This window comes from Kitasatospora sp. NPDC056273 (genome assembly GCF_042268845.1).
Taxonomy (GTDB): domain Bacteria; phylum Actinomycetota; class Actinomycetes; order Streptomycetales; family Streptomycetaceae; genus Kitasatospora.
Genome location: NZ_JBHJSJ010000028.1, coordinates 55,740 through 108,362 on the forward strand (window position 1 = coordinate 55,740; position 52,623 = coordinate 108,362).

The 52,623-nt window shown below is 73.6% G+C and carries 43 protein-coding genes and 3 tRNA genes (1 of these 46 cut by a window edge); 37 read left to right on the forward strand and 9 right to left on the reverse strand.

The features are described from left to right. The 10 genes from ACFCY1_RS23935 to ACFCY1_RS23980 form a co-directional block, all read left to right on the forward strand. Positions 1 to 901, forward strand: partial view of a GGDEF domain-containing protein gene (locus ACFCY1_RS23935; protein ID WP_375876005.1) — the 3' portion only. 20 nt of this gene lie to the left of the window's left edge; the window shows 901 of its 921 coding nt (coding positions 21–921); its start codon lies beyond the left edge, outside the window; its stop codon occupies positions 899 to 901. Between the two features lie 51 nt (positions 902 to 952). Then, a complete protein-coding gene (gene galU, locus ACFCY1_RS23940; protein ID WP_049660927.1) occupies positions 953 to 1,873 on the forward strand; it encodes a UTP--glucose-1-phosphate uridylyltransferase GalU in 921 nt (306 codons plus the stop codon). A gap of 32 nt (positions 1,874 to 1,905) precedes the next feature. Beyond that, complete coding sequence (gene glp / locus ACFCY1_RS23945; protein WP_375876006.1) at positions 1,906 to 3,243, forward strand: gephyrin-like molybdotransferase Glp; 1,338 nt, start codon at positions 1,906 to 1,908, stop codon at positions 3,241 to 3,243. A 127-nt stretch (positions 3,244 to 3,370) separates the two neighbouring features. Continuing rightward, positions 3,371 to 3,811, forward strand: coding sequence for a cyclic pyranopterin monophosphate synthase MoaC (gene moaC, locus ACFCY1_RS23950; RefSeq protein ID WP_241852779.1), 441 nt, complete (start codon positions 3,371 to 3,373; stop codon positions 3,809 to 3,811). Further along, positions 3,808 to 4,326, forward strand: a complete 519-nt coding sequence (locus tag ACFCY1_RS23955) for a molybdenum cofactor biosynthesis protein B (RefSeq protein WP_049660037.1) — start codon at positions 3,808 to 3,810, stop codon at positions 4,324 to 4,326. The genes moaC and ACFCY1_RS23955 overlap by 4 nt, the downstream gene beginning before the upstream one ends. A gap of 38 nt (positions 4,327 to 4,364) precedes the next feature. Continuing rightward, positions 4,365 to 4,949, forward strand: a complete 585-nt coding sequence (locus ACFCY1_RS23960) for a GNAT family N-acetyltransferase (RefSeq protein ID WP_369808369.1) — start codon at positions 4,365 to 4,367, stop codon at positions 4,947 to 4,949. Between the two features lie 150 nt (positions 4,950 to 5,099). Then, entirely contained in the window at positions 5,100 to 6,095 is a 996-nt protein-coding gene (locus tag ACFCY1_RS23965; protein ID WP_375876007.1) for a hypothetical protein, read from the forward strand. Between the two features lie 185 nt (positions 6,096 to 6,280). Then, positions 6,281 to 6,354, forward strand: a tRNA-Ala gene (locus tag ACFCY1_RS23970). A gap of 351 nt (positions 6,355 to 6,705) precedes the next feature. Continuing rightward, a complete protein-coding gene (locus ACFCY1_RS23975; RefSeq protein WP_375876008.1) occupies positions 6,706 to 7,908 on the forward strand; it encodes a glycosyltransferase 87 family protein in 1,203 nt (400 codons plus the stop codon). A gap of 44 nt (positions 7,909 to 7,952) precedes the next feature. Beyond that, positions 7,953 to 9,572, forward strand: coding sequence for a DUF2079 domain-containing protein (locus ACFCY1_RS23980; RefSeq protein ID WP_375876009.1), 1,620 nt, complete (start codon positions 7,953 to 7,955; stop codon positions 9,570 to 9,572). A gap of 64 nt (positions 9,573 to 9,636) precedes the next feature. Here ACFCY1_RS23980 and ACFCY1_RS23985 read toward each other — a convergent pair whose 3' ends face one another. Then, a complete protein-coding gene (locus tag ACFCY1_RS23985; protein ID WP_375876010.1) occupies positions 9,637 to 10,518 on the reverse strand; it encodes a peptidase in 882 nt (293 codons plus the stop codon). A 2-nt stretch (positions 10,519 to 10,520) separates the two neighbouring features. Beyond that, a complete protein-coding gene (locus ACFCY1_RS23990) occupies positions 10,521 to 11,849 on the reverse strand; it encodes a VWA domain-containing protein (RefSeq protein WP_074001269.1) in 1,329 nt (442 codons plus the stop codon). Positions 11,850 to 12,180: 331 nt separating this feature from the next. On the opposite strand from ACFCY1_RS23990, the gene ACFCY1_RS23995 reads away from it, so the two are divergent. From ACFCY1_RS23995 to ACFCY1_RS24020, 6 genes are all read left to right on the forward strand, one after another. Then, positions 12,181 to 13,032: an ATP-binding cassette domain-containing protein gene (locus ACFCY1_RS23995; protein WP_375876011.1), complete on the forward strand. Its 852-nt coding sequence runs from the start codon at positions 12,181 to 12,183 to the stop codon at positions 13,030 to 13,032. After that, positions 13,029 to 13,715 carry an ABC transporter gene (locus ACFCY1_RS24000; RefSeq protein WP_375876012.1) on the forward strand — a complete coding sequence of 229 codons (687 nt, stop codon included), beginning with the start codon at positions 13,029 to 13,031 and terminating at the stop codon, positions 13,713 to 13,715. The genes ACFCY1_RS23995 and ACFCY1_RS24000 overlap by 4 nt, the downstream gene beginning before the upstream one ends. A 186-nt stretch (positions 13,716 to 13,901) precedes the next feature. Continuing rightward, positions 13,902 to 15,233: an FtsW/RodA/SpoVE family cell cycle protein gene (locus ACFCY1_RS24005; protein ID WP_117489268.1), complete on the forward strand. Its 1,332-nt coding sequence runs from the start codon at positions 13,902 to 13,904 to the stop codon at positions 15,231 to 15,233. Further along, positions 15,233 to 16,741, forward strand: a complete 1,509-nt coding sequence (locus tag ACFCY1_RS24010; RefSeq protein ID WP_082346127.1) for a penicillin-binding transpeptidase domain-containing protein — start codon at positions 15,233 to 15,235, stop codon at positions 16,739 to 16,741. The genes ACFCY1_RS24005 and ACFCY1_RS24010 overlap by 1 nt, the downstream gene beginning before the upstream one ends. A gap of 178 nt (positions 16,742 to 16,919) precedes the next feature. Then, complete coding sequence (locus ACFCY1_RS24015) at positions 16,920 to 18,479, forward strand: amino acid permease (protein WP_375876013.1); 1,560 nt, start codon at positions 16,920 to 16,922, stop codon at positions 18,477 to 18,479. A gap of 128 nt (positions 18,480 to 18,607) precedes the next feature. Beyond that, the gene (locus ACFCY1_RS24020; RefSeq protein ID WP_375876014.1) at positions 18,608 to 20,044 is read left to right on the forward strand and encodes a glycosyltransferase 87 family protein; all 1,437 of its coding nucleotides are present in this window, start codon (positions 18,608 to 18,610) and stop codon (positions 20,042 to 20,044) included. A gap of 52 nt (positions 20,045 to 20,096) precedes the next feature. On the opposite strand, the gene ACFCY1_RS24025 is transcribed toward ACFCY1_RS24020, so the two are convergent. Together ACFCY1_RS24025 and ACFCY1_RS24030 are read right to left on the reverse strand one after the other, a co-directional pair. After that, the gene (locus ACFCY1_RS24025) at positions 20,097 to 21,866 is read right to left on the reverse strand and encodes a penicillin-binding transpeptidase domain-containing protein (protein ID WP_074001273.1); all 1,770 of its coding nucleotides are present in this window, start codon (positions 21,864 to 21,866) and stop codon (positions 20,097 to 20,099) included. A gap of 186 nt (positions 21,867 to 22,052) precedes the next feature. Next, the gene (locus tag ACFCY1_RS24030; RefSeq protein WP_375876015.1) at positions 22,053 to 23,834 is read right to left on the reverse strand and encodes a dolichyl-phosphate-mannose--protein mannosyltransferase; all 1,782 of its coding nucleotides are present in this window, start codon (positions 23,832 to 23,834) and stop codon (positions 22,053 to 22,055) included. 106 nt (positions 23,835 to 23,940) lie between these two features. Between ACFCY1_RS24030 and rsmI the strand changes: the two genes are divergently transcribed. From rsmI to ACFCY1_RS24065, 7 genes are all read left to right on the forward strand, one after another. Beyond that, positions 23,941 to 24,810 carry a 16S rRNA (cytidine(1402)-2'-O)-methyltransferase gene (gene rsmI, locus ACFCY1_RS24035; protein ID WP_375876016.1) on the forward strand — a complete coding sequence of 290 codons (870 nt, stop codon included), beginning with the start codon at positions 23,941 to 23,943 and terminating at the stop codon, positions 24,808 to 24,810. A 235-nt stretch (positions 24,811 to 25,045) separates the two neighbouring features. Next, positions 25,046 to 25,471 carry a hypothetical protein gene (locus tag ACFCY1_RS24040; RefSeq protein WP_181970659.1) on the forward strand — a complete coding sequence of 142 codons (426 nt, stop codon included), beginning with the start codon at positions 25,046 to 25,048 and terminating at the stop codon, positions 25,469 to 25,471. Positions 25,472 to 25,556: 85 nt separating this feature from the next. Continuing rightward, on the forward strand, positions 25,557 to 27,179 hold the full coding sequence (metG, locus tag ACFCY1_RS24045; protein ID WP_375876017.1) for a methionine--tRNA ligase: 1,623 nt from the start codon (positions 25,557 to 25,559) through the stop codon (positions 27,177 to 27,179). 1 nt (position 27,180) lies between these two features. Beyond that, on the forward strand, positions 27,181 to 28,059 hold the full coding sequence (locus ACFCY1_RS24050) for a TatD family hydrolase (RefSeq protein WP_375876018.1): 879 nt from the start codon (positions 27,181 to 27,183) through the stop codon (positions 28,057 to 28,059). 117 nt (positions 28,060 to 28,176) lie between these two features. Beyond that, positions 28,177 to 29,241, forward strand: a complete 1,065-nt coding sequence (rsmA, locus tag ACFCY1_RS24055) for a 16S rRNA (adenine(1518)-N(6)/adenine(1519)-N(6))-dimethyltransferase RsmA (protein ID WP_375876019.1) — start codon at positions 28,177 to 28,179, stop codon at positions 29,239 to 29,241. Then, positions 29,238 to 30,155 carry a 4-(cytidine 5'-diphospho)-2-C-methyl-D-erythritol kinase gene (locus ACFCY1_RS24060; protein WP_117489278.1) on the forward strand — a complete coding sequence of 306 codons (918 nt, stop codon included), beginning with the start codon at positions 29,238 to 29,240 and terminating at the stop codon, positions 30,153 to 30,155. Before rsmA ends, ACFCY1_RS24060 begins: the two co-directional genes overlap by 4 nt. A 120-nt stretch (positions 30,156 to 30,275) precedes the next feature. Then, a complete protein-coding gene (locus ACFCY1_RS24065) occupies positions 30,276 to 32,114 on the forward strand; it encodes an ABC-F family ATP-binding cassette domain-containing protein (protein ID WP_375876020.1) in 1,839 nt (612 codons plus the stop codon). A gap of 1 nt (position 32,115) precedes the next feature. Here ACFCY1_RS24065 and ACFCY1_RS24070 read toward each other — a convergent pair whose 3' ends face one another. Next, positions 32,116 to 34,143, reverse strand: a complete 2,028-nt coding sequence (locus ACFCY1_RS24070) for an FUSC family protein (RefSeq protein ID WP_375876021.1) — start codon at positions 34,141 to 34,143, stop codon at positions 32,116 to 32,118. Positions 34,144 to 34,685: 542 nt separating this feature from the next. Here ACFCY1_RS24070 and ACFCY1_RS24075 point away from each other — a divergent pair. From ACFCY1_RS24075 to ACFCY1_RS24095, 5 genes are all read left to right on the forward strand, one after another. Further along, the gene (locus ACFCY1_RS24075; RefSeq protein WP_375876022.1) at positions 34,686 to 35,201 is read left to right on the forward strand and encodes a hypothetical protein; all 516 of its coding nucleotides are present in this window, start codon (positions 34,686 to 34,688) and stop codon (positions 35,199 to 35,201) included. 43 nt (positions 35,202 to 35,244) lie between these two features. Beyond that, on the forward strand, positions 35,245 to 36,903 hold the full coding sequence (locus ACFCY1_RS24080) for a WXG100 family type VII secretion target (RefSeq protein WP_375876023.1): 1,659 nt from the start codon (positions 35,245 to 35,247) through the stop codon (positions 36,901 to 36,903). Between the two features lie 252 nt (positions 36,904 to 37,155). Beyond that, positions 37,156 to 38,397, forward strand: coding sequence for a S8 family serine peptidase (locus ACFCY1_RS24085; RefSeq protein WP_375876024.1), 1,242 nt, complete (start codon positions 37,156 to 37,158; stop codon positions 38,395 to 38,397). Between the two features lie 24 nt (positions 38,398 to 38,421). Beyond that, entirely contained in the window at positions 38,422 to 39,762 is a 1,341-nt protein-coding gene (gene mycP, locus ACFCY1_RS24090; RefSeq protein WP_375876025.1) for a type VII secretion-associated serine protease mycosin, read from the forward strand. A 163-nt stretch (positions 39,763 to 39,925) separates the two neighbouring features. Then, on the forward strand, positions 39,926 to 41,332 hold the full coding sequence (locus tag ACFCY1_RS24095; RefSeq protein WP_375876026.1) for an MFS transporter: 1,407 nt from the start codon (positions 39,926 to 39,928) through the stop codon (positions 41,330 to 41,332). Positions 41,333 to 41,344: 12 nt separating this feature from the next. Here ACFCY1_RS24095 and ACFCY1_RS24100 read toward each other — a convergent pair whose 3' ends face one another. Further along, positions 41,345 to 41,941: a flavodoxin family protein gene (locus tag ACFCY1_RS24100; protein WP_049653702.1), complete on the reverse strand. Its 597-nt coding sequence runs from the start codon at positions 41,939 to 41,941 to the stop codon at positions 41,345 to 41,347. Positions 41,942 to 42,118: 177 nt separating this feature from the next. On the opposite strand from ACFCY1_RS24100, the gene ACFCY1_RS24105 reads away from it, so the two are divergent. The 5 genes from ACFCY1_RS24105 to ACFCY1_RS24125 all read left to right on the forward strand — a co-directional run bounded on the left by ACFCY1_RS24105 (position 42,119) and on the right by ACFCY1_RS24125 (position 46,057). Next, positions 42,119 to 42,625 (forward strand): winged helix-turn-helix transcriptional regulator, encoded by a 507-nt coding sequence (locus ACFCY1_RS24105; protein ID WP_375876027.1) that lies wholly within the window; start codon positions 42,119 to 42,121, stop codon positions 42,623 to 42,625. 143 nt (positions 42,626 to 42,768) lie between these two features. After that, positions 42,769 to 42,844: transfer RNA gene (locus ACFCY1_RS24110), tRNA-Thr, on the forward strand. Positions 42,845 to 43,013: 169 nt separating this feature from the next. After that, positions 43,014 to 43,682, forward strand: coding sequence for a response regulator transcription factor (locus ACFCY1_RS24115; RefSeq protein ID WP_049653699.1), 669 nt, complete (start codon positions 43,014 to 43,016; stop codon positions 43,680 to 43,682). A gap of 141 nt (positions 43,683 to 43,823) precedes the next feature. Next, positions 43,824 to 44,786, forward strand: a complete 963-nt coding sequence (galE, locus tag ACFCY1_RS24120; RefSeq protein WP_375876028.1) for a UDP-glucose 4-epimerase GalE — start codon at positions 43,824 to 43,826, stop codon at positions 44,784 to 44,786. A 269-nt stretch (positions 44,787 to 45,055) separates the two neighbouring features. Continuing rightward, positions 45,056 to 46,057, forward strand: coding sequence for a LuxR C-terminal-related transcriptional regulator (locus ACFCY1_RS24125; protein ID WP_375876029.1), 1,002 nt, complete (start codon positions 45,056 to 45,058; stop codon positions 46,055 to 46,057). A 38-nt stretch (positions 46,058 to 46,095) separates the two neighbouring features. On the opposite strand, the gene ACFCY1_RS24130 is transcribed toward ACFCY1_RS24125, so the two are convergent. Further along, positions 46,096 to 46,593 carry a MarR family winged helix-turn-helix transcriptional regulator gene (locus ACFCY1_RS24130; RefSeq protein WP_049660288.1) on the reverse strand — a complete coding sequence of 166 codons (498 nt, stop codon included), beginning with the start codon at positions 46,591 to 46,593 and terminating at the stop codon, positions 46,096 to 46,098. A gap of 111 nt (positions 46,594 to 46,704) precedes the next feature. Here ACFCY1_RS24130 and ACFCY1_RS24135 point away from each other — a divergent pair, with 111 nt between their 5' ends. After that, positions 46,705 to 47,505: a methyltransferase domain-containing protein gene (locus ACFCY1_RS24135; RefSeq protein ID WP_375876030.1), complete on the forward strand. Its 801-nt coding sequence runs from the start codon at positions 46,705 to 46,707 to the stop codon at positions 47,503 to 47,505. 74 nt (positions 47,506 to 47,579) lie between these two features. Here ACFCY1_RS24135 and ACFCY1_RS24140 read toward each other — a convergent pair whose 3' ends face one another. After that, a complete protein-coding gene (locus tag ACFCY1_RS24140) occupies positions 47,580 to 48,182 on the reverse strand; it encodes a TetR/AcrR family transcriptional regulator (RefSeq protein ID WP_063780418.1) in 603 nt (200 codons plus the stop codon). Between the two features lie 212 nt (positions 48,183 to 48,394). Then, positions 48,395 to 49,474 carry a fatty acid desaturase gene (locus tag ACFCY1_RS24145; protein WP_079271852.1) on the reverse strand — a complete coding sequence of 360 codons (1,080 nt, stop codon included), beginning with the start codon at positions 49,472 to 49,474 and terminating at the stop codon, positions 48,395 to 48,397. Positions 49,475 to 49,722: 248 nt separating this feature from the next. On the opposite strand from ACFCY1_RS24145, the gene ACFCY1_RS24150 reads away from it, so the two are divergent. The 3 genes from ACFCY1_RS24150 (at position 49,723) to ACFCY1_RS24160 (ending at position 52,570) form a co-directional block, all read left to right on the forward strand. After that, positions 49,723 to 49,793, forward strand: a tRNA-Gln gene (locus ACFCY1_RS24150). Positions 49,794 to 49,936: 143 nt separating this feature from the next. Then, the gene (gene glmU, locus ACFCY1_RS24155; RefSeq protein ID WP_375876031.1) at positions 49,937 to 51,391 is read left to right on the forward strand and encodes a bifunctional UDP-N-acetylglucosamine diphosphorylase/glucosamine-1-phosphate N-acetyltransferase GlmU; all 1,455 of its coding nucleotides are present in this window, start codon (positions 49,937 to 49,939) and stop codon (positions 51,389 to 51,391) included. A 201-nt stretch (positions 51,392 to 51,592) separates the two neighbouring features. Continuing rightward, entirely contained in the window at positions 51,593 to 52,570 is a 978-nt protein-coding gene (locus ACFCY1_RS24160; RefSeq protein WP_049653615.1) for a ribose-phosphate diphosphokinase, read from the forward strand. Positions 52,571 to 52,623 lie beyond the last annotated feature (53 nt).

Here is a 52,623-nt window from a genome sequence, read left to right on the forward strand (position 1 = left end):
CCAGGCCCTGGCCGCACTCGGCGTCCCCGCACTGGCCGGCGCCACCGCCCTCGGACTGCGCGGCCGCCGGGAGCGGGCCCGGGCCGCCGCCGGGGCGCAGCGGCTGCGCGGGCGGATCGCCGAACTGGAGGAGCGCTGCGCCGACCTGGAGCGCACCGCCTCCTGCGACCCGCTCACCGGCGTGTGGAACTACCGCCACCTCCAGCTCACCCTGGACCGGGAGATCGAACGGGCCCGCCGCGCCGAGCACACCGGACAGGCCGACGGCCCGCGCCCGCTCGCCGTGCTGATGCTCGCCATCAGCGGCTTCGACGCGGTCGTCGCCGAGCACGGCCGGGGCCGGGCGGGCGCGGTGCTGCGCGACCTCGCCCAGCGGCTCGCGATGGAGATCCGCCGGGCCGACACCCTCGGCCGCTACGGCGGCGAGGAGTTCCTGGTGGTGCTGCCGGACACCGGCGCCGAGGGCGCCGCGCAGGTCGCCGAGCGGCTGGTCTGGTCGGTCCGCCGGCACCTGCTGCTGGACTGGTCCTCCGGCCCGCGCGAGTCCCGCCCCGCCGCCGGCAACGGCCTGACCGCCGCCGCCGGCATCGCCGTGCTGCCCGAGAACGGCACCCACGCGGCCGTCCTGCTGCGCGCCGCCGACACGGCGCTCGCCGCGGCCCGGGCGTCCGGCGGCGACTGCTGGCGGCTCTCGGCCCGGCCGCCCGGGGAGTCCGGGGAGCCCCGCGCCGACCGCTCCGAACAGGCCGCTCGCACGCCCGATCACGGAACGGATGCCGAACGTGACCGTACGGAAAAGGCGGGTAGTGTGTCGGCCTGTGTCGGCCGGGACCCGTTCGCCCAGCCGGTCGCGACCCATACGACTGCCACCGCGGCCGGGCCCAGCGACGTGCTGTCCTAGCCGTCCGCCCGTACTCGGCCGGGCGAAAACGTGCCTGAGTAAGGTGAACGCATGACGACGACCAACCCCCGAGTTCCGGTGACCAAGGCCGTGGTGCCCGCGGCCGGACTGGGCACCCGCTTCCTTCCGGCGACCAAGGCCACCCCGAAGGAGATGCTCCCGGTCGTCGACAAGCCGGCGATCCAGTACGTCGTCGAGGAGGCCTCCGCCGCGGGCCTGTCCGACATACTGATGGTCACCGGGCGCAACAAGCGGGCCCTGGAGGACCACTTCGACCGCGCCTACGAGCTGGAGGAGCTGCTGGTCCGCAAGGGCGACGAGCAGCGCCTGGCCCGGGTCCGCGAGTCCGTCGAGCTGGCCAACATGCACTACGTCCGCCAGGGCGACCCGAAGGGCCTCGGCCACGCCGTCTCGGTCGCCGAGCAGCACGTCGCCGGCCAGCCCTTCGCCGTCCTGCTCGGCGACGACCTGATCGACCCGCGCGACCCGCTGCTCTCCCGGATGATCGAGGTGCAGCAGCAGCTCGGCGGCTCGGTCGTCGCCCTGATGGAGGTCGACCCCTCCCAGATCCACCTCTACGGCTGCGCCGCCGTCAAGGCGAACGGCTTCGGCGAGGACGTCTTCCAGGTGACCGACCTGGTCGAGAAGCCCGAGCCCGGCGAGGCCCCGTCGAGCTACGCCGTGATCGGCCGCTACGTCCTCGACCCGCTGGTCTTCGACGTACTGCGGGAGACCCCGCCCGGCCGCGGCGGCGAGATCCAACTGACCGACGCCCTGCGCGAGCTGACCAACCGCGAGGCGGCGGACGGCGGTCAGGTGCACGGCGTGCTCTTCAAGGGCCGCCGCTACGACACCGGCGACCGCGCCGACTACCTGCGCGCTATCGTCCGTCTGGCCGCCGAACGCGAGGACCTGGGCCCGGAGTTCCGCTCCTGGCTGCGGGAGTTCGTCGGCTCCGAGATGCAGGACTGACGCAGGACCACGACCGAGGGAGCGAGCCGCCGATGACCGGGTCCACCGAGCACAGCACCATGCCCAGCGCCTGCTGCGACGCCGGAGCGGACCCGGCCCCGGCGGCCCCCCGCCTCTGGACGGTGGACGAGCACCTCGCCGACGTGCTGGCCGCGGTCGGCCCGCTGCCCGCGATCGAGCTCCAGCTGCTGGAGGCCCGCGGCTGCCGGCTCGAGGAGGACGTGGTCGCCGACGGCGACCTGCCGCCCTTCGACAACAGCTCGATGGACGGCTACGCGGTCCGCACCGCCGACACCGAGGGCGCCACCGACACCTACCCGTCGGTGCTCTCGGTGGTCGGCGACATCGCCGCCGGCGCCGACGCGCTGCCCAGGGTCGGCCCCGGCCAGGCCGCCCGGATCATGACCGGCGCCCCGATGCCGCCCGGCGCCCAGGCCGTCGCCCCGGTCGAGTGGACCGACGGCGGCACCGGCACCGGGGTGGCCGCCGCCGCGATGACCGCGCCGGTCCCGGACGAGGAGGTCCGGGTGCTGCGCCCGGTCGCCGCGGGCGCGCACATCCGCCGCCGCGGCAGCGACGTCGCGGCCGGCGTCCGGGTGCTGGAGGCCGGCACCCGGCTCGGCCCCGCCCAGCTCGGCCTGCTCGCCGCGATCGGCCGGCCCACCGTGAAGGTCCGCCCCCGCCCCCGGGTCGTGGTGCTGTCCACCGGCAGCGAGCTGGTCCAGCCCGGCGAGCCGGTCGGCCCCGGGCAGATCGCCGACTCCAACAGCTTCGCCCTCACCGCGGCCGCCCAGGACGCCGGCGCCATCGCCTTCCGGGTCGGCGCCGTCCCGGACGACGCCGACCGGCTGCGCGCCGTCCTGGAGGACCAGCTCGGCCGGGCCGACCTGATCGTCACCAGCGGCGGGGTCAGCGTCGGCGCGTACGACGTGGTCAAGGAGGTCTTCGAGTCCTACGGCGGGGTCGACTTCCGGAGGCTGCGGATGCAGCCCGGCAAGCCGCAGGGCTTCGGCCGGATCGGCGGCGCGACCGGGGTGCCGCTGCTCGCCCTGCCCGGCAACCCGGTGAGCGCCTACATCTCCTTCGAGCTCTTCGTCCGCCCGGTCATCCGCACCATGCTCGGCGCCGCCGACGTGCACCGCCCGGTCGTCCGCGCGCTCTGCCCGTCCCCGCTGCGCTCCCCGGCCGGCCGCCGGCAGTTCCTGCGCGGCCGCTACTCGGCGGCCGACGGCACGGTCGAGCCGGTCGGCGGCGCCGGGTCGCACCTGGTGGGCGCGCTGGCCCGGGCCGACTGCCTGATCACCGTCCCCGAGGAGACCACCGAACTGCCGGCCGGCAGCGAGGTGGACGTGGTGTTGCTGGACGCCTGATCGGCCCCCGGGACCGGGGAACGGTACGGTAGCGCGGTATTCGACCTGCGCGCCCCTGGAGTTACCCGTGACGACACCTCCCCCCGGCGACCGCCTCACCCACGTCGACGACCAGGGCGCGGCCCGGATGGTCGACGTGTCCGAGAAGGCCGCCACCGCGCGCACCGCCGTGGCGGCCGGCCGGGTGCGGGTCTCCCCGCAGGTGGTCCACCTGCTGCGCGGCGAGGGCGTGCCCAAGGGCGACGCCCTCGCGGTGGCCCGGATCGCCGGGATCATGGGCGCCAAGAAGACCCCGGAGCTGATCCCGCTCTGCCACCCGATCGCGGTCTCCGGCGTCAAGGTCGACCTCGCCGTCGCGGACGACGCGGTCGAGATCACCGCCACCGTGAAGACCGCCGACCGCACCGGCGTCGAGATGGAGGCGCTGACCGCCGTCGCGGTGGCCGGGCTGACCGTCGTCGACATGGTCAAGGCGGTGGACAAGGGCGCCACGATCGAGTCCGTCCGGGTGCTGAGCAAGACCGGCGGCAAGAGCGGCGACTGGTTCGCCCCGGAGGTGGCGCAGTGAGGGCCCTGGCGGTCACCGTCTCCAACCGGGCCTCGGCCGGGGTCTACGAGGACCGGGGCGGCCCGCTGCTGGTGGCCGGCCTGACCGCGATGGGCTTCACCGCCGACGGCCCCCGGGTCGTCCCGGACGGCGAGCCGGTGGAGGCCGTGCTGCGCGAGGCCGTCGCGGCCGGCTACGACGTGGTGCTGACCACCGGCGGCACCGGCATCTCGCCGATGGACCTCACCCCCGAGATGACCGCCCGGGTGATCGACCGCCAGGTCCCCGGCATCGCCGAGGCCGTCCGTGCGTACGGCCGGGAGAAGGTGCCGACCTCGGCGCTCTCCCGCGGGCTCGCCGGCCTCGCCGGACGTACCCTGATCGTCAACCTGCCGGGCTCGACCGGCGGCGTCAGGGACGGCCTCGCCGTCCTGGAGCCGCTGCTCGCCCACGCCGTCGACCAGCTCGGCGGCGGGGACCACCCCCGGACCGACGCCCCGGCACCCGGGGCTCCAGCATCCAGGAGAGGGCACTGAACGCCGGCTGGCCGGTAGAACTCCACGAGGGTGAGGTCGTGCTGCGCCCCATCCGGGCCCGCGACCAGCGCGAGTGGCAGGAGGTGAGCCGCCGCAACCGGGACTGGCTGCGCCGCTGGGAGGCCACCGTGCCGCCCGGCCCGGCGGGCCAGGCGGCCGGCGCCCGGCCGACCTACCGGCAGATGGTCCGCTTCCTGCGCGGCGAGGCCTCGGCCGGCCGGATGCTGCCCTTCGTCGTGGTCCACAAGGGCCAGCTGGTCGGCCAGTTGACCGTCGGCGGGATCACCTGGGGATCGATGTGCTCGGCGAACATCGGGTACTGGGTGGACGAGGAGGTGGCCGGCCGGGGCATCATCCCGACCGCCGTGGCCCTTTCGGTGAACTACTGCTTCCGCACGCTCGGACTGCACCGGATCGAGGTCTGCATCCGCCCGGAGAACGGCCCGAGCCGACGGGTGGTGGAAAAGCTCGGCTTCCGCTCGGAGGGAATCCGTCCGCGCTATCTCCACATCGACGGCGACTGGCGCGACCACCTCGTCTACGCGCTGACCGACGAGGAGGTCCCGGAGGGGATGCTGGAGCGCTGGCGCGCGCTCAGTTCCGGGCGCGGGACACGTAATTGAATGTATGTTCGAAAGAAATATCGATATGGCATCGTCGGGGCACCGGACCCGCACAAATAGCGGCAAAATAGTCGGAGAATCAGCTTGATCACACGACACGCCGCACCAAATTGCTGCCAGGCCTTCCCCAGCGCCCGTACGGTGTGAATCGTGAGCAGTAGCGGCCTTATCTACGCCGTCATCGTAGGGGCCTGGGCCGCCTATCTGGTGCCGATGTGGCTCCGCAGGCAGGACGAACTCAACGAGGCGCGCCCGACGGAACGCTTCAGCACCGCCATCCGCCTGCTGGCCGGGCGTTCGGGGCTGGAGCGGCGGGCAGCCCGGGCCCTGGGTGACGAACCGCGTGACGAGCAGAGCGACGACGGTCCTCCCGAACGGGACGAGACCGCCTCCGGCGACCCCGCACGGGAGCCCGAACCCCCGGTGCAGCGCCCGGCCGAGCGGCCGGGCCCCGAACCGCGGGCCGGCACCGAGCGCCGGGCGCGGCTGCTGGCCCGCCGGCGCCGGATGGTCACCGCCCTCTTCCTCTCCTTCGCGCTCGGCGCGGTGGTCGCCGCGGTGGCCGGACTCGCCTTCCTCTGGGTCCCGGCGGTCCCGGCGGTCCTCCTCACCCTGTACATCGGCCACCTGCGCCGGCTGGAGCGCCAGCGGTACGAGGTGAAGCTCGACCGGGTCCGGGCCGCCCAGGCCGCCGAGCGGCTGCGCAAGCGCGAGCAGCAGCGCGCCGAGGCCCGGCCGCCGGCCGGCGCCCCGGCCGAGGCCCCCGCCGCGGAGCCGGCCCCGGCCGCGCCCGTCGGGGAGCGGCCCGCGCGCCGTTCCCACCTGCGGCTGGCCGCCGACCCCGAGCAGGCCACCGTCTCGGTGCCCTCCGCCTCCGCAGTGGCCGAGGCGACCGAGCACGAGGAGTGGGTCGACGGCATGCGCGAGCGCGGCGCGGCCGGGCCGGACTCCTGGGAGCCGGTGCCCGTCCCGCTGCCGACCTACGTGACCGCCCCGGTCGCCCCCCGGGTCTCCCGCGGCCTCGACCTGTCGGCCCCCGGCACCTGGACCGCCGGGCGCCCCGCCGAGTCCCGCAAGACCCCGCTCTTCGACCAGTACGCCGAGCCCCAGGCTCCCGAGTCGCGCCCGCGCGCGGCCAACGAGTGACGGGGGCCGGGGGCCGGCCCCCGGCCCCGCCCGTACGCCGCGACGCACCCGCCCGATGCCGCCCCGCCCGCCACCGCGGGCGGGGCGGTCCGCGTTCGGGGCGAGCCCCTGGCCACCCCGGCCGGCACCGTGATCCGGGGGTGGTCACGGACCCCCTCCGAAAGGTGCTAGAGTTTCTTCTCGTTGGGGCTGTGGCGCAGTCCGGTAGCGCACCTCGTTCGCATCGAGGGGGTCAGGGGTTCGAATCCCCTCAGCTCCACCCAACAGACCGGCTCCGGCCGGTCGACGAAATCCCGCCGGGAGGCAACTCCCGGCGGGATTTCGCGTTTTGGGGTCCAGGCCCGGTGCCGACCCCGACCCGGGGCCCGTTGTGAGGGGGGTCACATCGCCCCTCCGGGCCCGTTTCTGACGCGGTTTGGGGCTCAGGGGGGTCGGTTATGGTGGGTGGGCCCAGACGGCGACGAGGGAACGATCTGGTCTATCTCGACGGGGTGCCATCGCGGTGCGCGAGTTCGGTCTGAAACGGTGGGTGCGGCGGTCCGGTCCGGAAGGGTCCGGCGACGCGGCGGAAACCGGAAGGCCGAATTCCTGGACCCTTCCGGCGGCCTGTGTGGCGGCGGTTTCACTGGCGGTGTTCGCCTGGTTCCGGCACGTCCACGGGGCCACCATGGTCGACATGCTGGTCTACCGGGCCGAGGGCCAGGCGGTGGTCCGCGGCGAGGACCTGTACGCGATGCGGCTGCCCGGCTGGGACCTGCCGGCCACCTACCCGCCGTTCGCGGCGATGCTCTTCGTGCCGAGCACCTGGTTCGACGTGAGCACCCTGCGCGTCCTGGTGATGCTCCTCAACTACGCGCTGCTCGCCGCGGCCGTGCACCTGTCGCTCAAGCTGGCCGGCTGGCCGAAGCAGCACCGCGCGGCCGTGGTGGTCCTGGCCACCGGCCTCGGCGTCTGGCTGGAGCCGGTCTTCACCACCTTCCAGTACGGCCAGGTCAACCTCGGCATACTCTGCCTGGTCCTGTGGGACCTGACCCGGCCGGACAGCCACCGCCTCAAGGGCGTGGGCATCGGCCTGGCCACCGCCATCAAGATCACCCCGGGCCTGTTCGCCGTCTACCTGTTCCTGACCGGCCGGGTCCGGGCCGCCTTCGTCTCGGCCGGCACCTTCCTGGCGGCGGGCCTGATCGGCTGGGCCCTCCTGCCCGACGCCTCGTACGGGTTCTGGACCACCTACCTCTGGGACCCGAGCCGGGTCGGCGTGACCGTCCTGGTGGACAACCAGTCGCTGCGCGGCGCCGTCTGCCGGCTGCTCGACGTCAACGACCCCGGCCTGGTCGGGGTCGTCGCCTCGGCGCTGGTCGCGGTGTTCGGGCTCGGGGTGGCGGTACTGGCCGGCCGCTCGGCGCGGGTGCTGCGGCGGGCCGACGCCTGGGGCGCGGTCTGCGCCGCGCTCACCGCGCTGCTGGTCTCGCCGATCAGCTGGACCCACCACTGGGTCTGGTGTATCCCGCTGCTCGCCCTGCTGGCGGTGGAGGCCAGGACCACGGCCCGGCGGGTGCTGTTCGGCGTGACCGCGGCGGTCTTCCTCTCCCACGTGATGTGGGCGGTGCCGCACCGCTGGGGCCGCGGGGTCGCCTGGTACTGGCAGCTGCCCGGCGCGATCTACCCGCCGATCGCGATCGCCGTCCTGGTCGTCCTGGGCGTGCGGCTGTACCGCGCCCGGCGGCAGGCCGTGGACGCCGCCGGCGGCGGGGCCCTGACCCTGCTGACCGCCAGGCTGGACCGCGACCCCGCGCTGACGAACCGGACCTGACGGACCGGACCCACGGACCCCAGACCGGACGGACCAGACCAGACGTGACCACCCAGACCGCACCCCCGCCGCCGGCCGCCGCCGGGCCCGCCGTCCGCCGGATGGCCGCGGCCGTCCTGCTCGGCCCCGCCCGGCGCACCGCGCTGCTCACCGCGCTCTGCTTCGCGGTGACCTGCGCCATCGGCCTGCAGGGCTGGACGTCCGTCTCGCTCGGCGGCTTCGACCTCGGCATCTTCGACCAGGGTGTCCGCGGCTACGCCCACTTCGGGCTGCCCGTCTCGACGCTGAAGAGCTTCCACCACGAGTTCCCGCCCGGCTTCTCGCTGCTGGGCGACCACTTCTCGCCGGTGCTGGCGCTGCTCGCGCCGCTGTACTGGATCTGGGACGACCCGCGCTCGCTGATCATCGGACAGGCGCTGCTGTTCGCGGCCGGCGTGCCGCTGATCCGGCGGATCGCCGGGTACGCCTTCGCCGGCGCCGAGCCGCGCACCGCCCGCCGGGCCGCCGACCTGGCCGGCCTGGTCTACGGGCTCGGCTGGCCGCTGCTGGTCGCCGCCCGGGTGGGCTTCCACGAGGTCGCCTTCGCGGTCCCGCTGACCCTGCTGATGCTGGAGCGCGGGCTGGCCCGCCGGTACGGCACGGTGCTGCTCGCCGCCCTGCTGCTGTGCTGCACCAAGGAGGACCTCGGCCTGCTGGTCGGGGCGTACGGGCTGGTGCTGCTGCTGCGCACCCGCCGCACCGACGACCGGGCGGGCCGCCGCACCGGGCTGGGACTGCTGCTGGGCGGGCCGGTCGCCTCGGCCGCCGCCATCACCTGGCTGATCCCGGCGATGGGCGGGGAACCGGGCTACTACTGGAACTACGGCTCGCTCGGCGCGGACGGCGGCGACGCGCTGCGCAACCTGCTGCACGACCCGTTCCTGCTGGTGCAGGCCGCCTTCGACCAGCCGCTCAAGCCGCTGCTGCTGCTGTGGCTGTTCGGCACCATGCTGCTGCTGCCGCTGCGCTCGGCCACCGTGCTGTGCGCGGTGCCGCTGCTGGCCGAACGGATCCTGTCCAGCAACCCCAACCACTGGTCGATCGCCCGGCACTACGACTCGCTGCTGTGGCCGGTCCTGCTCACCGCCGCGATCGAGGTGCTGGGCCGGCTGAGCGCCACCGGGCGGCCGGAGCGGAGCCTGCGGCGGGCCCGCCGGCTGGGCCTCGGCGCGGCCGGCATCGCGCTGGTGGCCGCGGTGCCGATCGGGCTGGTGCCGCTGGTCCTGCCGTCCTCCTGGGCGCCCAAGCCGAGCGAGGCGGCGCTGGTCCGGGCGGCCGCGCTGATCCCGGACGGGGCGTCCGTCGAGGCGGACAACCAGATCGCGCCGCGGCTGACCGCCCGGACGGACGTGGTGCTGGTGGACGGCACACCGCGCGGGCGCGAGTACGTGCTCACCCGGGGCGACAAGCGGTCCTTCCCGTTCAAGACGGACAAGGAGCAGGCCGAGCGGATCCAGCTGCTGCTGGCGCACGGCTACCGGCAGCTGTGGGCCGAGGACGGGGTCGTGCTGCTGCACCGGGAGGGCGACGAGCCGATCCCCGGCGAGCACGTGCCGGGGCCGGGCAGCAAGCCGGTCCAGGACGAGGTCCCGACCGACGTCGGACACAACCTGTTCCGCGGCTGAGCGCGGGGCCCGAACACGCCGGAGGGCCGGCCGGAACGACGTCCGGCCGGCCCTCCGGGGCGGGTCAGGGGCGGTCCGAGCCGGTGTAGTGGCCGCTCTGGTGGGAGCCCTGGGACGGGACGGCGCCGTAGTGGCCGGGCCGGTGGCCGCGCGGGTGCCGGGTCAGCCGGTAGCCGAGGATGCCGGCCAGCGCGGCCAGGAAGCCGCCGCCGATCGTCCAGTACCAGCGGCTGTTCCAGCCGGAGAACCAGCCGGTGTACCAGTGCTCCTCCTGGGCCACCGGGGCGGCCGCCTTGGCCGTGCTCGCGCCGCCGCCGGCCGGCGGGACCAGCGGGGCCTTCAGCTCGCCGCCCTCCGGCTGGGCGTTGTCCGCGTCGCCCTTGGCGGCGACGTGCAGCTGCACCGAGGAGGCCAGGCCGAGGTCCGGCTGCGGGACGTCGCTGACCGACAGCCGCACGTAGTAGGTGCCGGGCAGCGGGTCGCCGGACCACGGCTCGGCCCAGGTGCGGACCTCGCGCAGGGTGCAGTTCAGCGCCAGCGAGCCGGCGCTCTGCTCGGCGGTGGCGTTCTGGGTGCCGGCGGTGCACGCCTGGCGGCGGCGCAGCCCGTCGAAGACCTCGACGGACCAGGTCTGCGGGCCGTGCCGGTCGGCCGAGGGGGCCAGGCCGACGGTCAGGTTGACCGTCGGGGTCTGGCCCTCGGCGGCGCCGAACGCCCAGTACAGGTAGTCACCGGTGGAGACGGAGACGTTGGCGTCCTGGTTGGGCGAGAGGTTGACCGCGGTCAGGAAGGAGGTGCCGGCCTTGGTGGCCGGGGCCGGGGTGCCGCTCGCACTGGCCGAGGGGGACGGCGAGGCGGCCGAGGCGGCCGGGGCGCCCAGGGCGCTCAGGGCCAGGGCGGGCAGCAGGGCGAGGGCGGCGAGGGCGCCGCGGATCGTCGTACGCATGGTCAGTTCTCCCGCCAGACGGCGATGCGCCAGCGCGCGATCCAGCCGAAGACCAGACCGAAGGCCAGGCCGGCCAGGGTGAGGGTGAGCAGCAGGATCCAGCCGCGGCCGAGGCCCATCGCGGCGCCCTCCGGGGCGGGCGAGGCGGAGGCCAGGTCGACGGTCAGCTCCAGCGGCAGGCCGGGGTCGGCCAGCACGCCGGCCTGCGGGGCCAGCGAGTTGCTGACGACCAGGCAGACCGTGGTCTCCGGCTTCTCCTTGGAGTCCTTGGTGGCCGTGGGGCTCGCGGTGACGTAGCCCTTGGAGTCGTCGGTGGACCAGCGCAGGCCGGTGGAGACCACGTCGGTGCGGCTGCTGCCGGCGTCGGTGCCGCGGACCAGTTCCTGGCCGGTCGCGCTGGTGGCCTGGAGCAGCACCCCGTAGTCCCGGGCCACCGGGCGGTCGAGGGCGACGCTGACCGAGGCGCGCAGCTCCTGGCCGGACTTGACCGGGACCTTGTAGACGCGGTGCTCGGAGAACTTCTCGCGGTCGGTGTAGACGCCCGGGGCGAGCACCGGGGCGCTCTCGCACTTGTCGGTGCCGGTGGTCTTGACCGGGGTCACCGTGTAGGTGTCGTTGGAGCGGTCGACCAGCTGCTTCACCTTGTCGGTGAGCTGCTCCTGGGTGCGGACGTCGGTGTAGGTGCCGCCGGTCGCGTTGGCGATGCAGAGCAGCTGCTGGCGGGTCTTGTCGTCGTGGGCCAGGCCCAGGGTGTCGACCACCAGGTGGATGCCCTGGGAGGCGAGTTCGCGGGCGACGTCACAGGGGTCGGGCGGGGTGCAGGTGTCCTCGCCGTCGGTGATCAGCACCACCCGGCGGGTGGTCTCGCCCTTGCCGAGGTCCTGGGCGGCGCCGCGCAGCGCCAGGCCGATCGGGGTCCAGCCGGTGGGGCGCAGGGTGGCGACGGCGGTCTTGGCCTCGACCTTGTTGGTCTTGCCGACCGGGTACAGCTGCTTGGTGTCCTGGCAGCCCTGGGCCTTGTCGTTGCCGGGGTAGTTCGCCCCCAGGGTGCGGATGCCGAACTCGGTCTCCGCGGGCAGCGCGTCGATCACCTCGTTCAGCGACTGTTGGGCCACCGCGATGCGGCTCTTGCCCTGGATGTCCGCCTCGCGCATGGAGCCGCTGACGTCCAGGACGAGGTCGACCCGGGGCGCCTCCTTGGTCGCGGGAGCGGCGCCGGCTGATGGTTCGTCGGCGTGGGCGGGCAGGCCGAGGAGCAGCGAGGCGCCCGTTATCGCCACTGCTGCCAGCAGGCTGCCGAGCCTGGTCTGTGGTCGTCGTCCGGTAGTCACCCGGCCGATCCTAGGGCGTGTCCGACAATTCCCGCCGGGTGCGCGACGCCGGTGCACGCACCTCGCCGCGTTGTCGTCGGTCGCCGATGCTCCGCATGGACTCCCTCCTCCGCCTTGCGATGCACGCACCCCGACGCCGCGCCCTGATCCGACGCCAATTGTCGGACACGCCCTGGGGATCATCAGTTCGCCATGGCGAAACGGGCCCGGATCGTGCTTCGACCAGCTCCGGCGTGAACTCCGGCGCACAGCTTGGGAATCCGTGCTTTCACAGCGGCCTTACGCGGCCTGGATAGCCTTCCTCTCGGGACGGATCGGGAGCGGGGGAGCGATGGAGCTGACGGCGGTCGGCAAGCGGTACGGGCGGCGGGAGCGGTGGATCCTGCGCGGGGTCGATCTGGCGGTCGGGCCGGGCGAGCTGGTGCGGATCGCCGGGCGGAACGGGAGCGGCAAGTCGACGCTGCTGCGGCTGGTCGCCGGGATCGAGCGTCCGAGCACGGGGCGGGTGGCGCGGCCCGGCCCGGCGGCGTACGTGCCCGAGCGCTTCCCGCCGGCGCTGCCCTTCGACGCCGCCTCCTACCTGCTGCGGGTGGGGCGGGTGCACGGGCTGTCGGCGGAGTGGGCGCGGCGGCGGGCGGGGGAGCTGCTGGACCGGTTCGGTGTCGCGGACCGGGCGGGCACGCCGTTGAGCCGGCTGTCGAAGGGCACCTGCCAGAAGGTCGCGGTCGCCCAGGCGCTGCTCCCCGAGGCGCGGGTGCTGCTGCTGGACGAGGCGTGGACCGGGCTGGACCCGGAGGCCCGGGCGGTGCTGGACGAGGCCGCCGCCGAGCGGGCGGCGGCGGGCGGCACGGTGCTGTTCGTCGACCACGACCCGGCCCGGCTGGCCGGGTTGACCAGCGCCGCGTACCGGGTCGGTGCGGACGGCGTGCTGCGGCCGGTCGAGGACGGGGTGCCGGAACCGGCGGCGGGCGGCCCGGTGATGGAGGTCGAGGTGGACGTCCCGGACGGCGCCCCGCTGCCCACGGCGCTGCCGGGGGCGCCGGAGGTCACCGCGCTGGCCGGGACGGCGGTGCGGCTGGCGGTGCCGGCCGCGCACTCGGACGCGCTGCTGCGCCGGCTGCTGTTGGGCCGCCCGGCCGTCCGGGTGCTGGCGGTGCGTCGGCGCGAGGAGGGGGAGCGGTGACGGCGCGGATCGGTGCGCTGACCCGGTACCACCTGGAGCTGCTGCTGCGCTCGCACGCCTGGCTGCCGCCGTTCCTGGCGTACGCGGTGCTGCTGGTGGTCGGGGTGGCGGCGGGGGACCCGCTGCTGGGCGGCCTCGGCTTCGGCGCGGGGGTGCTGCTGCCGGTGAGCGCCTGGTACGTGCGCAGTGCGCTGAGCGCGGAGCCGCCGGCCTCGCGGGCCTGCCTGGTGGCGGCGGCGGGCCCGGTCCGGGTCCACCTGGGGGCGCTGCTGGCGGCGCTGACGGTGTCGCTGGTGCTGGCGGTCGGTCAGGTGGCGGCGGTCTGGTGGACCAGCGGGCCGGTGGTCGGTCAGGGGGCGCGGCAGGAACCGGGGACCGGGCCGGCGGTGCTGGCCGGGCTGGTGGCCTCCGTGGTCTGCGCGCTGCTGGGGGTGCTGGCCGGGGCGGTGGCGAACCGTCCGGTGCTGGTCCACGCGCAGTACGGCATCCCGGCGGCGCTGGGGCTGGCCACGCTGCTGCTGGTGGTGCCGGCCTCGCCGGCCAACGCGGCGGTGCGCGGGCTGGTGTCGGCGGCCCGGACCGGCCGGGTCGCGGTGCCGTGGCCGAGCCTGCTGGCCGCCGCCGTCCTGCTGGCGGCGGTCGGCGCGGGGGTGGCGGCGTTGGCCGGGCGGCGGCCGGAGTGAGGGCCGGGGGCGGATCGGCGGGCCCGGGTGATTCGGGCATCGGCGGACACACCGTGGCGGAGTGTCAAAAATACGGATAGCACTCGTTAGGGTGACGAACCGGGACACGGGCGCCGCCGCACCGGCGCCCGGACCCTCCCCGCTAGACCGCGACCCCCAGGACGGTCCGTGGCGACACCCTCCGCCGTGCCGAGATCCGCCGCCGGGCCGAGCCGGCCGGTGCCGACCAGGCGCACCACCGAGCTCGTCCTGGTGGTCGGCGCCGTCCTGATCGCCGTGTTCGGCTACGTCGAGGTCGGCGTCAACCTGGACGGCCACGTCCCGGCCGACGCGGCCGAGTACGGCGCCGCGCTGGGCGTGCTCGCCCTGGCGGCGCACGCCGTGGTCCGGTGGCGGGCCCGGTACGCGGACCCGCTGCTGCTGCCGATCGCGGTGCTGCTGAACGGGATCGGGCTGGTGGTGATCTACCGGCTCGACCGGGCCACCCCGGGGCGCGGCGCCGCCTCCACCCAACTGCTCTGGTCGGCGCTGGGGGTGGCGCTGTTCATCGCGGTGGTGCTGCTGGTGCGCGACCACCGGCGGCTGCGGCGCTACGCGTACGTCGGGGCGCTGGTGGCGCTGGTCCTGCTGGTGCTGCCGATCTTCTTCCCGCCGGTGTACGGCTCCCGGATCTGGGTCGTGGTCGGGCCGCTCTCCTTCCAGCCGGGGGAGTTCGCCAAGATCCTGCTGGCGGTCTTCTTCGCCGCGTACCTGGCGGTGCACCGGGACGCGCTGGCGCTGACCGGCCGCCGGGTCTGGCGCTGGCAGCTGCCGCGCGGGCGGGTGCTCGGGCCGGTGCTGCTGATCTGGGCGGCGTTCGTCGGCGTCCTGGTGCTGGAGACCGACCTCGGCACCTCGCTGCTGTTCTTCGGCCTGTTCGTGGTGATGCTCTACGTGGCGACCGCGCGCACCGGCTGGATCGCGATCGGCCTGGGCCTGGCCGCCGTCGGGGCGGTGACGGTGGGCTGGCTCTCGCCGCACGTGCACAGCCGGGTCGCGGACTGGCTGGACCCGCTGGGCTCGATCGAGGCGGGCCGGGGCGCCAACCAGATCGCCCAGTCGCTGTTCGCCTTCGCCTGGGGCGGCGAGCTGGGCACCGGGCTCGGCAACGGGCACTCGGTGCTGATCGGCTTCGCCGCCAAGTCGGACTTCATCCTCGCCACGATCGGCGAGGAGCTCGGGCTGACCGGGCTGACCGCGGTGTTCCTGTTGTACGCGGCGCTGGTCTCGCGGGGCTTCCGGACCGGCATCGCGCTGCGCGACCCGTTCGGGCGGCTGCTGGCGATCGGGCTGGCCGCGATCGTCGGCCTCCAGGTGTTCGTGGTGGCGGGCGGGGTGCTCGCGCTGATCCCGCTGACCGGGATGACCATGCCGTTCATCGCCCAGGGCGGCTCCTCGGTGGTCACCAACTGGATCATCGTCGCGCTGCTCGTGCGGATGAGCGACGACGCCCGCCGGCCCGTGACCGGGGAGGTCTGATGGCGCGCGTCCGGGCCAGGGGCAACGGCCCGCAGGGGCTGCCCGGCATCTCGGTCACCGGGCGCCGGGCGGGCACCTTCTGCCTGCTGCTGGTCGCGGCGCTGTGCGTGCAGGCCACCCGGGTGCAGGTGTTCCAGGCGCAGGACCTCGACCGCAACAGCGCCAACCAGCGGCTCACCGTCGAGCGGTACGCCCAGCCGCGCGGCGACATCCTGGTCGGCCCGGACCCGGTGACCGGCTCCGAGCCGACCGGCGGCCGGTACGCGTACAAGCGCGGCTACACCGACGGCCCGACCTACGCGGCGGTCACCGGCTTCGCCTCGCAGGCGTACGGCACCACCCAGCTGGAGGGGACCGAGGACGAGCTGCTGACCGGCACCGACGGCCGGCTGGCGGGCTGGTCGGTCTGGGACGCCGTCTCCCGCCGGCAGAACCCCGGCGGGGACGTCCACACCACGCTGAACCGGGCCGCGCAGCAGGCCGCGATGCGCGGGCTCGGCGACCAGAAGGGCGCGGTCGCCGCGATCGAGCCGGCCACCGGGCGGATCCTGGCGCTGGCCAGCACGCCCTCCTACGACCCGGGCTCCTTCGCCGGGTACGGCGCCGACGACCAGGAGGCCTGGAACCGGCTGCAGGCCGACGCCGACCAGCCGATGCTCAACCGGGCGCTGCGCCAGACCTACCCGCCGGGTTCGACCTTCAAGGTGGTCACCGCCGCGGCCGCGCTGGCGGCCGGGGTGGTCACCGACCCGGCCGCGCCGACCGGGGCGCCCTTCCCGTACGTGCTGCCCGGCACGACCACGCCGCTGGTCAACGACACCCCGGCCTGCGACCGGGCCGACCTGTCGCTGGCCGCCGCGATGACCGCCAGCTGCAACAGCGTGCTCGGCTACCTGGGGGTGCGGACCGGGCTGGACCGGATGGCCGAGATGGCCGGGAACCTCGGCTTCAACGACGCGAGGCTGGACGTCCCGGTGCGGGCTGCCCGGTCGAACTTCGACACCCGGATGGACGAGTCGCAGCTGGCGCTCTCCTCGATCGGGCAGTTCGACACGGCGGCCACCCCGCTGACGATGGCGATGGTCGCGGCTGGGGTGGCCAACGACGGGACGGTGATGCGGCCACAGCTCGTGGACCGGCTGACCAGGAGCGACGGCACCACGGTGCAGCTGATGAAGCCGGCCGTGTACCGGCGGGCGATGACCCCGGCGGTGGCCGGGCAGGTGCGCGGGCTGATGACCGGCGTGGTGGAGAACGGCACCGGCGGCAACGCCCGGATCGCCGGGGCGGTGGTCGGCGGCAAGACCGGGACGGCCCAGCACGGGGTGGGCAACAGCGGGACGCCGTACGCCTGGTTCATCGCCTGGGCGGCGCCGGCCGGCTCGGACGCGGTGCCGCCGGTGGCGGTCGCCGTGGTGGTCGAGGACAGCGGGGCCACGGACGTCACGGGAGGCGCGCTGGCGGCGCCGATCGCCCGGTCGGTGATGCGGGCGGTGCTCGGCGGATGATCTCCGCAGGTGCGCTGAGCTGCTGCTTTAGCGACCGGGCGGAGGATGCGCCGTTTACGAAGTGTCCGGTTTGTACATCGATATGCGCCGATTCGTACAATGCGCTGGTTGGGACTGTTCGTTTGCGACACTGGTGCTTTCGCGGGGTACTGTCCCATGTTTGTTCGGTTGGTCCCCGATGACACCCCCTGGCACGTCGGGTGACCGACTGCAAGGACACCCTCCCCCGCCCAGAAGGACCGTGGTTTTGGCCAGCAACACCATCGGTGCGCGTCTGCTGCGACGCAAGCCCGTCTCGACACTGATCGCCGAGACCGAAGGCGAGGACGTCCTCCCGGCCGGCGCGCCCGAGGAGGGCGGGCGCTCCGGCATCCACCTGCGCCGCTCGATCGGCCTGTGGCAGCTGTCCTCGATCGGCATCGGCGCGACCATCGGCACCGGCATCTTCTTCGTGCTGAACACCGCGGTGCCCTCGGCCGGCCCGGCCGTCATCCTGTCCTTCGTGATCGCCGCGGTCACCGCCGGACTCACCGCGCTCTGCTACGCCGAGATGGCCTCCGCGATCCCGGTCTCCGGCTCCTCGTACTCCTACGCCTACGCCACCCTCGGCGAGGGCGTCGCCTTCGCCGTCGGCATCTGCCTGCTGATGGAGTACGGCGTCTCCGCCTCCGCGATCGCGGTGACCTGGGCCGAGTACCTGAACAAGTTCCTCGACCTGACCTTCGGGGTCACGATCCCCGAGCAGCTCTCCGGGGCGCCGGACAGCGGCCACTGGTTCAACCTGCCGGCGCTGCTGCTGGTCTTCATGGTCTGCTTCCTGCTGATCCGCGGCGTCAGCGAGTCGGTCAAGGTCAACGCGGTGATGGTCGCGATCAAGATCGCGATCCTGCTGATGTTCATCGGCATCGCGCTCACCGGCTTCCACTCCGGCAACCTGACCCCGTTCATGCCGCTCGGCATCAGCGGCGTGCAGATCGCCGCGTCCAGCATCTTCTTCTCCTTCATCGGCCTGGACGCCGTGTCCACCGCCGGTGAGGAGGTCAAGAACCCGCGCCGCACCCTGCCGCTGGCGATCATCATCTCGCTGGTCGTGGTGACCCTGCTCTACATCCTGGTCGCGCTGGCCGGCATCGGCGCCCAGCCGTGGACCAAGTTCGACGGCCAGGAGGCCGGCCTCGCCCAGATCCTCCAGGACATCACCGGCCAGAGCTGGCCCGCGATCGTCTTCGCGATCGGCGCGATCGTCTCGATCTTCAGCATCACCCTCGTGGTGATCTACGGCCAGACCCGCATCCTGTACTCGATGGGCCGCGACGGCATGCTGCCCAAGCGCTTCGCCAAGCTCTCCCCGCGCAGCGGCACCCCGGTCTGGAACACCGTCGTGGTGGGCCTCGGCGTCGGCGCGCTGGCCGCGTTCATCCCGCTGCGGGTCCTGGCCGACATCACCAGCCTCGGGACGCTCATCGCCTTCTCGGTGGTCTCGATCGGCGTGATCGTGCTGCGTCGCACCCAGCCCGACCTGCCACGCGGCTTCAAGGTGCCCGGCTACCCCGTCGTCCCGCTGATCAGCGTCGGCTTCTGCGTCTACCTGATCACCGGCCTGCACGCCGACACCTTCCGGGCCGGGGCGATCGCCCTCGTCGTCGCCGTGGTCGTCTACTTCGGCTACAGCATCAAGCACTCCCGACTGGAGCAGGCCGAGCCGCAGTCCGCGCCCTCGGACAGCGCCGCCGGCTGACCCGGAGGCAAACCCCGTGTGAAGGGCCGCCGACCGCCACCGCGTCCGGCGGCCCTTTTCACGCCAACGCCCGTCCGGTGTCCGACACCATGGCGACAGGGCCCGGCTCCCACCCATAACCTTCCACCATGGTGAGCACCCGCACGCCCGGCTACCCCCGCCCGCGCGGCCGCTTCACCGGCCGCGGCGGAACGCCGGCCCAGACCTCCACGACCGAGGCGCCGTCCAGGCCACGACGGCCGCAGCGCGGCCTCTCCGTCCGGCCCTTCCCCCGCCAGCGCGGCGAGAGCACGTTTCCGCCCACGCCCGCCCGGCTGAACACCGCCCGGCTGGCCGGGCTCGCCTCGACGCGGACCGTCCACCTGCTCGGCTGCCTCGTCGCGGCCGGCTGGGCCGCCGCCTTCCCGCTCGTCTCCGACCTGCCCAACCAGCGGCAGTGGGGCCTGATCGCGGCCCCCGGCTACGTGCTGGCCGGAGTGCTCTGCCTGACCCTGCCGCGCCGCTTCGCGGCCAAGGCGGCCGCCTCGGTCGCCCTGGTCGGGGCCGTCCTGGTGCCGCTCGGGCTGCTCGCCCTGCAGGGCCGCCACCAGTCCGAGGTCATGGTGGTCGAACGCTCGGCCCACCTGCTGCTCACCACCGGCACCGCGTACCTGCCGCACCCGGCGGTGGTCACCGACTACAACCCGTACCTGCCGGCGATGTCCCTGTTCGGGATGCCGCGCCAGCTGTTCGGCGACTCCACCGCCGTCGCGCGGGTCGCCGGGGACGCCCGGATCTGGTTCGCGCTGACCTTCTTCGTCTGCATGCTGGCCGCCTGGCGGCTGCTGCGGCCCGCCCGCCCCGGCGGCGGCGACGGGCGCGCTCCGCTGCTGCCGCTGGCCGTCCTCACCGCCTCGCCGCTGATCGCGCTCGCCCTGGTGGTCGGCGGGGTGGACCTGCCGCTGATCGGCGTCTGCTGCCTGGCCATGGCGCTCGCCGAGCGGGACCGCACGGTCGCCGCCGGGCTGGTGCTCGCCCTCGCCTGCACCCTGAAGTGGACGGCCTGGCCCGCGCTGCCGGTGGCCGTCCTGCTGCTCTGGCGGCTGTACGGCCGGCGCCCGGCGGCCCGGACCGCGCTGATCGGGGTCGGGGTGAGCGCGCTGGTGATCCTGCCCTCCGCGCTGACCCAGGCCGACGCGCTGCGCGAACAGGTGGTGCGCTTCCCGCTCGGGATGACGGCGATCCGCACCCCGGCGGGCAGCCCGCTGCCCGGCAAGGTGCTGGCCGGCTTCGGGCCGACCGGGCACGCGATCTCGCTGGCGCTGATGACCGTGGCCCTGGTCGCGGTGGCGATCTGGCTGCTGGCCCGGCCGCCGGTCTCCGCGATCGCCGCGGCCGACCTGCTGGCCGCCGGGCTCGCGATCGCCTTCATGCTGGCCCCGGCCGGGCGGTTCGGGTACCTGGCGCTGCCGGCGGTGCTGGTGATCTGGCCCCGGCTGGCGGCCCGGCGCTGGAGCAGCCGACGCCCGGTCCCGCCGGGCCGGGTGCGGCGGGGAAGGCCGCAGCCCGCCCTGCCGCGAGGCTGAGCGGGCTGTCGGCGGCCCGCCCGGCTCCGGGCGGGCGGGGGCTTGCGGGGGCTCAGCGGCCGCCGGCGGCCTTCAGGATGGAGGCGACGGCCGGGCCGGCCGCGTCCACGCCGTGGCCGCCGCCCTGCACCTCGGCGGCCACCGCGACGTTGCCGCGGTAGGCGGTGAACCAGCTGTTGGTGACGTCGACCCCGGCGACCTCGGCGGAGCCGGTCTTGGCGCCCGCGTTGTCGGTGATGCCGGCCATCACGTCCCTGGCGGTGCCGCCGGTGGCGGTGGCCGCCATCATCGCCTTCAGCTTGGCGTCGACGTCCGGGGAGAGCGGGCGGGCGGCCTTCTGCTGCGGCAGCTCGGCGACCAGGATCGGCTGCTTGAACTCGCCGCTCTGCACGGTGGCGGTGACCGAGGCGATGGCCAGCGGGTTCATCTGGACCTTGCCCTGGCCGATGTAGTTCATGGCCTGCTCGTCCTTGCTGCCCGGCGCCGCCGGAACCTTGCCGTCGGTGTTCGGCAGGCCGGTCTTCCACTCCAGGCCGATGCCGAACACGTCCTTGGCCGTGCCGTTCAGCGTCTCGGGCTTGAGGCTGGTCAGGCCCTGGTTGATGAAGGCGGTGTTGCAGGACATCATGAAGTCCTGCTGGAGCGTGTTGTTCGGGAAGGCGCCCGGGAACGAGTTCGGGATCGCGTGCGGGTTGCTGCTCTTCTCCGGGCAGGCCACCACGGTGTCCGGGTTGACGCCGTTCTCCAGCAGCGCCGCCGAGGTGACGATCTTCATCGTCGAGCCCGGGGCGAGCAGCCCGGCGAAGGCCCGGTTCTGGCCGGTGGCCGGCGAGTTGGCGAAGGCCAGCACCTGACCGGTGCTCGGCTCGATCGCGACGATGGAGCCGGGCTTGCCCGCCAGGTCGGTCATCGCCTTCTCGGCGGCGGCCTGGAGGGTGTTGTCGATGGTGAGCTTGAACGGCTTGCCGGGCTTCGGCTCGACGATCGTGAACAGCTTGTCCTGGGGGCCCTTGCCGGCCGGGTCGGAGATCACCACCGCGCTGCCCGCGTCCTGGTCCTTGGCCGGGTCCGGCGGCAGCAGCTTGTTGGCGTTGTCCTGGAGGGTGGTCAGCAGCGACTGGGTGAGCGAGGCGCCCTGGACCGGCTTGCCGTTGCGGTCGACCACGGTGGACGGCGGGGCGAAGACCGGCTGGACGGCGATGGTCTCGTTGCCGGACAGGTGGGGGTGGATCACCGACGGCGCCCAGTGCACGGCCGGGGTGTTGTCGCTCATCTTCACGACGCCCAGGAAGCCCTGGTAGTCCCAGGCCCGGTTGGTGCCCGCGAACTCGGCGCGCGCCTTGTAGGACATCAGCGTGCCGGTGGGCGCGGGCGTGGCGGCCGCGGACGGCGAGTCGCCGGCGCCCGGCGTGCCGGTGGCGCCCGGGGTCGCGGAGGCCCCGGCGGTCGGCTTGGCGGCCGGGGCGGGGGTGCCGGTGGCGGCGGAGAAGACCTGCTGGGTGGTCGGGCCGAAGGGGGTGAGGGTCAGCGCGCTCGGCTTGACCTGGTCCCGGAAGGCGGTCAGACCGGCGGTGGCCGCGGCCGGGTCGTCGGTCAGCGAGGCCGCCTTGGCGATGTCGCCGGCCGCCCAGGCCGTCAGGAAGTCCTTCAGTCCGGCCGTCGCCTGGTCGGCGGTCGGCGGCTCGGCGACCACGGTGCGCGGCTTCTTGCCACCGGATACGCCGTCCGACTCGCTCACCAGGCTGTACACGCCGTAGCCGCCGCCCGCGAGGACGGCGATGGACACGCCGGTGATGATGCCGATCTTCGCGCCACTGCGCATGGTGCAGGTCCCCCAGGGGTCTCGCGGCCGGGCGCAACCGGCGGGGCCGGAAACGCGGTACCCCTCCACCCTAGGCAGCGCGGATCGGTGCGCCGGCGAATCGCCCGGCACTTGTGACGGATCTGGTACGTGTTGTGCACCGCATACGGACGGTTCGCGGGAACGCGGTGTGCCTGGGGCGGCGGGTCAGATCCAGGTGTTGAACCACATCCGGCGGCGCCAGTCCTCCAGCGGGATGGTCTGCCCGGTGAAGAGCGGGTAGAAGAAGAGGAAGTTCCAGACGATCAGCAGGACCAGCAGTCCGGCCGCCGCGGAGCCGATGATCCGGCGGTCCCGGGAGGCGCCGGCCGGCCCGATCAGGGCGCCGATCAGCATCGTCACCGCGAGCACCAGGAACGGGACGAAGACCACCGCGTAGAAGAGGAAGATCGTCCGCTGCTGGTAGGCGAACCAGGGCAGGTAGCCGGCGGCCAGGCCGCAGAGCAGCGCGCCGGCCCGCCAGTCCCGCCGGGCCGCCCAGCGCCACAGGCAGTAGGCCAGCGCCGCGATGCCCGTCCACCACAGCAGCGGGGTGCCGATGCCCAGCACCTCGCGGGCGCAGTCGGCGGCGGTGCAGCCGGCCTGGCCGTACTTGGGGGACTCGTAGAAGAAGGACACCGGCCGGCCCAGCACCAGCCAGGACCACGGGTTGGACTGGTAGGTGTGCGGGTCGCTCAGGCCGACGTGGAACTCGTAGACCGTGGTGTGGTAGTGCCACAGCGAGCGCAGGGCCTCGGGTATCCACGGGAAGTCGGTGGAGCGGCCGACCGCCCAGTCCCGGCCCCAGCCGCCCTGGCCGGGAGCGGTGCTGCTGGCGAACCAGCCCCACCAGGACGCGATGTAGACCGCGACCGCGACCACGACCACCGAGACGAAGGCCGGCAGCACGTCCCGGGCGAGCACCGCCACGAACGGGCGCGGGGCGCCGGCCAGGCGGCGGGCGCCGACGTCCCAGAGCACCGTGAGCAGACCGAAGGCCGCCGCGACGTACAGACCGCTCCACTTGGTGGCGCAGGTCAGGCCGACGCAGGCGCCGGCCGCGATCCGGTACGGGCGCCAGCCCAGGCCCAGCCGCTGGGCGAGCCGGGCGTCCTCGACCCCGCCCAGCCGCCGGGCCAGCAGGGCCCGGGTGCGGTCGCGGTCCAGCAGGAGGAAGCCGAAGGCGGCGAGGGTCCAGAACATCACCACCAGGTCGAGCAGCGCGGCCCGGCTGAGCACCAGGTGCAGGCCGTCCACCGCGAGCAGCAGGCCCGCCACGCAGCCCAGCAGGGTGGAGCGGAACATCCGGCGGGCGATCCGGGCCACCATCAGCACCGACAGGGTGCCGAGCAGGGCCACCGCGAACCGCCAGCCGAAGGGGTTCATGCCGAACAGCTGCTCGCCCAGGCCGATGATCCACTTGCCGACCGGCGGGTGCACCACGTACGAGGGCGTCGCCCGGTACGGGACGGCCGCGCCCGGCGTCATGATCGTGGTGTTGGCGTCCTCCGGCCAGTTGATCTCGTAGCCGCCGTGCCAGAGCGCGTACGCGTCCTTGGCGTAGTACGTCTCGTCGAAGATGATCGCGTGCGGCTGCCCCAGGTTCGTGAACCGCAGGAGGCCGGCGAAGACCGCCACCGCGACCGGACCCAGCCAGCCGGCCCAGCGGCAGAGGAAGAACCACAGGCCCTGCGGCAGCGAGACGCCCAGCCGCAGCAGCAGCGGCGACTGCGGCACGTCCCGGGGCGTCACCCGGGGGCCGTCCGGCATCGGCGGGGCCAGGCGCTCGGTGAGCGTCCCGGTGGGGCGGGCCGTGTAGCCGAACCGGGCCAGGCGCTCGCGCCAGCCGGCCGGCCCGTCCTGCGGTGGGCGGGGGGACGGCAGGCCGACGCCGCCGTACGCGGAGTGGTCCGTACCAGTGGGCGCCTGGGCCGCCGTGTCGCCGTTCATCCGCCACATCGTAGGGGCGCTCTTCGCACGCGTGTCCGCTCCCTCGGAAGCTGACCGAATCGTCACCAAAAACCCCGGGCGCCCGACAGCTGCGAGGATGGGGACCGTGACAGGAGTACTCGTTCTCGCAGGCACCCCCATCGGCGACGTCTCGGACGCCCCGCCCCGGCTCGTCGACGAACTGGCCACGGCGGACGTGATCGCGGCCGAGGACACCCGGCGGCTGCGCCGGCTCACCCAGGCACTCGGGGTGACCCCGGCGGGCCGGGTGGTCTCCTACTTCGAGGGGAACGAGGTCGGCCGCACCCCCGAACTGGTCGAGGCGCTGCTCGGCGGCGCCCGGGTGCTGCTGGTCACCGACGCCGGCATGCCCTCGGTCTCCGACCCCGGCTACCGGCTGGTCGCCGCCGCCGTGGCCGCCGACGTCAAGGTCACCGCGGTGCCCGGGCCCTCGGCGGTGCTCACCGCCCTCGCGCTGTCCGGCCTGCCGGTGGACCGCTTCACCTTCGAGGGCTTCCTGCCGCGCAAGAGCGGCGACCGGGCCCGGCAGCTCGCCTCGATCGCCGCCGAACCGCGCACCATGGTCTTCTTCGAGGCGCCGCACCGGATCGCCGAGGCGCTGACCGCGATGGCCGGGGCGTTCGGGCCGGAGCGGCCGGCCGCCGTCTGCCGCGAGCTCACCAAGACCTACGAGGAGGTCAAGCGCGGGCCGATCGGTGAGCTGGCCGCCTGGGCGGCCGAGGGCGTCAGGGGCGAGATCACCGTCGTGGTCGCCGGCGCCCCGCCGACCGCGCCCCAGGAGCTCACCCCGGCCGAGCTGGCCCGGCTGGTGGCCGTCCGCGAGGAGGCCGGGGAGCGCCGCAAGGAGGCCATCGCGGCCGTCGCGGTGGAGCTCTCGCTGCCCAAGCGGGAGGTCTTCGACGCGGTCGTGGCGGCGAAGCGGGAAGGCCTGGAAAGCGGCCTGGGAAAGGGGTGAATTCCGGGGGTTGCGTTGCTCACGGGGAGTCGTACCGTGGAGAGAAGGCCCCGGTAAACACCAGCTGAGCTGAAGTTTCGGCCGCGCTTCCCGGACCCTGCGAGGATTTTCGTATAGGTCTGACCAACGCGCATCCAAGTCTTCACAAGCCGGGCATCGGCCGGGGCGGTCCGGGCATTTCCTGGAAGGGAAAGACCCAGCCGGACGAGCGTCCGGCGGGCGCTGGGAGACGGCCATGAGCGATGTAGTCGGTACCCCCCGCAGTGGCAGCGCACTGAGCACCGCCGGTCTGGCCGGCCGGCCGCACACTCCCGTCGAGACCGTACGGGAGGCCTACTCCTTCGCGTGCCTGCGCTGCGGGTACGGCTGGGAGCAGGCGTACGACATCGAACACCACGTGGCCAACGACGGGCACGTCGTGTTCGAGTACCACGCCAACGGCGTCCGGGTGCCGTCCCCGCTGCTCAAGCCGACCTGCCCGGGCTGCGGCGGCCACACCGTGCGGATCATGCGCGAGGGCCGGGTCGCCTCCGCCGACCAGGCCTGGCAGCACGCCCCCGGCTACCCGGCGCACGCCGAGCCGGCCGGGGCGCCCGCGGCGGCCGAGCCCACCCGGCCGCGCGGACGCTGGGCCCGGTTCTGGTCGCGGCTGCTGGGCTGACACCGGGGCGACGGAACGGGGACCGCCCCCGGCCGGGAACAACTCGGTCGAGGGCGGTCCGCGTGCCCGACTAAGCTTTCCGACCATGGCGGCCACTGCAGACCACAGCACCACCGGGGCGAGCACCCCGGCGTACTACGTTTCCACCCCGATCTACTACGTCAACGATCGCCCGCACCTCGGCCACGCGTACACCACCGTGGCGGGCGACGTCCTCACCCGCTGGCACCGCCAGCGCGGCGAGAAGGTGTGGTACCTGACCGGCACCGACGAGCACGGTCAGAAGATCATGCGGACCGCCGAGGCGAACGGCGTCAGCCCGCAGGAGTGGTGCGACAAGCTGGTCGAGGAGGCCTGGAAGCCGCTCTGGCAGCACCTGGAGATCGCCAACGACGACTTCATCCGCACCACCGAGGAGCGGCACACCGCCCGGGTGCAGGAGTTCGTCCAGGACCTGTACGACAAGGGCGAGATCTACAAGGGCGGCTACTCCGGCCCGTACTGCGTCGGCTGCGAGGAGTTCAAGCTCCCCTCCGAGCTGCTCGACGGCGCCACCGAGGACGAGAAGCTCTGCTCCGTGCACAAGCGGCCCGTCGAGTGGCTGGAGGAGGAGAACTACTTCTTCCGCCTCTCCGCCTACGGCCCGCAGCTGCTGGAGTTCTACGCGGCGAACCCGGACTTCATCCAGCCCGCCTCGGCCCGCAACGAGGTGCTGCGCTTCGTCGAGCAGGACCTCAAGGACCTCTCGATCTCCCGCTCCACCTTCGACTGGGGCGTGCCGCTGCCCTGGGACGAGAAGCACGTCCTCTACGTGTGGGTCGACGCGCTGCAGAACTACATCACCGCGGCCGGCTACGGCAGCGACCCGGAGCGCTTCGCCGAGCTGTGGCCCGCCTCGGTCCACCTCGTCGGCAAGGACATCCTGCGGTTCCACGCCGTCATCTGGCCCGCCATGCTGATGGCCGCCGGGCTGCCGCTGCCCAAGCGGGTCGTCGCCAACGGCTGGCTGATGGTCGGCGGCGAGAAGATGTCCAAGTCCAACCTGACCGGCATCGCGCCCACCGACCTCACCTCGCACTTCGGCGTGGACGCGTACCGCTACTACTTCCTGCGGGCGATCCCGTTCGGCACCGACGGCTCGTTCTCCTGGGAGGACTTCACCGCCCGGTACACCTCCGAGCTGGCCAACGACTTCGGCAACCTGGCCTCCCGGGTCGCCGCGATGGTCGGCAAGTACTTCGACGGGGTGCTGCCCGCCGCCACCGCCGCGGGCGACGCCGAGCAGGCCGTCGCCGACGGGCTGACCAGGGCCGTCGAGACGGCCGACCGGAAGATCGGCGAGGAGCTGGACTTCGCCGGCGGCCTCGCGGCGATCTTCGAGTTCGTCAAGCAGGTCAACGGCTACCTCACCGAGCAGGAGCCCTGGAAGGTCGCCAAGGACGACTCGGCCGAGGGCCGGGCCCGCCTGGCCACCATCCTCTACACCGCCGCCGAGGCGCTGCGCGCCACCGCCGTGCTGCTCAACCCGGTGATGCCGACCACCGCCGAGAAGCTGTGGGTCTCGCTGGGCGCCGAGGCCGCCGGGCTGGGCGCGCTCTCCGCGCAGACCGTCGCCACCGTCGCCGACTGGGGCCGGCTGCCCGCCGGTGCCACCGTCACCAAGGGCGAGATCCTCTTCCCGCGCCTCGAAGAGAAGCCGACCGCCTGACATGGCCGCCAAGGACGACGCCCGGTCGACCCCGCCGCCGCTGCCGGAACCCCTGGCAGTGGCGGTGGCCGACTCGCACACCCACCTCGACATGCAGTCCGGCACCCCCGCCGAGGGCCTGGCGAAGGCCGCCTCGGTCGGGGTCACCACGGTGGTCCAGGTGGGCTGCGACGTGCCCGGCTCGCGCTGGGCCGCCGAACTGGCGGCGCAGTACGAGCAGGTGCACGCGGCCGTCGCCCTGCACCCGAACGAGGCGCCGCGGATCTTCCTCGGCGACGCGGACGGCTGGTCCGGCCAGCAGCGGAAGGCCGGCGGCGCCGCCGCGCTCGACGAGGCGCTCGCCGAGATCGACCGGCTCGCCGCGCTGCCGCAGGTGGTGGCGGTCGGCGAGACCGGCCTGGACTACTTCCGCACCGGGCCGGAGGGCGTGGACATCCAGAAGGAGTCGTTCCGCCGCCACATCGAGATGGCCAAGCGGCACGGCAAGGCCCTGGTCATCCACGACCGGGACGCCCACGAGGACGTCATCGCCGTCCTGCTGGCGGAGGGCGCCCCGGAGCGGACCGTCTTCCACTGCTACTCCGGCGACGCGCAGATGGCGAAGACCTGCGCCGAGCACGGCTGGTACCTCTCCTTCGCCGGCCCGGTCACCTTCAAGGCCAACCAGCCGCTGCGCGACGCCCTGCTCGCCACGCCGCTGGACCGGGTCCTGGTCGAGACCGACGCCCCCTTCCTCACCCCGCACCCGTACCGCGGCCGCCCGAACGCCCCGTACCTGATCCCGGTCACGGTGCGCTCGATGGCCGCGACCCTGGGCCTGGCCGAGGACGAGCTGTCCACGGCCATCGCGGCGAACACCGCCCGGGCCTTCGGGTACTGACGCCGGGGCCCCGGGGCCCGAGCGCGCGGTCGGGGCCCCGTCCGGATCGGCGCGTGGTCGGGCCCCGTCCGGATCGGCGCGTCCGGACGGCGGCCCCGGCGCCCGTATCCTTGGCGCGTGAGCACCACCGACCCCACCTCTGACAGCCGCCCCCAGCCTCCGGCCGGGGGGACCCCCTTGCTGGGCAGTGCCGACATCCGGGAGCTGGCGGCCGCGTTCGGCGTGAAGCCGACCAAGCAGCGCGGGCAGAACTTCGTCATCGACGGCAACACCGTGCGGCGGATCGTCCGGGCCGCCGAGGTGACGGAGCAGGACGCGGTGGTGGAGGTCGGGCCCGGGCTCGGCTCGCTCACGCTGGCGCTGCTGGAGGTCGCGCGGCATGTGACCGCGGTCGAGATCGACCCGGTGCTGGCGCGGCACCTGCCGGACACCGTCGCCGCCCGGATGCCCGGCAAGGCGGACGCCTTCGACCTGGTGTTCAGCGACGCCATGGAGGTCACCGAGCTGCCCGGCCCGGCGCCCACCGCGCTGGTCGCCAACCTCCCGTACAACGTCGCGGTGCCCGTCCTGCTGCACATGCTGGCGACCTTCCCCAGCATCGAGCGGACCCTGGTGATGGTGCAGAGCGAGGTCGCCGACCGGCTCGCCGCCAAGCCGGGCAACAAGGTGTACGGCGTCCCGTCGGTCAAGGCCAACTGGTACGCCGAGGTGAAGCGGGCCGGCGCCATCGGGCGGAACGTGTTCTGGCCCGCCCCCAACGTCGACTCCGGGCTGGTCTCGCTGATCCGCCGCGAGCCGCCGAAGACCAGCGCCAGCCGCGAGGAGGTGTTCGCGGTGGTCGACGCCGCGTTCGCCCAGCGGCGCAAGACCCTGCGCGCCGCGCTGGCCGGCTGGGCGGGCTCCGCCGCCGGGGCCGAGCAGGCGCTCGCGGCGGCCGGCATCGACCACAGGCTGCGCGGCGAGATGCTGACGGTGGAGCAGTTCGCCGCGATCGCCGAGCACAAGCCCTCCCAGGCCGAGGGGGCCGAGGGGGCCGGTCAGCGGACCGGCCGGGCCGGGGCCGCCGAGCGCAAGCCGGTCCGGTCCGCGGCCGCCGAGCCCGGGGCCGCCGAGCCCGGGGCTGCCGAGCCCGCTGAGCCGGCGCCCGCGTCCGCCGAGCAGACGACCGAGGACAGCGAGTGATCACCGTACGGGTACCGGCCAAGGTCAACGTCCAGCTGGGGGTCGGCGGGCTGCGCGCCGACGGCTTCCACGACCTGGCCAACGTCTTCTTCGCCGTCGCCCTCGGGGACGAGGTCACCGCCACCGCGGCCGAGGGCGTGACACTGAGCTGCTCCGGGCCGGACGCCGCCGCCGTCCCGCTGGACGACAGCAACCTCGCCGCCCGCGCCGCCCGGCTGCTCGCCGCCCACCACGGCATCGCCGACCCGGGCGTGCACCTGCACATCGCCAAGGCCATCCCGGTGGCCGGCGGCATGGCCGGGGGCAGCGCCGACGGCGCGGCCGCGCTGGTCGCCTGCGACGCGCTCTGGCAGCTGGACACCCCGCTCCCCGTGCTGCTGGAGCTGGCCGCCGAACTCGGCTCCGACGTGCCGTTCGCCCTGGTCGGCGGCGTCGCCCTCGGCCGCGGCCGCGGCGAGATCCTGGAGCCGCTGGCCGTCGAGGGCACCTTCCACTGGGTCTTCGCGGTCGCCGAGGGCGGCCTGTCCACCCCCGCCGTGTTCCGCGAGTGCGACCGGCTGCGCGAGGAGGCCGGCACCGGCTCCAGCGACACCGACGTCCCCACCCCGGACGCCGACCCTGCGCTGCTCGCCGCCCTCGCCGAGGGCGACCCCGTCGCCCTGGCCGCCGCCCTCGCCAACGACCTCCAGCCCGCCGCGCTCTCGCTGCGCCCCGCACTCGCCGCCACCCTGCGGGCCGGCACCGAGGCGGGCGCGCTCGGGGCACTGGTCTCCGGCTCCGGGCCGACCTGCGCCTTCCTGGTCAAGGACGCCGAGGCCGCCGCCGCGGTCGCCGGGGCGCTGCGGGCCTCCGGCACCTGCCGGACCGCGCACGCCACCCACGGGCCGGTGCCGGGGGCGTCCGTCGCGGGCTGACGCGGTGAGGCCGCCGCGGCGGGCCCATTAGGCTGGGGAGATCGGGGTGTCCCGAGAGGGGCATCCGGCCGCCGAGCGGCGGGCCGCCCCGCGACCGCCGAACCCTGGAGCGCAGCACACGTGGCCGTCAACCTCGCCACCATCGAGTCCGTCACGAAGGTCTACGGCACCCGCGCCCTGCTGGACGCGGTCAGCCTGGGCGTCAGCGAGGGCGACCGGATCGGCGTCGTCGGCCGCAACGGCGACGGCAAGACCACCCTGATCCGGATGCTCGCCAAGCTGGAGGAGCCCGACGGCGGCCGGATCACCTGGAACGGCGGCCTCGAACCGGCCGTCCTCACCCAGCACGACTCGCTCGACCCGAAGGCCACCATCCGGCACGAGGTGATCGCCGGCCGGGCCGACCACGAGTGGCTCGGCGACGCCCGCATCCGCGACATCATCGAAGGCCTCTTCGGCGGCCTCGACCTGCCCGGCTTCGCCGACGGCCTGGACACCGTCATCGGCCCGCTCTCCGGCGGCGAGCGCCGCCGGATCGCCCTCGCCAAGCTGCTGCTCGGCTCGCCCGAACTGATCATCCTGGACGAGCCCACCAACCACCTCGACGTCGAGGGCATCAACTGGCTCGCCCAGCACCTGCAGAAGCGCCGCTCCGCGCTCGTCTGCGTCACCCACGACCGCTGGTTCCTCGACCAGGTCTGCACCCGGATGTGGGACGTCCAGAACGGCGAGGTGCACGAGTACGAGGGCGGCTACTCCGACTACGTCTTCGCCCGCGCCGAGCGCTCCCGGATCGAGGCCGTCGAGGAGCAGAAGCGCCAGAACATGGCCCGCAAGGAGCTGGCCTGGCTGCGCCGCGGCGCCCCCGCCCGCACCTCCAAGCCGCGCTACCGGATCGAGGCCGCCAACGCCCTGATCGCGGACGTGCCGGACCCGCGCGACAAGTCCGAGCTGATGAAGTTCGCCAACGCGCGGCTCGGGAAGACCGTCTTCGAGCTGGAGGGCGTGACCGTCACGGCCGGCCCGAAGCTGCTGCTGGAGAACCTCACCTGGCAGCTCGGCCCCGGCGACCGGATCGGCCTGCTCGGCGTCAACGGCGCCGGCAAGACCTCGCTGCTGCGCGCGATGCGCGACGCGTACGCCTCCGAGGGCGACGTCCAGCCGACGTCGGGCGTCATCAAGGTCGGCAAGACCGTGCGGCTGGCCTACCTGTCGCAGGAGGTCGCCGAACTGGACCCGGCGACCCGGGTGCTCCAGGCCGTCGAGCAGGTCCGCTCGCGGGTCGACCTCGGCAAGGGCCGGGAGATGAGCGCCGGCCAGCTCTGCGAGCAGTTCGGCTTCGGCAAGGACAAGCAGTGGACGCCGGTCGGCGACCTGTCCGGTGGCGAGCGCCGCCGCCTCCAGCTGCTGCGGCTGCTGATGGACGAGCCCAACGTGCTGTTCCTGGACGAGCCCACCAACGACCTGGACATCGAGACGCTCAACCAGCTGGAGGACCTGCTCGACGGCTGGCCCGGCTCGATGGTCGTCATCAGCCACGACCGCTTCTTCATCGAGCGCACCACGGACACCGTCCACGCGCTGCTCGGCGACAAGAAGATGCGGATGCTGCCGAACGGCGTCGACGAGTACCTGGAGCGCCGGGCCAGGATGGCCGCCGCGGCCACCGCCGCCGCTCAGGCCGGCGCCGCCGCCCCGACCGCCACGGCCGTCGCGGAGGACGGGGGCGCGGCCCCCGCGCTGTCCGGCGGGGACCTGCGGGCGGCGAAGAAGGAGATGCAGAAGCTGGAGCGGCAGATCGCCAAGCTGGACGAGAAGGAGTCCAAGCTGCACGCCCAACTCGCCGAGCACGCCGCCGACTTCTCCAAGGTCGCGGAGCTGGACGCGCAGCTGCGCGCGGTCCGGGACGAGAAGGAGGAGCTGGAGATGGGCTGGCTGGAGCTGGCCGAGCAGGTCTGAGCTAGTCGTCCGGTCGGGTACGGAGGAGCGCTTCGAGCTCCTCCGCCGCACGGCCCAGTGCGCTGCGCGTCGGGTCGTGCGGGGCGGGTGCTGTGACCGCCGGGGTCGCCGCGGCTGCCGGGGACGTCGGGGGTGTCGGCGCGCTTGGGGCCGTCGGCGGGCGGTGCGCGCGGGCGCTGGCGGTCAGTTCGTCCAACGCGCGCCGCACCCGGTCGACCTCGGCCGGGTCCGGCACCCGGCCGCCGTACCGGATCTGCGCCGCGAAGGCCGCCACCGCGCCGCCCAGCCGCTCCAGCGCCGCCGTCGCCGGCAGCCACCGCTCGGCCAGCCGGCCGGTGGGCGGCGGCTCGGCCAGCCCCTGCTGCACCTCCCGGCGGGCGTCCGCCAGGGCCCGGTAGGCCGTACGGCGCAGCCACACCTGGGCGGTTCCGGTCCGGCCGCCGTCCTGGCCGCTGTTCGGGCCGCTGTCCGGGCCGTCGTCCTGGCCGGCGCCGCGGACGACGGCGTCCAGGTAGGCCCGCAGCGCCGTCGTCGCGTCGACCAGCCTGGGCTCGATCCGGTGGCGCGGGCGCTCCGGCCACAGCAGGTAGCCGAAGAGCAGCACGATCGCGCTGGCCAGCACGGTGTCCAGGACCCGGGGCCAGAACTCGGCGGCGCTGCTCTGCCCGCCGAGCTGGAGCAGGACCAGCGCCATCGGCGTCATCACCACGGTGTTCAGCCCGTAGTGCGCCGCCGTGGCGTACGGGAGCAGGGCCACGCAGCCGGCGGCCATCGCGGTCAGCGCCCACTCGTCGGTGGTGGCCATGAGCAGCGCCGCGGTCACCGCCACCCCGAGCACCGTGCCGACCGAGCGGCTCACCGCGCGCAGGAACACCGAGCCGAGGTCCGGCTTCAGCACGAAGGCGATCGTCATCGGCACCCAGTAGCTCTTGCTGAGCGGGTAGTTGGCGGTGACCGCCGAACCGACCGCGATGCACAGCGCGACCCGCAGCCCGTACCGGACCGAACCCCGGGACAGCAGCCGCACCCGCAGCCGCCAGGGGTCCGGCGGCGGCGCGGGGGCGGTGCCGAGCCGGGTGTCGCGGCCGGCCACGGTGTCGGCGGCGGCGCGCAGGGCCACGTCCAGGGCCTGCCGCGAGGGGGTGTCGGGCCGCCAGTCGGGGACGGCGACCTCGCCGCCGCCCCGCCGCACGGCGGCCGCCAGCCGGTTCGGCACCTCGGCCACCTCGGGCGGGACCGGGCGGCGCGCCCACAGCAGGCCGGTCGCCGCCTCGGTGGCGGCGAGGGCCGCCTCGTACATCCGGGCCCGGCGGTTCCGCCTGCTTCGGTGGTCCTGCCGTTCCCGGCGGTCCCTCCGATGCGTGCCGAGGAGGTCCTGGAGCTGGTTCAGGCGGGCCGTCAGCACCTGGCGGGAGGCGCCCGCCCGCGGGCCGCCCAGGTCGGCGAGGGTGCGGCCGAGCGCGTCGTACGCGGCGGCCAGCGCCCGGTTGCGCGGATCCGCGGCAGGCCGGTTCGGCGCACCCGCCGGCAGCCCGAGCAGCACCACGAACGCGGCCCCGACCGGCAGCATCGGCGCCGCCGCCCACCACGGCTGCGGCAACGGCATCCCACTGCCCAACGCCGCCGACACCAGCAGCAGCATCCCCGCCGCCGAACCGCGCGGACCGGTCGCACTCAGCGCACCCGAGGCGAAAGCGGTCAGCGTCAGCACGACACCCAGGACGAGGCCGTCCGCGTCCGCGTGCTGGAGCGCGGTGCCGATCAGCATGCCGAGCGCCGAGGCGAGGACCGCCGTCCCGATCCGGGCGGCCCGCAACCTGCCCGGCTCGGCCCGGTCGTTCATCGTCGCGTGCATCGCCCCGAGCCCCGCGAACACCCCCAGATCCAGCCGGTGCACCAGCAGCCCCACCGCCAACGGCACCGCCATGCCCACCGCCGCCCGCACCATCAGCGCCACCGGCACCGGCGGCCGCGCGGGCCGCGCGGCACGGGCCCACCAGGGGGAAGGGGAGACGTCGGGAGAGCTCACGCGGTCACGTCCGTTCTGCGGCCTGGGGTCGCTGCTGTGCGACATTGCGCGGCAGATGGGGCGTACCGGGTCAGTCTACCCAGGCCGTCCGCGGCGGCTCCCACATGTCAAGTTCGTACCGATCGCGTACGGGCGGGCCAAGGTCCCTGCCGGTCCGACAGAGGCGATGGCTACGATGACGGAGGCGGAAACCGTCCACAGGGCGGACGGTGTACCGACCAGGACGGTACGACCCAGAAGTTGACGGTGTGTTGCGGAACGCGGCCGCCCGGGACGCCCCGGGCGCGGCGGGCCGTACGGGGGAGAGGTGAACTGCCGTGGCAGGCAATGGTGCAACTAGTTCGGGGACGCCGACTCCGTCAGCGAGTCCGTCGCCCAGTCCTACGCCGACACCCTCGGCGAGTCCTACGCCCAGCCCGTCGCCGAGCCCGGCCCCGAGCCCTACGACGACTGCCGCGCCCAGCCCTTCGGCCAACCCGGCACCCAGCGCGTCGGGGACGGACCCGGGCAGCCAGGGGGCGTCCGGCGGCTCGGCGCCGTTCATGCTGGACCAGCAGTTCCCATGGCCTTTCGGCGCGATCAACATCGCCCCCATCGTCAGCACCGTGCAGACGAACGTCAGCGCCGGTGACCTGGTGGCGGCCTTCGGCAAGCAGGACGTCCAGATCGAGCTCGACACGCTCAAGACGTTCGCCGGGAAGGTCGAGGCCCTGCTCGCCGCGATGGAGGGCTCGGCGGCCGCGCCGTACAAGCTCCAGGAACAGAAGGTCACCCAGGGCAGCTTCGTCAACGGAGCGGACGCCGGGAGGTTCCCGGAAGCGGTGGCTCTGAACACCGCCTACGGCAAGGTGCACGAGCAGCTCGTCAAGCTCCACAAGGACTTCGTGGCTCAGATCGAGGCGATGACGACGGCGGTCGCGAAGACGGCCAGCTCGTACGCGAGCAACGAGGAGCAGACGACAGCGGCTCAGAACGCGGTGGCGAAGGACGCGGGTGTCACCTCGCCGTCGGCGGGGTCGAACGGGACTGCACCGAAGTCCAAGGACATGAACTTCTGACAGCGGTGCGGGGAGAGACCTACGGGGAGACGGGGAGCACATCATGGCAGGAACAACAGACTTCGGCGGTATCGACCACCCTGTGCTCAAGGGGATGGTCGACGGCGCGAAGCCGACAGAGGTACTGAAACGAGCGGGCCAGCTCCAGGACGCCGGCCGCGTCCTGTCGGAGCTCAGCACTGCTCTTCAGGCACACCTGGGCAAGGTCACATGGGAAGGCCCGGCGGCCGAGAACTTCAAGACCTGGGTCGGGAACCTGTACAAGTCCGCGGCGATCATTTCGCAGCACGCCACGACCGCCGGCGGCGCGATGACCCAGGCCGGCGAGGCGCTCAGCACCGCCCGGTCCGCGGTGCCCAAGCCGCCGGAGACCGAGATCCAGACGATGAACAGGCACAACAGCCAGTCGACTCTGCTCAACGTCCCCCAGCTTGCCGTCGGCCAGACCGTCGACGACTACATGAAGACGGTCAACCCCAAGTGGGTGACGGCGGCGGAGTTCAACCAGGCCAAGGCGAAGGTCGAGAAGGAACACCAGGAAGCCATTCTCCAGATGGAGAAGCTGGCCCAGGCGTACAGCGCTGCGACGACGACGCTGAACGGGATCGACGACAACGTCTCGTTGCCGGGGACGCCTGGCACCGGCGGTGACCGCGACAGCAAGACGACCTATCCGGTTGGCGGCGGAAGCGGTGGTGGCCAAGGGGGTTCTGTCCGCAATCCGCGTTCGGGCGGCGGAAGCGTCGGCGGTGGCTCCGACTCGTCCGGTGGCGGTGAATACGGCGGCGGAAAGGTCCTGCCCCGTGACCCGGGCTCGGACGGCCCCGGCCCGTCCAACCCGGGCAACACCCCGCCCCCGCCGCACGGTGGCGGCGGCCAGCTGCCGCCCGCGCCGCAGGACCCGGGGACCTCGACCCCGCCGTCGTACCCGTCGGACCCGGTCAACCGTCCGGGCACCGACCTCAACAGCCTGCCCACCCTGCCGACCCTGCCCACGCAGACCGGCCCGTACGGCCCCGGCGGCGGCCAGCTGCCGACGGACGGACCGACCACCCTGCCCGGCTACCCGAACGGGCCGAGTGGCCCGGGCGGCGGGCCCGGCGTTCCCGGTGGCGGCCCGGTCACGGGCTTCCCGGGTGGACCGGGCGGCGGCACCGTCCCGACCAAGGGCGGTGGCAGCGGGTACGTCCCGGGCAAGGGCGGCGGCCAGATCCCGGTGCGCACGACCCCGTTCGGTGGCGGCCCCGGGCAGGGGAGGAGCGGCACCCCTGGCCTGCCCAGCGGGACGGTCTTCGGCGCCCGTGAGGCGGGGCCGGGCGGCGGCGGCCGGGTCGGCGGTCCCGGTGGCATGGGCGGCGGCATGCACCCTGGCATGGGCGGTGCCCACGGCGGTGCGGTCGGCGCCGGCGGAGGCTCGCGCGGCCGGGGCCTGTCCTCGACCACGGGTGGCACGGTCGGTGGCCGCAAGGGCCCGACGGCCGGCGGGGAGTTCACGCCGGGCGGTACCGGTCTGCGCAACCGCGCGGCGGGTGTCGGCGAGGGCGGCCCCCAGGCCAGGCAGAACGGCATGATGGCCCCCGGAGCGGCGGGCCACGGCGGCCGGAAGGAGCGCGACCGCCGCCAGCGGGCCGACTACCTGCACGAGGACGAGGAGACCTGGACCAGCGGTACGCCGCACAGCAATCCGGACGTGATTGAGTAGGACGGCAACGACTGCCCGGCCACTGGGCATCCCCAGTGGCCGGGCAGTCTTGTTCGGGGCACGCTTCCCGGTCGACGGAGAGATTGACGAGGAGTTGTGATGGGGCGGACGAACGCGCGGGCGCGTTGGCGAGCGCTTGCCACTGCGGTCCTGGTTGCGGGGGCCCTGGCCGGGCCGGCCGCAGCGCCAGCACTTGCTGACGGTTCGATCCGTGCCAACCAATGGCATCTAGATGCCATGCATGCCCCGGACATGTGGAAGACCACGAAGGGCGACGGGATCACTGTTGCGGTGATCGACGGAGGCTTCAAGCTTGACCATCCAGACCTGGCAGGACAGTTTTTGCCGGGTAAGGATTTCAGCGGCAGCTCCGGCGGCGTCGGGCTCGACGTCGGGGGTCATGGGACTCAGATGGCCAGTCTCATTGCGGGGACTGGAAAAGGCCAAGGGGGGGGCGGGGCTTACGGGCTGGCGCCTGGGGTTAAGGTCCTGCCGCTGAAGATCGCCAACGGCTCCGAGGGGTCGTCGATCTCGTCGGATTTCCTCGGCCAGATCGGCCAGGCGGTTGACTACGCGGTGAGCCAAGGCGCCAAGGTCATCAATATTTCCCAGGGTATGGCCGCAGTGCAGACTTCCTCCACGGACGTCGCCAAGCTGAACCGGATCCTTGCGAATGCAAGGGCTAAGGGGGCGCTGGTGGTCTCCAGTGTGGGAAATTCTGCGCAGGACGGAAATCTTGCGGAGTATCCAGGTGCCTTGCCGAATGTTGTCGGCGTCGGAGCCATCAACCGAAGCGGCACCGTGACTGCGGAGTCCCAGACGGGGCCGCAGGTCGCACTCGTGGGGCCGGGTGAGGACATGGTAGAGGCCTGTACCTCTGAAACCGGGTACTGCAAGAGTCACGGAACGTCCGACGCAACTGCTCTGGTGTCCGCCTCGGCGGCATTGGTCTGGTCGGTCCACAAGGACTGGACCGCGAATCAGGTCCTGCGGGTCCTCATCAATACGGCGAGCAGGCCGAACGGGGGAGCGGTTCGCACGGACGATGCCGGCTGGGGTGCGGTGCGGCCGCGTATTGCTCTGACGGATCCGGGTGATCCGGGCCCGGCGAACGTGTCGCCGCTTCCGGCTGACGCGGCTACGCCGTCGGCGGCTCCGCTGCCGTCGGCTAGCGGGTCTGCTGCTGCCTCGGCGGTGCCGGTCCCGGTTGAGACTCCGACCGACGTGGCCGCCGGTGCGCCGTCGGTGCAGCCGAAGGCTGAGACGTCGTCGGGCTCGGGCGGTGCGTTGCCGATCGTGGCGGGTGTGGTGGCCGGGTTGGTGCTGGTGGCCGGTGTGGTGATCGCGGTGGTGCGGCGTCGGAAGTCGGCCGCGCAGCCCGAGGCGGCCCAGGTGCCGCCGGTGCCGTCGCAGCAGCCGATGGGGGCGGTGCCGCCGGTGCCGTCGTCGTACCAGCCGCCGGTTCCGCCGGAGGACAACCCGTACGCGAGGTAGTTCACGTTGTTGGGGGAACGCAGGATGTGGGTTCGTCGGCTTGTGGCCCTGGGGGCTGTGAGCCTGTGCCTGGTGGGGACCGCGGTGCCGCCGGCTATCGCGGATGGCTCGATTCGTGCTGATCAGTGGCACTTGGACGCGATGCACGCTCCGGAGATGTGGAAGGTCTCCAAAGGGGCGAACGTCACTGTCGCGGTGATCGACGACGGCTTCAAGCTTGATCATCCGGACCTGGCAGGGCAGTTCTTGCCGGGCAAGGACCTGAGTGGAAGCCCGGGTGGGGTCGGATCCTTTGCGGACAACCATGGCACGATGATGGCCGGTCTCATCGCGGGGACCGGGAAGTCGGACGGCGGAAAGGGGGCCTATGGACTCGCTCCTGGCGCCAAGATTCTTCCGGTGAAGATCGCCAATGGATCCGAGCGGGCAGTGGTTTCGGCCGACTTCCTGGAGCAGATCGGGCAGGCGGTGACGTACGCGGTCGAGCAGGGCGCCAAGGTCGTCAACATTTCGCAGGGAACGGCCGCCGTTACGACTTCTTCGGCTGATCTGGAGAAGTTGAACAAGATCCTGGCGTGGGCTCGGGCCAAGGGATCGCTGGTGGTCGCGAGCGTTGGAAACTCGGGTGACAAGGGGAACATCGTCGAATACCCGGGAGCCCTGCCCAACGTGGTCGGGGTAGGGGCTTCGGACCGGAACGGCACGGTCACCGCCGAGTCCGAGCGCGGTCCGCAGGTTGTCTTCGTCGCTCCCGGTATGGACATGATCGGGGCCTGTGCGGGCGGCACGGGGTACTGCAAGGGTCACGGTACGTCGGATGCGACCGCGATGGTGTCGGCCTCGGCGGCCTTGGTGTGGTCGGTGCATCCGGACTGGACGGCGAATCAGGTCCTGCGGGTTCTCATCAATACCGCGGGGAAGGCGAATGACGGGTCCGGTCGCAATGACCTCATCGGTTTCGGTGCGGTGCGGCCGCGTATCGCGTTGACGGATCCGGGGGATCCCGGCCCCGCTGACGTGTCGCCGCTTCCGGCTGACGCGGTTGTGCCGTCGGTGGCTCCGTCGCCTTCGGCGAGTGCGCCCGCTCCTGCGCCAGTGCTGCCGAGTCCGGCCGAGGTGGCCGTTGGTGTGCCGTCGGCGCGGCCGAAGGCTGAGGCGGCGTCGGGTTCGGGCAGTGGTGCGGTGCCGGTCGTCGCGGGGGTGGTGGCCGGGTTGGTGTTGGTGGCGGGGGTGGTGTTCGCGGTGGTGTGGCGGCGGAAGTCGGCTGTGCGGCCTCGGGTGGCTCAGGTGTCGCTGGTGCCGCCGCCGGACCTGCCGTCGTACCGGCCGCAGGTGCCGCCGGAGGACAACCCGTACGCGAGGTAGCCGGGTTGCCGCGTTGCCGCGCAGGCGGGTCGGCAGAGGTGTGAGGGCGTCAGGTGCATCCTGGCGCCCTCGCGCGTGTCGGGGGCGTGGGGCGGCGGGTGTGCGCCGGGGTCACTCGGGTGGAGGCTGGTGGGGGCGGGGTGGGGGTGGCGAGGGTGGTGGTATGGATGCGGAGGGTGCTTGGCGGGTCGGGCAGGTGCGGCGGGCGGCGGCTGCGGCGCTGATCGGGACGGCGATCGAGTTCTACGACTTCTTCATTTACGGGACGGCGGCCGCGTTGGTGTTCGGGCCGGTGTTCTTTCCCGGGTTGGGCACGGTGGGGGCGCTGTTGGCGGCGTTCTCGGTGTACGCGGTGGCGTTCCTGGCCCGGCCGGTGGGGGCGGTGGTGTTCGGGCACTTCGGGGACCGGGTGGGGCGGAAGGCGACGCTGGTGGTGTCGCTGTTGCTGATGGGGTTGGCGACGGCGGCGGTGGGGCTGTTGCCGGGGTTCGGGGCGTGGGGGTGGTGGGCGCCGGCGGTGCTGGTGGTGCTGCGGGTGTGCCAGGGCGTCGGGTTGGGCGGGGAGTGGGGCGGGGCGGCGCTGCTGATCGCGGAGAACGCGCCGGCCGGGCGGCGGGGGCGGTACGGGGGGTTCCTGCAACTGGGGCCGACGATCGGGTTCGTGCTGGCGAACGGGGTGTTCCTGGCGCTGCAACTCGGCCTGGACGAGGGGGCGTTCCGCGCGTGGGGTTGGCGGGTGCCGTTCCTGGCCTCGTTCGTCCTGGTCGCGGTGGGGCTGTTCGTGCGGCTGCGGGTCGAGGAGTCGCCGCTGTTCCGGACGGAGGGGCGCCGGGAGCGGCTGCCGGTGCTGGAGGTGCTGCGGGGGCACTGGCGTCCGGTGCTGGCGGGCGGCGGGGCGATCACGGTGGGGTACGCGCTGTTCTACCTGACCACGACGTACGCGCTGGCGTACGCGACGACCGGGCTCGGGGTGGCGAGCACGGTGGTGCTGTCGATGCTGCTGGTCGGGGCGGTGGGCATGGCCGCGACGGTGTGGTTGAGCGCCTCGCGCAGTGACCGCTGGGGGCGGCGGCGGACCTTGCGGTGGGCGACGGCTCTGGCCGCGGTCTGGTCGCCGGTGCTGTTCCCGCTGTTGGAGACGGTGAGCCGGCCGCTGATGTTCGTCGGGCTGGCGGGGGCGATGGTGGTGCTGGGCTGCATGTTCGGGCCGTTGGCGGCGTTCCTGCCGGAGCTGTTCCCGACCCGGGTGCGCTACACGGGCGCGGCGCTGACGTACAACCTGGGCGGTGTGGTCGGCGGTGCGACGACGCCGCTGGTGGCCACCCGGCTGACCGGGGCGTACGGGACGGCGCAGCCGGTGGGCTGGTACCTGGCGGTGCTGGGTGTGCTGGCCCTGGGGTGCCTGCGGATGCTGCCGGAGAACACCGGTGCGGAGCTCGGTTCGCTGGACGGTGTGGCGGGCGGGGTGACGGGCGGTGCCGAACTCGGTTCGGCGGACGGCCTGGCGGACGGCCCGGTGGACGGCGGAGGCCGCCGGGCGCCCCGGTTGGGGACGGATCCGGCGGCCTGACGAGGGGTGGGCTCAGCCGGCCAGGGCGGCGCGGCCGGCCAGCACGACGGCGGTGTGCCGGGCGACGCGGTCGCCGAGGTGCTCGGCGGTGGCGATGTCGGACTTGTGGACGGCCTCCGGGCCGGCGTCGGCCGGGGAGGACGCGGCGGCGCCGTTGGAGAAGCCGAGCCGGTTGAGGTCGTCCTCGGAGGCGGTGGTGGCGTTCCAGCCGGGCTTGAGGCCGAGGTTGACCCAGCTCATGCCGTGCTGGGCGGCGAGGGTCTGGAAGAAGAAGAGGGTGCCCGCCTTGTCGCCGCTCTTGGAGGCGGAGTTGGTGAAGCCGGCCGCGACCTTGTCCTTCCAGGAGTCGGAGAACCAGCGCTTGCTGGTGGCCTCGGCGAAGACGTGGAAGGCGCCGGAGGCGGTGCCCATGTAGGTGGGGGAGCCGAAGACGATCGCGTCGGCGGCGTCCAGCTGGGCCCACTGCTCCTCGGTGATGGTGTCGACGGCGATCGTGACGACCTCGGCACCCGCGGCGGCGGCGCCACGGGCGACGGCCTCGGCGATCACGGCGGTGTGGCCGTAGCCGGAGTGGTAGGCGAGGGCGACGGTCGGACGGACGGCGGTCATGCGGCGCTCCAGGGGACGGGTGCGGGCCGGCGCGGTGGCCGGCGGGCAGGCGTGGGGACGGGGTGGGGCGGGCGCACCGCGGTGGCGGCGGGCCCCGGCTCCGTTGGTCTCCAATATAGACCAGGTCTCCATTGGTTACCAAGGGTGGATTGGAGACCGAAGGGCTACCCTGGACGCATGACGACGGAGCAAGCGGCCCGGACCCGGACCGGACAACCCGCGGAGCAGGACGCGAAGGAAGTGCGGGACGCGAAGGAAGCGCGGGACGCGCAGGAAGCGCGGGACGCACGGGGGGAGCCGGATGAGTCGGACGAGCCGGAGTACGACGTGTTCGCCCAGCTCTGTCCCAGCCGCGCGGTCTTCGCCGAGCTGGCCGACAAGTGGTCGATGCTGATCCTGATGAGCCTCCTCGGCTGCGGTCCGCAGCGCTTCTCCGAACTCCAGCGCGGGGTCGGCGGGGTCAGCCGCAAGATGCTCACCCAGTCGCTGCGCAACCTGGAGCGCAGCGGGCTGGTGCTCCGTACGGTCTTCCCGGAGACGCCGCCGCGGGTGGTCTACGACCTGCTGCCGCTCGGTCGCGAACTGGCCGAGCTGCTCGCGCCGGTCGGCCGGTGGACGGAGCACCGCGCCAGGCGGATGGTGGCGGCCCGCGAGGAGTTCGACGCGGTGCACGGCGAGGACTGAGCCGGCGCGTGGCGACGGCCGGGAGGGCCGGTGCGGCGAGGTCCGGGCCGGCCGGCGGCGGAGGCCGGAGGCCGATTTCCCTTCCGGGCCCGGAGCCGTGTAATGTCTTCCTTGTTCGACCGGCCCGGTGAAAAGCCCGGCAAGCCCCTATAGCTCAGTCGGTAGAGCGTCTCCATGGTAAGGAGAAGGTCTGCGGTTCGATTCCGCATGGGGGCTCCACTGAAAGACCCTCGCCTCACGGCGGGGGTCTTTCGCGTTTCCCGACCGGTTCCGCGGCCCGACACGCCACGGCCTAGCGGGTCGGGTACGGAATGCGCTGTGATGGTGCGTCATCGGCCGCCCGCCCGAGGGGTGCGGGCGCGAGCCGAACCCCGACCGGGAGGGTGTCATGGGTGTTCGACTCGTCGTGGTGGACGACCACCGGCTGCTGGCCGAAGCGCTGGCCACCGCACTTCAGCTGCGCGGCCACCGGGTGCTGGCGGTCGGCTCCCCGGCCGGTGTCGCCGCCGATCTGGTGGTCGGGCGGCGGCCCGAGGTGTGTCTGCTGGGGGTGGCCGCGCCGGGGGAGTCGGGTGCCTTCGACGGGCTGCGCCGGATCCGTCGGGAGCGCCCTGAGGTGGCCGTGATCGTGCTCGGTCCGGTGGGCGAACTGCGCGGAGTGGCAGGGGCGTTCGCGGCCGGCGCGGCCGGGTACGTGCCCAGCGACGAGCGGATCGAGGTGGTCGAGCGGGCCATCGGGCGGGCGCGCGCGGGCGAGGCCGCGGTCGCGGTGGACATCCTGCGCGGCGCCTTCGACCAACTGCTGCGCCCGGCGGCCGAACCGGACGACGAGGCCGTCCGGCTGCTGCGGCTGCTGACCCGCCGTGAGGTGCAGGTGCTGGCCCGGATCGCGGACGGCGAGGACACCGCGGCGATCGCCGCCGGGATGCGGATCGCCGCCAGTACCGCCCGGACGCACGTCCAGCGGGTGCTGATGAAGCTCGGCGCGCGGACCCGGCTGGAGGCGGCCGCGGTGGCGGCGCGCACCGGTCTGCTGGAGCGGATGGCCGGCGGCTGAGGAGTTGGTGAGAAGGCTGGAAGCAGTCGTCCGGGTGGCGCGGAGCACCCCGGTGGGATTGGGAGAATGACCCCAGTCGTACGGATTCCGTCGACGGCTTCCGCCCGACCGGGCGGACCGTCGTTCGCTGGAGGTCGCAACATGAGTAAGTACCTGGTCACGGGTGGCGCCGGCTACGTCGGCAGTGTGGTCGCCGCCCACCTGCTGGAGGCGGGGCACCGGGTGACCGTCCTGGACGACCTCTCCACCGGTTTCCGCGAGGGCGTCCCGGCCGGTGCCGAGTTCGTCGAGGGCCGGATCCAGGAGGCCGACAAGGTGCTGGACGGCTCCTTCGACGGCGTGCTGCACTTCGCCGCCTCCTCGCAGGTCGGCGAGTCGGTCGCGGACCCGGAGAAGTACTGGCGCAACAACGTGGCCGGCTCGCTGGAGCTGATCAGCGCGATGCGCGCGGCGGGCGTGGGCAAGCTGGTGTTCTCCTCCACCGCCGCGACCTACGGCGAGCCGGAGGCCGTGCCGATCGCCGAGACCGCCCGCACCGCGCCGACCAACACCTACGGCGCCACCAAGCTCGCGGTGGACCACCTGATCACCAGTGAGGCCGTCGCGCACGGCCTGGCCGCCGTCTCGCTGCGCTACTTCAACGTGGCCGGTGCGTACGGGTCCTACGGTGAGCGGCACGACCCCGAGTCGCACCTGATCCCGCTGGTCTTCCAGGCCGCGCTGGGGCAGCGTCCGCACATCGCGGTGTACGGCGACGACTACCCGACCCCGGACGGCACCTGCGTCCGCGACTACATCCACGTCGCGGACCTGGCCGAGGCGCACCTGCTGGCACTGGACGCGGCGAAGCCGGGCGAGCACCTGATCTGCAACCTGGGCAACGGCAGCGGCTTCTCGGTGCGCGAGGTGATCGAGTCGGTCAAGCGCGTCACCGGCCGGGAGATCCCGGTGCAGGTCGCGGGCCGCCGGGCCGGCGACCCGGCGGTGCTGGTGGCCTCGGCCGCCCGCGCCCACGAGACGCTGGGCTGGACCCCGCGCCGCCCGAACCTGGACGAGATCGTCGCCGACGCCTGGACGTTCACCCTGGCGAAGAACGGTCGGTGAGAAAGGGCCGGTGAGCAACGGCCGGTGAGCAGTGGTGGAGTGGGGGTCGGACGGTCCAAGTCCGGCCACTCACGCACCTTCTGACGAAACTTCACCGAATCGCCACGAGCGCGTATCCCGCCCCGTACGCTGAGTGCGGTACCGGTGGGGGCCGGCGCCCATTCGGCCTCACCGGCCACCGGTGGGCGGGCGGAACGGCGGGTCCGGAACGCGGATGCCGGGCCGGTCCCCGCCCCCGGGCTCGGGCGGTGCGAGCAGGGGGAGGGACGATGGGGCGGATTCGCGTCCTGGTGGTCGACGACCACCGGATCTTCGCCGAGGCACTGGCCGCGGCGCTGGCCGCCGAGCCGGACGTGGAGGTGGGGGCGGCCGGCAGTGCCGCCGCCGCCGAGCGGGCCTTGGAGCGGGCGGCCGGCGAGGGCCGGTCCTACGACGTGGCGTTGATCGACGCCGACCTGGGCGTCGAGCCGGTCGGGACGGTCGGTGCGGCCGGGACGATCGGGACTGGCGGCCAGGCGGGCGTGCCGGGAGCGCAGGTGGGCGGCGGAGTGCCGGCCCGCCGTCGGCCCGGTGCGGAGTACGGCGATGAGGCCCGGCGCGGCCGCGGTGCCCCGCCCGTGCCGCAGCCGCGCCGGCCGGCCGTACCGGTGGGGGTGCCGGTTCCGCTGTCGGGCGGGCTGCCGACCGGGGTGCGGGCCGTGGTGGACCCGCTGCGGGGCGATCAGTTCAGACCCGCCGCCCCGCCACCGGACGGCATCACCCTGCTCGCCCGGCTCCGCCGCGCCCACCCCGGGCTGCGCGCCGTCGTCCTGGCCACCGCCGACGACCCGCACCGCGCCGCCCGCGCCCTGCACGCGGGCGCCACCGGCTGGGTGGCGAAGGAGAGTTCACTGGCCCGGCTGCTGGCGGTGGTCCGGGGCGTGCTGCGGGACGAGACGCACCTGCCGCCCGCGCTGCTCACCGGGGTGATCCGCGAGCTCACCACCGCCCGGCGGGACCGCACCGAGAGCGAGCGGCTGGTGGACACCCTGACGCCGCGGGAGAAGCAGATCCTGCGCTGTATGGTCGCGGGCCTCGGCCGGCAGGCCGTCGCGGAGCGGCTCTACCTGTCGCCGCACACCGTCCGGACGCACATGCAGAACGTGCTGGGAAAGCTCGGGGTGCACTCCACGCTGGCGGCCGTCGCGGTCGCCCGCCGGGCCGGGGTCAGCCCGGCCGAGCCTGCCGCGCCGCCGCCGTCCCCGGTGGTCGGCACCGTCGAACGGCCCTGACCCGCAAGCCCGGGCCCGGAGCCGTCAGCCCGGAGCCGTCAGCCCGGGATGTTGTCGAACGGGGCGACCAGCACGCGCAGCAGCGCGGCGAGTTCGGTCTGCTGGCCGGAGGTGAGCTGGGCGAGCAGTTCGCGTTCGTGCGCGAGCAGTCCGGCGAGCGCCTGGTCGGCGCGGTCGCGGCCGTCGTCGGTGAGCCTGACCAGCACGCCGCGACGGTCGTCCGGGTCGGGCAGGCGCTTGACCAGGCCCTTGCCGGTGAGGCGGTCGATCCGGTTGGTCATGGTGCCGGAGGTGACCAGGGTCTGGGTGAGCAGCTGGCCGGGGGAGAGCTGGTACGGGGAGCCGGCCCGCCGCAGGGCGGTCAGGACGTCGAACTCCCAGGGCTCCAGCCCGTGCTCGGCGAAGGCGGTGCGGCGGGCGCGGTCCAGGTGCCGGGCGAGCCGGCTGACCCGGCTGAGCACCTCCAGCGGCTCCACGTCGAGGTCGGGGCGCTCCCGGCGCCACGCTGCGACCAGCCTGTCGACCTCGTCCTCCATGACGATCAGTGTATCGGTGGATGTGTCGATGTGAAGTCTCTTGACATCGAGAAATGTGCCAGCAAGGCTAACGCTGGATATCTTGATATCGAGATACCTGTGAGGTGAACCATGCCCACCCCCGTCTGGGACCCGGAGCAGTACCTGCGCTTCGCCGACGAACGCAACCGTCCGCTGCGCGAACTGCTCGCCCGCGTCCCCGCCCTCCCACACCCCGGTGCCGAGGTGATCCTGGACATCGGCTGCGGCCCCGGCAACTCCACCGCCGCGCTGCGCGAGCGCTGGCCGACCGCCCGCCTCACCGGCGTCGACAACTCCGCCCCGATGCTGGCCACCGCCCGTACCGAGGGCGAGCCCACGGCCGAGTACCTGCTCGCCGACGCCCGCGAGTACGACCCGGCCCCGGCCCGGCCCGACCTGATCGTCTCCAACGCCACCCTCCAGTGGGTGGACGGGCACCTGGCGCTGCTGCCGCGCTGGGCGGCGGCCCTCGAACCTGGTGGGGTGCTCGCCTTCCAGGTGCCCGGCAACTTCGACGCCCCCAGCCACACCCTGCTCGCCGACCTGCGCCGCAGCGCCCGCTGGCGGGGCCCGCTCGGCGAGGAGGCCGTCCGGGCCGGCGTCCACCCGCCCGAGCGCTACCTCGACGCCCTGGTCGCCGCCGACTGCCTGCCGGACGTCTGGGAGACCACCTACCGCACCCTGCTGCCGGGGCCGGACCCGGTGCTGGAGTGGGTCAAGGGCACCGCGCTGCGCCCGGTCCTCACCCGGCTCGCCGACCCGGCCGACCGGGCCGCCTTCCTGGCCGAGTACGGGCGGCTGCTGCGCGAGGCCTACCCGGCCGGGCCGCACGGGACGGTCTTCCCGTTCCGGCGGATCTTCGCCGTGGGGATCAGGCGGCCGCGGGGGTGAGGCGGCCGCAGGGGTGAGACGGCCGTACGGGTGAGGCGGCCGCGGGGCCGGGTCGGCCGGTGCGGCCCGGCCGGTCAGCCCTTGCGCTCGCCGACCAGCCGCGGGTGCCGCTCCAGGCCCTCCAGCCCGTGCCAGGCGAGGTTCACCAGGTGCGCCGCCACCGTCGCCTTGTCCGGCTTGCGGACCTCCAGCCACCACTGCCCGGTCAGCGCGACCATCCCGACCAGCATCTGCGAGTACATCGGGGCCAGCCGGGCGTCGAAGCCGCGGGACTTGAACTCCAGGCCCAGGATGTCCTCGACCTGCGTGGCGATGTCGCTGATCAGCGAGGCGAAGGTGCCGGTCGACTGGGCCACCGGGGAGTCCCGGACCAGGATCCGGAAGCCGTCCGTCGAGGTGTCGATGTAGTCCATCAGCGCGAAGGCGGCCTGCTCCAGCAGCTCGCGCGAGTGCCCGCCGGTCAGCGCCCCGGTGACCATGTCCAGCAGCAGCTGCATCTCGCGGTCGACGACCACCGCGTACAGCCCCTCCTTGCCGCCGAAGTGCTCGTACACCACGGGCTTCGACACCCCGGCGCGCTCGGCGATCTCCTCCACCGAGGTGCCGTCGTAGCCGCGCTCGGCGAAGACCGTCCGGCCGATCTCCAGCAGCTGTTCGCGCCGCTGCTTGCCGGTCATCCGGACCCGGCCGCCCCGGCGGCGGGCCGTCGGGGCCGGGCCGCCGCCGGCGCCCCGGTCCGGACCTCCGTCGTCGGTGCCGGCCGCCGGTGCGGCGGCCCGCGGACGGGCCTGCGCCGTGGCGGGCGCCGCGTCCGTCCGCGTGCCGTGGTGACCGCCCCTGCTGTCTGCGCTGCTCCCGTTCACCCCTACATCATGCTGGAAGCGCCGCCTCATGCGGCGCGGCGGGCGGCGATCCGCTGCGCGTCCGGCCAGCGGACGTCCCGGACCCAGCCGGCCAGCTCGAACCAGCGGATCAGCCGGGCCGAGGAGTCGATCTGCCCGCGGAGCACCCCGTGCCGGGCCGAGGTCGGGTCGGCGTGGTGCAGGTTGTGCCAGGACTCCCCGCAGGAGAGCACGGCCAGCCACCAGACGTTGCCGGAGCGGTCCCGGGAGCGGAACGGGCGCCGGCCGACGGCGTGGCAGATCGAGTTGATCGACCAGGTGACGTGGTGCAGCAGCGCCACCCGGACCAGCGAACCCCAGAAGAAGGCGGACAGCGCGCCCTCCCAGGACAGGCTCACCAGGCCGCCGATCAGCGCGGGCAGCAGCAGCGAGATGGTGGTCCAGAGCCAGAACAGCCGGGAGATCCGCCGCAGGGCCGGGTCGCGCACCAGGTCCGGGGCGTACGTGAGCTGCGGGGTCTGCTCCTCGTCGAACATCCAGCCCATGTGGGCCCACCAGAGGCCCTTCATCAGCGCCGGGACGCTCTCCCCGTAGCGCCACGGCGAGTGCGGGTCGCCGTCCTTGTCGCTGAACCGGTGGTGCTTGCGGTGGTCGGCCACCCAGCGCACCAGCGGGCCCTCGACGGCGAGGCTCCCGGCGATCGCCAGCGCCAGGCGCATCGGGCGGCCGGCCTTGAAGGCGCCGTGGGTGAAGTAGCGGTGGTAGCCGATGGTGATGCCGTGGCAGGTGAGGTAGTACATGCCGACGGTGATCGCGAGGTCCGTCCAGCCCAGCCCCCGGCCCCAGGCCACCGGGACGGCGGCGACCAGGGCGGCGAACGGCACGAGGATGAACAGGGAGAGCGCGATCCGCTCGGCCGGGCCCTGCTTCTCGCCGCCGCGGGTGGCGGACAGCCGGGTGGCGGCGGTGTCGGAGTCGCCGGTCCCGGCGGTCTGGTCGGCGGTCTCCACGGCGTCGTCGGTCTCCACGGGTGCGGCGGGGTCGGTGGGTTCGGCGGGTTCGGGGTCGGGAGACGGAGTGCGGGACGCGGCGTTCCCCGCGCGCGCCTCGCCTGCCTGGATGGTCATGGGCGTCCCTTGTGCGGCGTCCCGGAACGGGAGCGAAGCGGAGCTACGTTGGCGTAACCTACGGCATCGTAGGTTGCGCTCCGTGTCCAGGGGAACACACCGCCGCGCGGCGCTTGAGTGAATTCACCCGACTGGATGGATGAACCGGGGGGCCGGCGGGTTCGGCCGCCGGGGCTGGAATCCGGGCCGTGGATCGGTCAAGTCGATACCCACGGCAGGGCCCTCTCGGGTAGGGTCTGACACGACTGTCCGCCGTGGTGTAATGGCAGCACAGGGCCCTTTGGAGGCCTTTGTCTGGGTTCGAATCCTAGCGGCGGAGCCTCTGCACGCCTCGGGTTCGGGCGTTATCCGTAGCGCCGGTATTGTCGGTGCTGCTCGGCGGACTGTGCGAATGGCGACCGGCCTGGGTCCGGGCCGGGCCTGCTCTGCCCTCTCTGTGAACCTACCGAGGAGCCTCCCCGCATGGGTGCCAATTCGCTTGCCGCCGTTGTCGTGCTCGCCGCCGGTGGCGGGACCCGGATGAAGTCGAACAAGCTGCCCAAGGTGCTGCACGAGGTGTGCGGCCGCTCGTTGGTGGGTCACGCGGTCTCGGCGGCCCGGGAACTGACGCCCGGCCAGCTGGTCGTCGTGGTCGGCCACCAGCGCGAGCTGGTCGTGGCGCACCTGACGGAGCACTACCCGGCCACCCGCACCGCGGTGCAGGCGGAGCAGAACGGCACCGGGCACGCGGTGCGCACCGCGCTGGAGTCGCTGGCCGCCGACGGCGCCGTGCTGGACGGCACCGTGATCGTCACCGCCGGCGACTCGCCGCTGCTGACCGGGGAGACCCTGCGCCGGCTGGCCGACGCGCACACCGCCCAGCAGAACGGCGTCACCGTGCTGACCGCCGTCGTCCCGGAGCCCTTCGGCTACGGCCGCATCCTGCGGGACGAGGACGGCACCGTCGCCGCGATCGTCGAGGAGCGCGACGCCAGTGCCACCCAGCGCGCGATCACCGAGATCAACTCCGGCGTCTTCGCCTTCGACGCCAAGCTGCTCACCGCGGCGCTGGGCGAGCTCACCACGGACAACTCGCAGGGCGAGGAGTATCTGACCGACACCCTGGAGATCCTGCGCACGGCGGGCCACCGGGTCGGCGCCGTGGTGGCCGAGGACCACCGGGACATCCTGGGCATCAACGACCGGGTCCAGCTGGCGCAGGCCCGCCGGCTGCTGAACGACCGCCTGCTGGAGCGGGCGATGCGCGAGGGCGTCACCGTGGTGGACCCGGCGACCACCTGGTTCGACGTGCAGGTCACGTACGAGCCGGACGCCGTGGTGCTGCCGAACACCCAGCTCCAGGGCGCCACGCACCTGGGCGAGGGCTGCGAGGTCGGCCCGAACTCGACCCTCAAGGACACCCTGGTCGGTGTCGGCGCCCGGGTGAGCAACACCACGGCCGACCGCGCCGAGATCGGCGAGCTGGCCACCGCCGGCCCGTACGCCTACCTGCGGCCGGGCGCCCGGCTGGGCCGCAAGGCGAAGGTCGGCACCTACGTCGAGGTGAAGAACTCCGAGCTGGGCGAGGGCGCCAAGGTGCCGCACCTGTCCTACATCGGCGACGCCACGATCGGCGAGGGCACCAACATCGGCGCGGCCTCCGTCACCGTGAACTACGACGGCGTGAACAAGCACCGCACGGTCATCGGCGCGCACTGCCGCACCGGCTCGGACAACATGTTCATCGCCCCGGTCACCGTCGGTGACGGCGCCTACACCGGCGCCGGCTCGGTGATCACCAACGACGTCCCGGCCGGGGCGCTCGGTGTGAACCGGGCCACGCAGCGCAACATCGAGGGCTGGGTCGAGCGCAAGCGCCCCGGGACGGTGTCCGCGCAGGCCGCGAAGGCGGCGGCGGACGGGGCCGAGCAGGCCTGAGCGGGCGGGCCGGGGCCGGGGGACGGTCCCGAGGCGGACGGTTTCTGCGCGGGCGCGTAACCTTGGGGACATACGTGCGCCACAGGGCTTACCGCCCGTGTCCAGGCGTACCGACAATTCCCCAACCCGTACCGCGAGCGGGCCCTGCCTGCCCGCCACCGGGTCGAGGGTTCAGCGTTCGCAACGCGAGGAGACGGTGCAGTGAGCGGGATCACGACGTCGGGTGAGAAGAAGCTGAAGCTCTTCTCCGGCCGTGCCCACCCGGAGCTGGCGAAGGAGGTGGCCGAGGCGCTCGGGACCGAGCTGGTCCCCACCAAGGCCCTGGACTTCGCCAACGGCGAGATCTACGTCCGCTTCCTGGACTCCGCGCGCGGCGCGGACTGCTTCGTGATGCAGAGCCACACGGCTCCCATCAACCAGTGGATCATGGAACAGCTGATCATGATCGATGCTCTGAAGCGGGCCTCCGCCAAGAGCATCACCGCGATCCTGCCGTTCTACGGGTACGCCCGCCAGGACAAGAAGCACCTCGGCCGCGAGCCCATCTCGGCCCGCCTGGTCGCCGACCTGCTGCGCCAGGCCGGCGCCGACCGCCTGATGGCCGTGGACCTGCACACCGCGCAGATCCAGGGCTTCTTCGACGGCCCGGTGGACCACCTGTTCGCGCTGCCGCTGCTGGCCGACTACATCGGCGGGAAGGTCGACCGCGACAAGCTGACGGTCGTCTCCCCGGACGCCGGCCGCGTGAAGGTCGCCGACCAGTGGTGCGACCGGCTGGACGCCCCGCTGGCGATCATCCACAAGCGCCGCGACATCACCCAGGCCAACACCATCCTGTCGGCCGACGTCGTCGGTGACGTCAAGGGCCGGGTCTGCGTGCTGGTCGACGACATGATCGACACCGCCGGCACCATCTGCGCCGCGGCCGACGCGCTGTTCGACAACGGCGCCGCGGACGTCGTGGTGGCCGCCACCCACGGTGTGCTCTCCGGCCCGGCCGCGGACCGGCTGAAGAACTCGCGGGTGAGCGAGTTCGTGTTCACCAACACGCTGCCCACCCCGGCCTCGATCCAGCTGGACAAGATCACCACGCTGTCCATCGCCCCGTCGATCGCCGCCGCGATCCGCGAGGTCTTCGAGGAGGGCTCCGTGACCAGCCTCTTCGAGGGCGTGCACTGACGAAGGCCCGTGCAGGCGGCCCCGGTCCGGGGGGGCCCGGGCCGCCCCCGCTT

Coding starts and splice junctions, on each gene's coding strand:
- galU (WP_049660927.1), top strand. CDS start 953: ATGACGACGACCAACCCCCGAGTTCCGGTGACCAAGGCCGTGGTGCCC.
- glp (WP_375876006.1), top strand. CDS start 1,906: ATGACCGGGTCCACCGAGCACAGCACCATGCCCAGCGCCTGCTGCGAC.
- moaC (WP_241852779.1), top strand. CDS start 3,371: ATGGTCGACGTGTCCGAGAAGGCCGCCACCGCGCGCACCGCCGTGGCG.
- ACFCY1_RS23985 (WP_375876010.1), bottom strand. CDS start 10,518: ATGCGTACGACGATCCGCGGCGCCCTCGCCGCCCTCGCCCTGCTGCCC.
- ACFCY1_RS23995 (WP_375876011.1), top strand. CDS start 12,181: ATGGAGCTGACGGCGGTCGGCAAGCGGTACGGGCGGCGGGAGCGGTGG.
- ACFCY1_RS24010 (WP_082346127.1), top strand. CDS start 15,233: ATGGCGCGCGTCCGGGCCAGGGGCAACGGCCCGCAGGGGCTGCCCGGC.
- ACFCY1_RS24015 (WP_375876013.1), top strand. CDS start 16,920: ATGACACCCCCTGGCACGTCGGGTGACCGACTGCAAGGACACCCTCCC.
- ACFCY1_RS24020 (WP_375876014.1), top strand. CDS start 18,608: ATGGTGAGCACCCGCACGCCCGGCTACCCCCGCCCGCGCGGCCGCTTC.
- ACFCY1_RS24025 (WP_074001273.1), bottom strand. CDS start 21,866: ATGCGCAGTGGCGCGAAGATCGGCATCATCACCGGCGTGTCCATCGCC.
- ACFCY1_RS24030 (WP_375876015.1), bottom strand. CDS start 23,834: ATGAACGGCGACACGGCGGCCCAGGCGCCCACTGGTACGGACCACTCC.
- ACFCY1_RS24040 (WP_181970659.1), top strand. CDS start 25,046: ATGAGCGATGTAGTCGGTACCCCCCGCAGTGGCAGCGCACTGAGCACC.
- metG (WP_375876017.1), top strand. CDS start 25,557: ATGGCGGCCACTGCAGACCACAGCACCACCGGGGCGAGCACCCCGGCG.
- ACFCY1_RS24050 (WP_375876018.1), top strand. CDS start 27,181: ATGGCCGCCAAGGACGACGCCCGGTCGACCCCGCCGCCGCTGCCGGAA.
- ACFCY1_RS24075 (WP_375876022.1), top strand. CDS start 34,686: ATGCTGGACCAGCAGTTCCCATGGCCTTTCGGCGCGATCAACATCGCC.
- ACFCY1_RS24080 (WP_375876023.1), top strand. CDS start 35,245: ATGGCAGGAACAACAGACTTCGGCGGTATCGACCACCCTGTGCTCAAG.
- ACFCY1_RS24085 (WP_375876024.1), top strand. CDS start 37,156: ATGTGGAAGACCACGAAGGGCGACGGGATCACTGTTGCGGTGATCGAC.
- mycP (WP_375876025.1), top strand. CDS start 38,422: ATGTGGGTTCGTCGGCTTGTGGCCCTGGGGGCTGTGAGCCTGTGCCTG.
- ACFCY1_RS24095 (WP_375876026.1), top strand. CDS start 39,926: ATGGATGCGGAGGGTGCTTGGCGGGTCGGGCAGGTGCGGCGGGCGGCG.
- ACFCY1_RS24100 (WP_049653702.1), bottom strand. CDS start 41,941: ATGACCGCCGTCCGTCCGACCGTCGCCCTCGCCTACCACTCCGGCTAC.
- ACFCY1_RS24105 (WP_375876027.1), top strand. CDS start 42,119: ATGACGACGGAGCAAGCGGCCCGGACCCGGACCGGACAACCCGCGGAG.
- ACFCY1_RS24115 (WP_049653699.1), top strand. CDS start 43,014: ATGGGTGTTCGACTCGTCGTGGTGGACGACCACCGGCTGCTGGCCGAA.
- galE (WP_375876028.1), top strand. CDS start 43,824: ATGAGTAAGTACCTGGTCACGGGTGGCGCCGGCTACGTCGGCAGTGTG.
- ACFCY1_RS24125 (WP_375876029.1), top strand. CDS start 45,056: ATGGGGCGGATTCGCGTCCTGGTGGTCGACGACCACCGGATCTTCGCC.
- ACFCY1_RS24130 (WP_049660288.1), bottom strand. CDS start 46,593: ATGGAGGACGAGGTCGACAGGCTGGTCGCAGCGTGGCGCCGGGAGCGC.
- ACFCY1_RS24135 (WP_375876030.1), top strand. CDS start 46,705: ATGCCCACCCCCGTCTGGGACCCGGAGCAGTACCTGCGCTTCGCCGAC.
- ACFCY1_RS24140 (WP_063780418.1), bottom strand. CDS start 48,182: ATGACCGGCAAGCAGCGGCGCGAACAGCTGCTGGAGATCGGCCGGACG.
- ACFCY1_RS24145 (WP_079271852.1), bottom strand. CDS start 49,474: ATGACCATCCAGGCAGGCGAGGCGCGCGCGGGGAACGCCGCGTCCCGC.
- glmU (WP_375876031.1), top strand. CDS start 49,937: ATGGGTGCCAATTCGCTTGCCGCCGTTGTCGTGCTCGCCGCCGGTGGC.